Annotated in this window: 57 protein-coding genes and 2 riboswitches (1 of these 59 running past the window's edge); of the genes, 13 read left to right on the top strand and 44 right to left on the bottom strand. The window is 42.6% G+C overall.

What is annotated here, in order from left to right; all coding sequences use genetic code 11:
- Positions 1-93: riboswitch (SAM riboswitch) on the bottom strand; it reaches 16 nt to the left of the window's first position.
- A gap of 102 nt (positions 94-195) precedes the next feature.
- The 9 genes from BA1_RS05900 to BA1_RS05860 form a co-directional block, all read right to left on the bottom strand.
- Positions 196-537 (bottom strand): SCP2 sterol-binding domain-containing protein, encoded by a 342-nt coding sequence (locus BA1_RS05900; RefSeq protein WP_008356684.1) that lies wholly within the window; start codon positions 535-537, stop codon positions 196-198.
- A gap of 120 nt (positions 538-657) precedes the next feature.
- The gene (locus BA1_RS05895; protein WP_008356682.1) at positions 658-960 is read right to left on the bottom strand and encodes a thioredoxin family protein; all 303 of its coding nucleotides are present in this window, start codon (positions 958-960) and stop codon (positions 658-660) included.
- An 11-nt stretch (positions 961-971) separates the two neighbouring features.
- The gene (locus BA1_RS05890) at positions 972-1316 is read right to left on the bottom strand and encodes a toprim domain-containing protein (protein ID WP_008347035.1); all 345 of its coding nucleotides are present in this window, start codon (positions 1314-1316) and stop codon (positions 972-974) included.
- A 130-nt stretch (positions 1317-1446) separates the two neighbouring features.
- Positions 1447-1683, bottom strand: a complete 237-nt coding sequence (locus BA1_RS05885) for a YusG family protein (protein ID WP_008356677.1) — start codon at positions 1681-1683, stop codon at positions 1447-1449.
- Positions 1684-1727: 44 nt separating this feature from the next.
- Positions 1728-2111: a glycine cleavage system protein GcvH gene (gene gcvH, locus BA1_RS05880; RefSeq protein WP_008356675.1), complete on the bottom strand. Its 384-nt coding sequence runs from the start codon at positions 2109-2111 to the stop codon at positions 1728-1730.
- A 66-nt stretch (positions 2112-2177) separates the two neighbouring features.
- Positions 2178-2534, bottom strand: coding sequence for an arsenate reductase family protein (locus BA1_RS05875; protein ID WP_008356673.1), 357 nt, complete (start codon positions 2532-2534; stop codon positions 2178-2180).
- Positions 2535-2645: 111 nt separating this feature from the next.
- Positions 2646-4427: an acyl-CoA dehydrogenase family protein gene (locus BA1_RS05870; RefSeq protein ID WP_008356671.1), complete on the bottom strand. Its 1782-nt coding sequence runs from the start codon at positions 4425-4427 to the stop codon at positions 2646-2648.
- Between the two features lie 14 nt (positions 4428-4441).
- On the bottom strand, positions 4442-5617 hold the full coding sequence (locus tag BA1_RS05865) for an acetyl-CoA C-acetyltransferase (RefSeq protein WP_008356669.1): 1176 nt from the start codon (positions 5615-5617) through the stop codon (positions 4442-4444).
- Between the two features lie 12 nt (positions 5618-5629).
- Positions 5630-8017, bottom strand: a complete 2388-nt coding sequence (locus BA1_RS05860; protein WP_008356667.1) for a 3-hydroxyacyl-CoA dehydrogenase/enoyl-CoA hydratase family protein — start codon at positions 8015-8017, stop codon at positions 5630-5632.
- A gap of 199 nt (positions 8018-8216) precedes the next feature.
- Here BA1_RS05860 and BA1_RS18560 point away from each other — a divergent pair, with 199 nt between their 5' ends.
- Genes BA1_RS18560 through BA1_RS05850 form a run of 3 tightly spaced genes read left to right on the top strand, consistent with a single transcriptional unit; the run spans position 8217 to position 8993 of the window.
- Entirely contained in the window at positions 8217-8354 is a 138-nt protein-coding gene (locus BA1_RS18560; protein WP_008356665.1) for a YuzL family protein, read from the top strand.
- 27 nt (positions 8355-8381) lie between these two features.
- Positions 8382-8633 carry a hypothetical protein gene (locus tag BA1_RS05855; RefSeq protein ID WP_237739191.1) on the top strand — a complete coding sequence of 84 codons (252 nt, stop codon included), beginning with the start codon at positions 8382-8384 and terminating at the stop codon, positions 8631-8633.
- Positions 8634-8645: 12 nt separating this feature from the next.
- The gene (locus BA1_RS05850) at positions 8646-8993 is read left to right on the top strand and encodes a spore coat protein (RefSeq protein WP_008356662.1); all 348 of its coding nucleotides are present in this window, start codon (positions 8646-8648) and stop codon (positions 8991-8993) included.
- Positions 8994-9026: 33 nt separating this feature from the next.
- Here BA1_RS05850 and BA1_RS05845 read toward each other — a convergent pair whose 3' ends face one another.
- The 3 genes from BA1_RS05845 to BA1_RS05835 all read right to left on the bottom strand — a co-directional run bounded on the left by BA1_RS05845 (position 9027) and on the right by BA1_RS05835 (position 10773).
- A complete protein-coding gene (locus BA1_RS05845) occupies positions 9027-9278 on the bottom strand; it encodes a YusU family protein (RefSeq protein ID WP_008356660.1) in 252 nt (83 codons plus the stop codon).
- Between the two features lie 72 nt (positions 9279-9350).
- Entirely contained in the window at positions 9351-10181 is an 831-nt protein-coding gene (locus BA1_RS05840) for an ABC transporter ATP-binding protein (protein WP_008356658.1), read from the bottom strand.
- Positions 10182-10326: 145 nt separating this feature from the next.
- Positions 10327-10773 carry a YusW family protein gene (locus tag BA1_RS05835; protein ID WP_008356655.1) on the bottom strand — a complete coding sequence of 149 codons (447 nt, stop codon included), beginning with the start codon at positions 10771-10773 and terminating at the stop codon, positions 10327-10329.
- Between the two features lie 126 nt (positions 10774-10899).
- Here BA1_RS05835 and BA1_RS05830 point away from each other — a divergent pair, with 126 nt between their 5' ends.
- Positions 10900-11742, top strand: coding sequence for an oxidoreductase (locus tag BA1_RS05830; RefSeq protein WP_008356653.1), 843 nt, complete (start codon positions 10900-10902; stop codon positions 11740-11742).
- Positions 11743-11782: 40 nt separating this feature from the next.
- Here the strand turns inward: BA1_RS05830 and BA1_RS05825 are convergent, their stop codons facing one another.
- Positions 11783-13147 carry a S1C family serine protease gene (locus BA1_RS05825; RefSeq protein ID WP_008356651.1) on the bottom strand — a complete coding sequence of 455 codons (1365 nt, stop codon included), beginning with the start codon at positions 13145-13147 and terminating at the stop codon, positions 11783-11785.
- Positions 13148-13483: 336 nt separating this feature from the next.
- Here BA1_RS05825 and BA1_RS05820 point away from each other — a divergent pair, with 336 nt between their 5' ends.
- Together BA1_RS05820 and BA1_RS05815 are read left to right on the top strand one after the other, a co-directional pair.
- Positions 13484-14158, top strand: coding sequence for a response regulator transcription factor (locus tag BA1_RS05820; protein WP_008356649.1), 675 nt, complete (start codon positions 13484-13486; stop codon positions 14156-14158).
- Complete coding sequence (locus BA1_RS05815) at positions 14155-15486, top strand: HAMP domain-containing sensor histidine kinase (RefSeq protein ID WP_008356648.1); 1332 nt, start codon at positions 14155-14157, stop codon at positions 15484-15486. Before BA1_RS05820 ends, BA1_RS05815 begins: the two co-directional genes overlap by 4 nt.
- Positions 15487-15507: 21 nt before the next feature.
- Here BA1_RS05815 and spxO read toward each other — a convergent pair whose 3' ends face one another.
- Positions 15508-15672: an anti-adapter protein SpxO gene (gene spxO / locus BA1_RS19270; RefSeq protein WP_008356647.1), complete on the bottom strand. Its 165-nt coding sequence runs from the start codon at positions 15670-15672 to the stop codon at positions 15508-15510.
- Between the two features lie 192 nt (positions 15673-15864).
- On the opposite strand from spxO, the gene BA1_RS05810 reads away from it, so the two are divergent.
- On the top strand, positions 15865-16743 hold the full coding sequence (locus tag BA1_RS05810; protein WP_008356644.1) for a TetR/AcrR family transcriptional regulator: 879 nt from the start codon (positions 15865-15867) through the stop codon (positions 16741-16743).
- Positions 16744-17110: 367 nt separating this feature from the next.
- Here BA1_RS05810 and fumC read toward each other — a convergent pair whose 3' ends face one another.
- Both fumC and BA1_RS18555 read right to left on the bottom strand, forming a co-directional pair.
- Positions 17111-18505 (bottom strand): class II fumarate hydratase, encoded by a 1395-nt coding sequence (gene fumC / locus BA1_RS05805; protein WP_008356643.1) that lies wholly within the window; start codon positions 18503-18505, stop codon positions 17111-17113.
- 87 nt (positions 18506-18592) lie between these two features.
- Complete coding sequence (locus BA1_RS18555) at positions 18593-18760, bottom strand: YvzF family protein (RefSeq protein ID WP_008356641.1); 168 nt, start codon at positions 18758-18760, stop codon at positions 18593-18595.
- 112 nt (positions 18761-18872) lie between these two features.
- Here BA1_RS18555 and BA1_RS05800 point away from each other — a divergent pair, with 112 nt between their 5' ends.
- From BA1_RS05800 to BA1_RS05785, 4 genes are read left to right on the top strand one after another with little or no spacing between them, the layout of a single operon-like run.
- On the top strand, positions 18873-20297 hold the full coding sequence (locus BA1_RS05800; protein ID WP_008356639.1) for a spore germination protein: 1425 nt from the start codon (positions 18873-18875) through the stop codon (positions 20295-20297).
- A complete protein-coding gene (locus BA1_RS05795) occupies positions 20284-21378 on the top strand; it encodes a GerAB/ArcD/ProY family transporter (protein ID WP_008356636.1) in 1095 nt (364 codons plus the stop codon). Before BA1_RS05800 ends, BA1_RS05795 begins: the two co-directional genes overlap by 14 nt.
- Complete coding sequence (locus BA1_RS05790) at positions 21375-22496, top strand: Ger(x)C family spore germination protein (protein WP_008356634.1); 1122 nt, start codon at positions 21375-21377, stop codon at positions 22494-22496. The genes BA1_RS05795 and BA1_RS05790 overlap by 4 nt, the downstream gene beginning before the upstream one ends.
- Positions 22497-22533: 37 nt before the next feature.
- The gene (locus BA1_RS05785) at positions 22534-22905 is read left to right on the top strand and encodes a hypothetical protein (protein ID WP_008356632.1); all 372 of its coding nucleotides are present in this window, start codon (positions 22534-22536) and stop codon (positions 22903-22905) included.
- A 43-nt stretch (positions 22906-22948) separates the two neighbouring features.
- On the opposite strand, the gene liaR is transcribed toward BA1_RS05785, so the two are convergent.
- The 7 genes from liaR to BA1_RS05750 all read right to left on the bottom strand — a co-directional run bounded on the left by liaR (position 22949) and on the right by BA1_RS05750 (position 28228).
- Positions 22949-23584, bottom strand: a complete 636-nt coding sequence (gene liaR / locus BA1_RS05780; protein ID WP_007500305.1) for a two-component system response regulator LiaR — start codon at positions 23582-23584, stop codon at positions 22949-22951.
- The gene (gene liaS, locus BA1_RS05775; RefSeq protein WP_008356630.1) at positions 23581-24645 is read right to left on the bottom strand and encodes a two-component system sensor histidine kinase LiaS; all 1065 of its coding nucleotides are present in this window, start codon (positions 24643-24645) and stop codon (positions 23581-23583) included. Before liaS ends, liaR begins: the two co-directional genes overlap by 4 nt.
- The gene (gene liaF / locus BA1_RS05770) at positions 24642-25406 is read right to left on the bottom strand and encodes a cell wall-active antibiotics response protein LiaF (protein WP_034738505.1); all 765 of its coding nucleotides are present in this window, start codon (positions 25404-25406) and stop codon (positions 24642-24644) included. The genes liaS and liaF overlap by 4 nt, the downstream gene beginning before the upstream one ends.
- A 31-nt stretch (positions 25407-25437) precedes the next feature.
- Complete coding sequence (gene liaG, locus BA1_RS05765; RefSeq protein ID WP_034738503.1) at positions 25438-26307, bottom strand: LiaG family protein; 870 nt, start codon at positions 26305-26307, stop codon at positions 25438-25440.
- 111 nt (positions 26308-26418) lie between these two features.
- Positions 26419-27084, bottom strand: a complete 666-nt coding sequence (gene liaH / locus BA1_RS05760; protein ID WP_008356623.1) for a stress responsive protein LiaH — start codon at positions 27082-27084, stop codon at positions 26419-26421.
- A gap of 15 nt (positions 27085-27099) precedes the next feature.
- Positions 27100-27492: a hypothetical protein gene (locus BA1_RS05755; RefSeq protein ID WP_008356621.1), complete on the bottom strand. Its 393-nt coding sequence runs from the start codon at positions 27490-27492 to the stop codon at positions 27100-27102.
- A gap of 166 nt (positions 27493-27658) precedes the next feature.
- Positions 27659-28228, bottom strand: coding sequence for a cob(I)yrinic acid a,c-diamide adenosyltransferase (locus tag BA1_RS05750; RefSeq protein ID WP_008356619.1), 570 nt, complete (start codon positions 28226-28228; stop codon positions 27659-27661).
- A gap of 189 nt (positions 28229-28417) precedes the next feature.
- Here BA1_RS05750 and BA1_RS05745 point away from each other — a divergent pair, with 189 nt between their 5' ends.
- Entirely contained in the window at positions 28418-29164 is a 747-nt protein-coding gene (locus BA1_RS05745; RefSeq protein WP_034738528.1) for an SDR family NAD(P)-dependent oxidoreductase, read from the top strand.
- Positions 29165-29199: 35 nt separating this feature from the next.
- On the opposite strand, the gene pdxA is transcribed toward BA1_RS05745, so the two are convergent.
- The 20 genes from pdxA to BA1_RS05645 all read right to left on the bottom strand — a co-directional run bounded on the left by pdxA (position 29200) and on the right by BA1_RS05645 (position 54512).
- Positions 29200-30204, bottom strand: coding sequence for a 4-hydroxythreonine-4-phosphate dehydrogenase PdxA (pdxA, locus tag BA1_RS05740; protein ID WP_008356614.1), 1005 nt, complete (start codon positions 30202-30204; stop codon positions 29200-29202).
- The gene (locus tag BA1_RS05735) at positions 30180-31523 is read right to left on the bottom strand and encodes a four-carbon acid sugar kinase family protein (protein WP_008356613.1); all 1344 of its coding nucleotides are present in this window, start codon (positions 31521-31523) and stop codon (positions 30180-30182) included. Before BA1_RS05735 ends, pdxA begins: the two co-directional genes overlap by 25 nt.
- A gap of 25 nt (positions 31524-31548) precedes the next feature.
- Positions 31549-33333 (bottom strand): sigma-54-dependent Fis family transcriptional regulator, encoded by a 1785-nt coding sequence (locus BA1_RS05730; RefSeq protein ID WP_174549233.1) that lies wholly within the window; start codon positions 33331-33333, stop codon positions 31549-31551.
- 146 nt (positions 33334-33479) lie between these two features.
- Positions 33480-34655, bottom strand: coding sequence for a sialidase family protein (locus BA1_RS05725; protein ID WP_008356609.1), 1176 nt, complete (start codon positions 34653-34655; stop codon positions 33480-33482).
- Positions 34652-36058, bottom strand: coding sequence for a sodium:solute symporter family protein (locus BA1_RS05720; RefSeq protein ID WP_008356606.1), 1407 nt, complete (start codon positions 36056-36058; stop codon positions 34652-34654). The genes BA1_RS05725 and BA1_RS05720 overlap by 4 nt, the downstream gene beginning before the upstream one ends.
- Before the next feature lie 72 nt (positions 36059-36130).
- Positions 36131-37303: an iron-containing alcohol dehydrogenase gene (locus tag BA1_RS05715; protein ID WP_008356604.1), complete on the bottom strand. Its 1173-nt coding sequence runs from the start codon at positions 37301-37303 to the stop codon at positions 36131-36133.
- 4 nt (positions 37304-37307) lie between these two features.
- A complete protein-coding gene (dapA, locus tag BA1_RS05710; RefSeq protein WP_008356603.1) occupies positions 37308-38210 on the bottom strand; it encodes a 4-hydroxy-tetrahydrodipicolinate synthase in 903 nt (300 codons plus the stop codon).
- Between the two features lie 179 nt (positions 38211-38389).
- Positions 38390-39676 carry a heme ABC transporter ATP-binding protein gene (locus BA1_RS05705; protein ID WP_008356600.1) on the bottom strand — a complete coding sequence of 429 codons (1287 nt, stop codon included), beginning with the start codon at positions 39674-39676 and terminating at the stop codon, positions 38390-38392.
- Entirely contained in the window at positions 39673-40731 is a 1059-nt protein-coding gene (locus BA1_RS05700; RefSeq protein ID WP_008356598.1) for a FecCD family ABC transporter permease, read from the bottom strand. Before BA1_RS05700 ends, BA1_RS05705 begins: the two co-directional genes overlap by 4 nt.
- Positions 40697-41647, bottom strand: coding sequence for an ABC transporter substrate-binding protein (locus BA1_RS05695; protein WP_008356596.1), 951 nt, complete (start codon positions 41645-41647; stop codon positions 40697-40699). Before BA1_RS05695 ends, BA1_RS05700 begins: the two co-directional genes overlap by 35 nt.
- A 227-nt stretch (positions 41648-41874) precedes the next feature.
- Positions 41875-43266 (bottom strand): glycoside hydrolase family 28 protein, encoded by a 1392-nt coding sequence (locus BA1_RS05690; protein WP_008356594.1) that lies wholly within the window; start codon positions 43264-43266, stop codon positions 41875-41877.
- Positions 43267-43286: 20 nt separating this feature from the next.
- The gene (locus BA1_RS05685) at positions 43287-44780 is read right to left on the bottom strand and encodes a UxaA family hydrolase (RefSeq protein ID WP_008356592.1); all 1494 of its coding nucleotides are present in this window, start codon (positions 44778-44780) and stop codon (positions 43287-43289) included.
- The gene (locus tag BA1_RS05680) at positions 44777-46234 is read right to left on the bottom strand and encodes a tagaturonate reductase (protein ID WP_008356590.1); all 1458 of its coding nucleotides are present in this window, start codon (positions 46232-46234) and stop codon (positions 44777-44779) included. The genes BA1_RS05685 and BA1_RS05680 overlap by 4 nt, the downstream gene beginning before the upstream one ends.
- 58 nt (positions 46235-46292) lie before the next feature.
- Positions 46293-47303: a LacI family DNA-binding transcriptional regulator gene (locus tag BA1_RS05675; protein ID WP_008356587.1), complete on the bottom strand. Its 1011-nt coding sequence runs from the start codon at positions 47301-47303 to the stop codon at positions 46293-46295.
- 68 nt (positions 47304-47371) lie between these two features.
- Positions 47372-48808 carry a glucuronate isomerase gene (gene uxaC, locus BA1_RS05670; RefSeq protein ID WP_008356585.1) on the bottom strand — a complete coding sequence of 479 codons (1437 nt, stop codon included), beginning with the start codon at positions 48806-48808 and terminating at the stop codon, positions 47372-47374.
- Between the two features lie 137 nt (positions 48809-48945).
- Positions 48946-50700, bottom strand: a complete 1755-nt coding sequence (locus BA1_RS05665; RefSeq protein WP_008356582.1) for a HAMP domain-containing sensor histidine kinase — start codon at positions 50698-50700, stop codon at positions 48946-48948.
- Between the two features lie 3 nt (positions 50701-50703).
- The gene (locus BA1_RS05660; protein ID WP_008356581.1) at positions 50704-51426 is read right to left on the bottom strand and encodes a response regulator transcription factor; all 723 of its coding nucleotides are present in this window, start codon (positions 51424-51426) and stop codon (positions 50704-50706) included.
- A 173-nt stretch (positions 51427-51599) separates the two neighbouring features.
- Positions 51600-52415 (bottom strand): ABC transporter ATP-binding protein, encoded by an 816-nt coding sequence (locus BA1_RS05655; protein WP_008356578.1) that lies wholly within the window; start codon positions 52413-52415, stop codon positions 51600-51602.
- Between the two features lie 21 nt (positions 52416-52436).
- Entirely contained in the window at positions 52437-53459 is a 1023-nt protein-coding gene (locus tag BA1_RS05650) for a FecCD family ABC transporter permease (protein WP_008356577.1), read from the bottom strand.
- The gene (locus BA1_RS05645; protein WP_008356576.1) at positions 53460-54512 is read right to left on the bottom strand and encodes a FecCD family ABC transporter permease; all 1053 of its coding nucleotides are present in this window, start codon (positions 54510-54512) and stop codon (positions 53460-53462) included. It lies immediately after the preceding gene.
- A gap of 259 nt (positions 54513-54771) precedes the next feature.
- On the opposite strand from BA1_RS05645, the gene BA1_RS05640 reads away from it, so the two are divergent.
- A complete protein-coding gene (locus tag BA1_RS05640; RefSeq protein WP_008356575.1) occupies positions 54772-55710 on the top strand; it encodes an iron-hydroxamate ABC transporter substrate-binding protein in 939 nt (312 codons plus the stop codon).
- Between the two features lie 38 nt (positions 55711-55748).
- Here BA1_RS05640 and BA1_RS05635 read toward each other — a convergent pair whose 3' ends face one another.
- On the bottom strand, positions 55749-57158 hold the full coding sequence (locus BA1_RS05635; RefSeq protein WP_008356574.1) for an amino acid permease: 1410 nt from the start codon (positions 57156-57158) through the stop codon (positions 55749-55751).
- A 192-nt stretch (positions 57159-57350) separates the two neighbouring features.
- Positions 57351-57529: riboswitch (Lysine riboswitch) on the bottom strand.
- Positions 57530-57671 lie beyond the last annotated feature (142 nt).

The following is a 57671-nucleotide window of genomic DNA, read 5'->3' as shown; positions in this document are numbered from 1 at the left end:
CGTTGCGGCTTTGAGTGAATTGGCACCAATTTCAGCTATGCTGACGGTTGCCGGGTTTCATAGGGCACGTCCCTCCACCTCTCTTAATAAGAGAAAATATGTTGTTTTATGTGATGTTCATGTTTTTACTAACGTAGAATATCATGCTATTTGAGATATGTCAACGCTGTAAATCACTAATTTCCAAGTAAACGACTAAGTTATCATTTTTCGAAAAAAACCGTTCGTCAGCCAAAGGACTGCTTCTAATCTCAGAAGCGCACGAAACGAGCCTTTCACCTTCACTTGTCCCCTGCTGATAAGCTGCTGCAAGGACATGTCTCCATCTAATAATTGAAGAATTTCTTTCCTCTCACCATAAAAGATGAGATCTGATAACTCAATTGCAGGCAGTTTCTTCACTTCACCACGCTCATCCACAATCAAAGTACAAGAATCAGTTTCCGCCTCAAATGTAATCTTCAAGGATGATGATGAAAGCAGCGGCTTTAAAAGCAATCGCTGCCCTACGTTTCCATGGGCTTTCACATTTTCCACATGTATAACCTCCCTGTCATTTGGTTATACATAACATTTCTCTACAAACCTCAGCTTGTCCTTTATAAATAACTCGACAAATTTTCAAATGAATTGCTTGAAATATGACAAAAAAACGCTTTATTTAGCGGTTTCAATCACTTCGTGAAGATATGGAACTGAGTGAAAGGCATAGCCTTTTTGTACGATCTCACCCTTTTTAAACAGGAGAAAGCACGGAACACTCTCGATCTCAAATGCTTTCGCAAAACCTGGTGAATAGTTTAAATTGTTCTCGTAAAAGGGAACATCCGGCTGCATGGCCTCGACCACTGCCAGCATCTTCTTTGCCAGCTGGCATGTTCCGCAAAACGGTGTATATAAGTATAAAAGAAATAAATCGTCCTCTATCTCCTTGAATTCATGCTCTTCAATCTCTTTCATATACGTCACCCTCATAAATATTTCGAATGAACATCAATGTTTGCAGCTAATAGAATAGATGCAATGTGGGCTGACGGTGAAGCGGCCACTTCGCGGTACGTTCTGTCGACAAACAGATGAAGGGCTTCAGGAAATTCTTTTCGAAATTGCTTCCGCAGTTTGTCGCCAGCATCGTCACTGTCTGCTAATATGTAAACGTCTTTCCCGAATAAATCGTCCACAAGCTGATCCAGCTTCGATGTACTGATCGTGCCATTGGTGCAAATGATGGTAACAGGTTCACTTATGACTTCTTTTAGCTTCTGTTTATCTGATTTACCTTCTACAATGATGACCTTTTCTATCTCGACATTCATCACGATCACCCGGCCCTTTTGACGTTGATTCACTTCTTCCTTAGATTACAATCTTTCATTCAGGTTGTAAAGATTGGGTACTTGGGCAACAAAAAGACTGCAGCACTCACTCACTGCAGCCTTTTTGTGATTAGCACCAGCCATTTTCATCGTCACAGTCTACATATTTTTCAGTTCCATGTGTCAATGTATCTGACAAACGATAAAAACGATTTTGATCATAGGAGTAACCCGATTTTAATTCATATTGATTTTCACTAATCATCGTGCCAATCTCTTCATTTTGATGAAAAAGCACCATGCCGCTTTCTTTAAATCGTCCAGTGACATGTTCTGTAATATCCACCTGTTCTTTTTGAAAAGACAAATTGGACACCCCCCATAAAGGTAGAGTGTCCAATTTCGCATGAATTAGTCTTCTTTGATCATTTCTTCATATTGCTCAGCTGTCATTAAGTTCTCGATTTCAGATGCATCCGCTGGTTCTACAACGATCATCCAAGCTTTTTCGTATGGAGAGTCATTTACGAACTCTGGGCTGTCATCAAGCTCATCGTTCACTTCAACGATTGTGCCGTTGATCGGTGCATATAGTTCAGAAACTGTTTTGACTGATTCTACGCTTCCGAAAGGCTCGTCCGCTGTGATTTTGTCTCCTACTTCAGGAAGCTCAACGAACACGATATCGCCTAGCTCAGATTGAGCAAAATGCGTAATACCGATACGCACCTTATCTCCTTCTACTTTCACCCATTCATGTTCTTCTGAATAACGTAAATCCTTTGGTGTGCTCATTCAATACCCCTCCAGTCTTTTCTTTCCGTCTATATTGAAGATACCACAATCTGAATGAAAGTTACATCATTTCCAGACGCTTTTAAATGTATCTTCATTAAATCCAACTGTCACTCGTTTGCCATCTGTTGTAATTGGACGCTTGATCAGCATTCCGTTGGATGCAAGTAATTCTAACTGCTCGTCCTCTGACATTGCAGGAAGTTTATCTTTCAGCTGCAGCTCTCGGTATTTCTGTCCGCTTGTATTAAAGAATTTCTTCAGCTCTAAACCGCTTTTTTCGTAAAGGGCTTTTAATGTTTCTTTATCAGGCGTCTCTTCGACGATATGTATGCTGTTGATGTCTTTATTGTGTTCTTCCAGCCATTTCTTTGCTTTTCTGCATGTACCGCAAGATGGGTATTCATAAAAATCTAAAGCCACCATTTTCACCTCCTGCAAATAGTGACAACATTTTATCACAAAACATGTTAAAAACCTAAATGTATGCTTACAAAAAGGTGCGAAGCCTACTCCGCACCTTTCGAACCGTTTTTAAACGATATATTTCTCTGCTTCAAAGATTCGTTTCGCCACCTCACGCTTTTTCGCAATGACATTGATCGGCGTGAATCTTGTCAGTTTGCGAAGGGCTGACAGATTCATACGAAGTGAATCTCCTTCTTCCATTGCAATCAACGATTCTTTCGCATGAGCTTCAATCTTTAAAAAGGCTTCCTGCGTGAAAATTTGTGTATAGGCAAGCTTTTGTGCATTCTTTTCTGCGCCTGTTGCAGCGATAGCCTTTTCTGTCCGCAAGACCGCGGACTCAGCAGCAAACAGTTCATTGACAATGTCTGCTATGTTCACAAGGATTTCCTGCTCTTTTTCTAGTGCTTTACCATATTTCATTGCGGCCATGCCTGCCACCATCAAGGCGATTTTTTTCGCATGGGCGAGTAAATATTTTTCTTGATCGAGCGGCTGATCACCCGGCTCCTCCGGCATCATCATCATGAGCTCTTCTTGCAGGGTTTGGGCTTTTTGAAGAAGTGGAAGCTCCCCTTTCATGGCTTTCTTCAAGAACGTACCCGGCACAAGCAAACGGTTAATTTCGTTCGTTCCTTCAAAAATACGGTTAATTCTTGAGTCACGATAGGCTCTTTCGACTTCGTATTCTTGCATGAAACCATATCCGCCGTGAATTTGCACCCCTTCATCCACAATGTAATCTAAAGTTTCAGAGCCAAGCACTTTACAAAGAGAGCATTCAATTGCATATTCTGCAATGGATTGCGCAATTTGTTTCCCGTCCTTTTGCTCCTCGTCACTTAATAGACCCATCCGCTGTTCAAATAAGCCGACTGTGCGGTATACAGCACTTTCCATGGCATAAAGCTTTGCCGACATGTTGGCTGCTTTTTCGCCGATTAAGCTAAATTGAGAAATCGGTGTTTTAAACTGCTTTCGCTGATTGGCATATTCTGCTGATAATTGAATGACCCGTTTTGACGCACCAATTGTGCCAACAGCCAGCTTATAGCGTCCAATGTTCAAAATGTTAAAGGCAATGACATGACCTCTGCCTGCTTCACCAAGCAAATTCTCCTTTGGCACTTCGGCATCTTCTAAAATTAACGTTCTTGTCGATGATCCTTTAATGCCCATCTTTTTCTCTTCAGGTCCTGTTTTGACACCTGGAAAATCCTTTTCTACGATGAAAGCAGAGAAGTGTTCCCCATCAATCTTCGCATACACAACAAAGACATCGGCAAATGCGGAGTTTGTGATCCATTGTTTTTCTCCATTGAGGACATAATGTGTTCCAGCTTCATTCAGGACTGCCGTTGTTTTCGCGCCTAAAGCGTCAGACCCTGATCCCGGCTCTGTCAAGGCATACGCCGCAATTGTTTCTCCAGAGGCGAGTCCTGGCAGATACTTTTCCTTTTGCGCTTGATTTCCGAACAGCACGATCGGCAGAGAACCGATCCCGACATGGGCGCCGTAGGAAAGAGAGAAGCTGCCTGCTCTGGCGAATTTTTCAGTAATGATAGCTGAGCTGATTTTATCTAAACCAAGACCTCCGAATTCTTCAGGAACGTCTGCTCCAAGCAATCCAAGCTCTCCAGCCTTTTTTAAGAGGCGAACAGAATGCTCGAACTCATGATTTTCAATTTGATCGATGTGCGGGACCACATCTTGTAAAATGTAATCCTCTGTTGTTTTCCCAATCATTTGATGCTCATCAGAGAAATCCTCTGGTGTAAAGATATGCTCATAATTCGTCTCATCAATTAAGAAACTGCCACCCTTTTTTACCTCTTCTATTGCTTTCATTCTGTTTTCCCCCTTTAGATCAATTCAAAAATGCCTGCTGCTCCCATGCCCCCGCCGATACACATCGTCACAATACCAAACTGCTCGTTTCGTCGTTTCATTTCATGAATGAGCGACAGCGTTAGTTTCGTTCCTGTACAGCCTAACGGATGTCCTAATGCAATCGCTCCACCGTTGACATTGACCTTCTCTTCATCAATCCCTAAATGACGAATGACTTGAATCGCCTGAGAGGCAAATGCTTCGTTTAGTTCAAACAGCCCAATGTCCTTCAGCTCTAGACCAGCCATTTTCAGCGCACGCGGTATGGCTTCAACCGGGCCAATTCCCATGACTTCAGGTGGTACACCGCCAACCGCAAACGCCCTGAACTTGGCGAGCGGCTGAAGCGAAAGAGAGGATGCTTTCGCGCGATCCATCATCATCACACATGCCGCACCGTCACTCGTCTGCGAAGAGTTTCCTGCGGTCACTGTGCCTTTTGTTGAGAAAGCAGGTCGTAAGGTTGAGAGAATCTCCTCTGTTGTGCCAGCTCTCACACCTTCATCCTGTGAGAACGTAAATGGATGTTCTTCTAATTGGTACTGCTCTCCTACCCGTCTTACTGTCACCTCAACAGGGACAATTTCATCTGAAAATTTCCCGTCCTGCAATGCCTGTGCTGCCTTTTGATGGCTTCTTACCGCAAACGCATCCTGATCTTGCCGTGTGACCTGATACTTTTGCGCCACTTGCTCGGCTGTGTGTCCCATGCTCATATAGTATTCAGGCGCTTGCTCTGCCAAGAGAGCATTTGGACGAATGGAGTGACCCATCATTGGGACTTGCGACATCGATTCGACGCCTCCGGCTAAAATGGTTTCTGCCTGCCCGAGCATAATTCGTTCACCTGCGTAGGCGATTGACTGTAGACCAGAAGAGCAATAGCGGTTAATGGTGATGGCAGGTACTGTATACGGCAAACCTGCTAACGCCCCAATATTCCGGGCGACATTCAGCCCTTGCTCTGCTTCTGGTGTCGCACATCCGATAATCAAATCATCAATCTGACCGTCGTATTCACCGGCACGCTTTAGCGTTTCTTTTACACACAATGCGCCCATATCATCAGGCCGTACATGTTTTAATGAACCTTTTTTAGCCTTTCCAACTGGTGTTCTTGCGCCAGCCACAATCACTGCTTCTCTCATTTTGATTCCCCCCTAGTTACGTAAAGGTTTGCCTTTGACGAGCATGTGCTGCATGCGTGCCTGTGATTTCACTTCTCCCACAAGACTTAAAAAGGCTTCTCTTTCAAGCTCTAATAAGTATTGTTCCTCCACCTCTGTACCAAATGGCAATTTACCGCCGGAAATGACATGAGCTAGTTTTTTCGCAATGGTCATGTCATGGTCTGAAATGTAGCCAGACAATCTCATATTTTCAGCAGCTAGCACCATTGCTGCATAGCCTGTTTCTCCCATGACGGGCACTTTTTGTTTGAGCGGTGCACGATAACCCGCTTCATCAAGAGAGAGAACGAATTGTTTCGCATCATAGATTAAATGATCACCATTCATGCTGATCCGATCATTCATGCGGAGCATCTTCATATCACGGGCTTCCTCTGCTGAAGTCGATACTTTCGCCATCGCAATCGTTTCAAAGGTTTGCAGCGCAGCATCTTGTATCGCAGTTGCAGACGGCTTAGCCGCTCCTTGTAGGTGACGTAAATATAATTCTTTGTTTCCACCGCCGCCCGGAATCAGCCCAACCCCTGCTTCCACAAGCCCCATGTACGTTTCACTGGATGCTTGGATAGCGGCTGCCGGAAGACAAAGCTCCGTCCCCCCGCCGAGCGTCATACCAAACGGTGCAGCAACAACTGGACGGTCACTATATTTCACCTTCATCATTGCCTGCTGGAACCTGCGAATGACAAAGTCAATTTCAAAGAAATTGTCGTCCTGTGCTTCCATTAAAATTAAAGCAAGGTTTGCGCCAACACAGAAGTTCTTCCCCTGGTTCCCAATGACAAGACCTTTATAATTCTTTTCCGTTTCATCTACAGCACGGTTGATCATATCAATGACATCAAGACCAATCGCATTGCTTTTCGAGTGGAATTCAAGCAAGGCAACATCATCACCAATATCGATTAAGCTTGCACCTGAATTGTTGAAAATGACCCCTTGTTTCTTTTTCAATCTGGCTAGAGAAATATTCTTCTCGTTTCTTTTTTCCTGTTTATAAGTGCCATTCTGATAAAAAGCACGGTCTCCTTCGGCATTCTCTTGATAGAATGTGTCATGTCCCTCTGACAGCATTTCTTGGACCCACACCGGGATGCTGTGCCCTTCTGCCTCCATTCGGCTGACGGCTTTTTTCACACCAATCGCATCCCATAGCTCGAATGGGCCATGCTGCCAGCCAAATCCCCATTTCATGGCGTTATCAATGGACTCGATATCATCTGCAATGTCGCCTTTTAGATGAGCTGAATAAAGAAGCACTGGTGCTGTCATATTCCAGAGCAATTGCCCAGCGCGGCCGTCTTGATAAATAAGCGCTTTCAATTTCGCTTTTGTCCCCTTTTGCTGCTTAGCAATGTCAATGCCCGGGTCCTTCAGCTTTGTCCGTTCTCCGTATGTGAGTGTCACAGGATCAAGCTCTAAAATGCTCTTCCCGTTTTTTTGATAGAACCCTTGCCCTGCTTTACTGCCAATCCACCCTTTTTCAAGCATTCTTTCCATAAACTCAGGCAGCTGAAAAATATCCTTCTCCTTTCCTTCCACCTGTTCATATACGTTGCGGGCCACATGAGAAAACGTGTCGAGTCCGACCACATCCAGTGTACGGAAGGTCGCACTTTTCGGTCTGCCAATGAGTGGACCTGTGACAGAATCGACTTCTCCGATCGTGTATTTGTTCTCAAGCATTTCACGCACTGTGACAAGGAGTCCATAAGTGCCAATACGGTTGGCAATAAAGTTCGGCGTATCTTTTGCTTCAACAACACCCTTGCCAAGTACATCTTCACCAAATGTTTTCATATATGAAAGTACTTCTGGATCAGTTTCTTGAATAGGAATCACTTCTAAAAGCTTTAAATAACGAGCTGGGTTAAAAAAGTGAGTGCCTAAAAAGTGGCGTTTAAAATCAGCTGATCGGCCTTCTGCCATTTTTTCAACAGAAATACCGGATGTATTGCTGGATACGATGCTGCCTTCTTTGCGGTGTTCGTCAATGAGAGAGAATACGTGTTGTTTGATGCTGAGCTTTTCAGTGACGACTTCAATGATCCAGTCAGCATCGTGTAATAAGGAAAGGTGATCTGTGAGATTTCCGGGTGTGATGTATGATAGGTTTTTCGCTGACGTAAGAGGTGCTGGCTTTTGCTTTAACAACTTTTTCATCGCTTCTTGACTTAATCGATTCCGAACACTAGGGTGATCAAGCGTTAGCTTTTTTGCCGTTTCTTCCTTTGTCAGTTCATTTGGCACAATATCTAGCAATGTTACCGGTATCCCAATATTGGCTAGATGCGCAGCAATGCCTGAGCCCATGACACCTGAACCAATGACAGCCGCCTTGCGAATATGTTTGCCCATAAATATCCCCCTAAACATTTTGAATGAACAGTCATTCATTTTTTGTCCAAAAAAAAGCAATGCCTCTTTCTTTATCTTAAAAGATTTTCCGAAACAGTTCAATAGCAGATTTCAAAAATTTACACATTCTCATGCGTCTTTCTTTACAGCGTATGAATTAAAGATGAGAGGGAAATGTAAGAATGGAGGTGATGTCCATATGTCTCGTTTGAAGAAAAATCCATCAAAAGCTGGCGTAAGTGCTGCAAGTGTAAAAGGAAACGCAGGTCCATCACAAGAAGCAGACCTCGGCGGGAAAAAGACCAGTCAAAATCAGCAATATAAAAAGAAACATTAAGGAACCAAAATCGTAAGGAGGGAACACATCTTGAACAATCAGCAAATGAATATGCCCCCGCAAGTCATTTCAGTGAAGGATTCCTTGTACTTAGAGGATATGCTGAACTGGAATTTAATCGCCATGAAAAAAGCCCACTTTATGGCCGAGCATTGCCAAGATCAAACATTGAAACAAGAACTCAATCAAGTTGGTCAAATGCACCATCAGCATTACACCCAAATTCTTCATCATTTAGGCAGCTCAGGGCAAGGCCAGTCTACTGGCTTTATGCAATAGGAGGACAAAGACATGGATCAGCAAAACCAACAAAAAATTGGGAATCCACAAACGCCGGTTCCAACAACCACAAACATGAACGATCGTGATTTTATCACAGATCTCTTGTCGACTGAAAAATATATGACAAGCGGATATAACACAGCGCTGAATGAATTAAGCCATGAATCTCTTTACCAAGATATTCAGCAAATTGCGCTGGAAACACAAAAAACGCAAAGACATTTATATGATGTCATGTTCAAATATGGCTGGTATTCTGTCGAAGCGGCTGAGCAGCAAAAGCTCCAGCAAGCACATCAAAAGTTCCAGCAAACACTGACAGATCAGTCTCCATATGGACCATCAAACATGTCATAAAGAAAAACTGCCAGTGATGATGCTGGCAGTTTTTTAACGGTCTTTATTGGCTCGATGAGCTTCATTTAATTGTTTGATCCGCTGAATCGTTTCTTTGATGTCTTCCTTTGCCTCTGGATACGTTTCATTAAAATGCTTCGCTAGAGGCGGCATGCTTTTGGCAATATGAGAGTAGATCACCCACTGCGTGACATCTCTTTTCAGTTCCTCATTCGTTTCACCAAGCAGCAGCTCTGTATATTTATCAAGCAAGCCCTCTAGCTTTTCATCTAATTCATTTCCCATTGATCTTCCGCTCCCTTTTTCAGAAAAAAACCTGACTCTGCGCGTAACAGATGTCAGGCTTTTCACATACGATTATCTTGCAGCAAGAAATGTCTCTGCTTGTGCCTCCTGCACAATACAGCGTCCTCTGCCATGCGGAATACATAATGGTGTTCCGAATAAAGGATCTGTTGTCACTTGGCAGTTCATATCAAAGACATTTTTCACGAGATCACAGTTAATGACGGTTTCCGGTCTTCCTTCTGCATAAATCGACTTGTCTTTAATGGCAACAAGATGATGCGCATATCTGCAAGCGAGATTGAGGTCATGCAGAACCATGACAATCGTGCGCTGCTCTTTTTCATTTAAATCAAACAGAAGATCAAGGATTTCAATTTGGTGCGTCATGTCTAAATACGTTGTTGGCTCATCTAATAGGATAATATCCGTCTCCTGCGCCAATGTCATCGCAATCCATGCACGCTGCCTTTGTCCACCTGATAATGAATCGACCGTTCGATCAGCTAGGTCTTCCATCTTCGTTGACTTCAGTGCGCGATTTACCGCTTCTTCGTCTTGCTTTGACCATTGCTTCAGCCAATTTTGATAAGGGTATCGCCCTTGCTTAACTAGCTGGTGGACAGTTAATCCTTCCGGCGCTTCTGGTCCTTGCGGAAGAATGGCAAGCTGTTTCGCCACTTCCTTTGTTGGTAATTTGGCAATGGAATGACCTTCAAGCAGGACAGATCCACCCATTGGCTTCATGAGACGGGCCAATGAGCGAAGTAGCGTGGATTTACCGCATCCATTGCTGCCAATAAATACTGTGATTTCACCCTTAGGGATTGATACATTTAGTTCATCTATGATCATTGTTTCTCCGTAGCCTAAGCTTAAACCTTCAGTAGAAATGGCACTCATTCCGCTCAAACGCTCCTTTTCTCATCCAAATTTTTTATATTGAATATCGTCTATGTAGACGTCAAAGATCACTTATCTCAATTTAGTGTATCAGATTTGAGTGATTTTGAAAATCATTTTCAATTAAAAAATGACAAAGTCTCGTTTACTTTTTCTTTTCGAATGTACGATTTGTCCCATCTTCGAGCTTCATATCGACCTGAATCCGCTGATAATCGTCATCTAAATTAAAGGCAGCTAATAGTTCATTTACATACGTTTCATTTAGCTTTGCACTAGGTATAGACATATCATTTAACTTCATCTTCATCTCGCGCAATGCTTCCTCCCCTTCATAGCGGACACCATTCATATGATCTCGAATCAGTGCTTCTTCTTTTCCGCCCACCTGACGATAGGTAGCTTCGTATAATTCATTTTTCTGCCCATATTGAACATGTAGATGCAGATGATGAAATGGCAGCTCCTTCATTTGAACAGCTGACAGACTTTCAGCTTCTGCTTCACTTGTATGTTGCATTGGTTCGATTGATTGACAGCCAGACAGCATAAAGAGCAGCACTCCTAGCAGTCCCGCCTTCTTCCAGCACATCATGTGTTTCCTCCTATTTCGCTTCATCGGTTTTTATTCTGCTCTAAGCTTCTTTTCGTTATTCACCTAAACACTGTGTTATGGTAAATGAAAACAAAAAATATACGTCAAAAGGAGAAACGGATGATGAAAAAAACAGCCATTGTGACTGGTGCCAATAGCGGCTTTGGCAAGCTCATCACGCTGCGCCTGGCTCAGCAAGGCTATACCGTAATTGCTGGTGTGAGACAAGAGGCCAATGCGAAAAAGCTTGCGGAAGAACTAAAGAAAGCCGCTTTATCCGAATTGATACATATTGAAGTATTAGATGTGACGGATACACAGTCCATTCAAGCATTTCAGAAAAGGCTCGATACTGATGCACCCATTCACCTGCTTGTGAACAATGCGGGAACAGCCTATGCTGGTTTTGCTGAAGAAGTGCCTGTTGACAAGTACCGCCAGCAATTCGAAGTGAATGTCTTTGGGGTGATGGAAATGACACAGGCGGTCCTTCCGTTTATGACAACCGGTGCAAAGATATTGAATATGAGCAGTATCAGCGGGTTAATGGGTATGCCTGCGCTCTCTCCATATGTATCGTCCAAATTTGCACTAGAGGGCTATACAGAGAGCTTGCGAATTGAACTGGCTTCGTTTGGCATTCAGGCCGCTTTGATTGAGCCGGGTTCTTTCCAAACAAATATTTGGAACACCTCTATGAATGAGCAAATGACGCAGCCCGCAGAAGATTCTAAATACACAGCTATTTATCAAAAGATGATGTCCTATATTGAAGCGCAAAAAAACAACTATGGAGATCCTAGCGAAGTTGCGGAGCTTGTGGTCTCACTTGCAGAGAAGAAGCGTCTAAAGAAGCTGAGATACCTTGTGGGGAAAGGTGTACGGCTTTCATTCCTAGCAAAGCAGCTCCTGCCTTGGAATGTATGGGAAACGATCATTTTACGGACACTTTCATCCAAAAAATAAGCGCAAAAAACAGGTGGATCTTTTATCCACCTGTTTTCATTTATTCGTTATCAGACTGCCCGAGGGTAATATCAAGGTTTTTGTTCTTTCCTTCACGGATGACCGTCATTGTTGTTTTATCACCGATTTTTGTTTCTTTATAAAGGATTTCTTTTAGCTGTGAGCTGTTCTCCACATCTTTCCCTTTGAACTTGATGATGACATCTCCAGACTTCAAACCTGCCTTTTGTGCAGGTGATCCTTTCGATACATCTTTTACGTAAATGCCTTTACCGATTTGTTTATCAAATAATCCGAGCGTATTTTCCTGATACGTTTCAGGCACTTGCTCTAAGTCAATCATTTGAACACCAAGGTAAGGGCGTTCGATTTTTCCATTTTTCAATAGCTGATCGACAATCGGTTTCACATCGTTACTTGGGATGGCGAATCCAAGTGATTCTACACCGCTTTCGCTAATTTTCAAGCTGTTGATCCCAATGACTTGACCGTCCGTATTGATCAGTGGACCTCCACTGTTTCCTGGGTTAATGGCAGCATCTGTTTGAAGCACATTCATCTCAACAGTACCAGATGACGTAGTCGCTTCAACGGTACGATCGACACCACTAATAATTCCTTCTGTCACAGTACCTGAGAACTGCGCACCAAGCGGGTTCCCGATAGCGATCACTTTGTCTCCGGCACGAAGCTTAGACGAATCACCAAAGCTTGCGACTTTATCAATGCCGTCAGCGTTGATTTCGAGAACAGCCAAATCTGTCATCACATCATTGCCGACAAGCTTAGCATCTTTTGTTTTTCCATCATAAAGCGTGACCTTTAATTTATTGGCACCTTCAACCACGTGGTTATTGGTAATAATGTATGCTTTTTTTCCATCCTTTTTAAAGATCACACCGGAACCAGTTCCAGCTTCCGCTTCTGTTGATTCTCCGCTAAGACCGAAAGAGTTTTGTGTAGATTGATAGTTTGAGACCCCTACAATGGTCGGCTCTAAATCCTCTACCATATCGGCTACATTCGTCGCATTGGTGATTTGTTTTGATGAGAAATTATCAGAGGTAACCGATTCACTTGACGCTGTTTGGGTTTGCGTGTTGGCAGCTGTGTCCTGTGCCTGCGGTAAAAGCGGTGTAATTCCAAGCACAAGACCTCCGCCAATAATCCCTCCAAGAATCGGACTCAACCATGCAGCCTTCCGTTTTTTCTCCTTTTTAGAAGCACGATCATCCACAATTTGAGGTGACCTGTTTGTCACACTCTCCTGAGAGGCGGATGCTTCATTTTCATGGTGGTGAAAAACGAGTTCTTTTTTTGGTTCTTCTATTTCTTTCTCATTCTCTTGATGTGTTTCTTCTTGATGATTGATCTTTTTTTCTTCATCTTCTCTTCGGAAATCCATCGCTTGCACTCCTTTGCATCATTTTCATGAAATGCTTCATTCATATGTGTCGATAGGACCGATGTCCTCTTAATGGCAAAATCATTGAAAATACTTTATGGCAATATACCAAATTATATAATACTTATTCATAGAAAAAAAGCAAGGTGCGCACATTGGTGGAAAACACCTATTCATCAGCTTTTTGTCTATGCCCTTTTTTCCCTTGAGCTTATCATAATCAAACATTATGGGATAATGATGAGAAGAATATGTGAAATTATGAAAAAAGCGTGTGATTGTTGACATATCGCCTTTGTATCCCGTTATAATGACGTTGAGAGGATGTGGAAGACTTTGTCGTACACCATTTATTTAGTTGAGGATGAACAAAACTTAAATGAACTTTTAACCAAATATTTAGAGAGTGAAAATTGGAATGTCTCCTCTTTTTTAACCGGAGAAGCGGCACGTGCGGCAATGGACAAGCCGCCGCATCTATGGATTTTAGATATTATGCTGCCTGATACAGACGGCTACACACTCATTAAAGAAATCAAAGCCGCCTCACCTGACGTACCAGTCATTTTCATTTCTGCACGTGATGCAGATATTGATCGTGTCCTCGGCTTAGAACTGGGAAGCAGTGACTATATTGCGAAACCATTTCTTCCGCGGGAGCTGATCATCCGAGTGCAAAAGCTGCTGGAGCTTGTGTATAAAAACAGTGAGACCCCGCAGCCAAGCATCACACACGTTTCCTCCTACACCATTCATGAGGACGTGAGAGAGGTGTTTGAAGGGGATCAGCTGATTAACTTAACTTCTAAGGAATTTGACTTGCTGCTCTTATTTACACATCATCAAGGACACGCTTTTTCTCGTGAAGATATTCTCGTGAAGATCTGGGGACATGATTACTTTGGGACAGATCGTGTCGTGGATGATCTTGTCAGACGGCTGCGTAAAAAAATGCCTGACTTAAAAGTCGAGACCATTTATGGATTTGGCTATAGGATGCTAAAGGGATGAAGAACAAACCGCTCGCTTTTCAAATTTGGGTCGTCATCTCTGGCATTTTGCTGACCATTTCGATTGTCCTGATCATTTTATTTTCAAATACATTACGCAGCTTCTTCACAGATGAAATTTATAAAAACATCGAAAATGAACAGCAGGTGTTAACAGAATACCCTTTGAATCGAGACGGATCACCAAAGTCGACCCCAGAAAACCGCTCGGTTCAGCACATTCTGATCCCGTCAGATGAATTAGATCAAATGGCGCAGTTTTTCCCGCATGCGTTTATTGAAAAAGTACAAACCTTTGTGAAAAAACAAAAAAGCGCAACGAAACGCTATTCTGAAGAAGTGAATGGCCAGCATATCTTTTTTGTGATCAAAAAAGTCTCAACAGGCAATACACAATATATTCTGTTGTCGTATGCACCAGATTCTTATCGAGACGACTTGTCCTTTACGCTGTTTAAACAGCTGATATTGATCTTAGGCACTGTCATTTTACTAAGCTGGATTCCGTCTATTTGGCTTGCCCGCTACTTATCCCGTCCGATCGTTGCGTTTGAAAAGCACGTGAAGCGGATTGCTCAAGAGGACTGGGACGATCCTGTGGTCGTTGACAGGCAAGATGAAATCGGCAAGCTCGGTCATACGATTGAAGAAATGAGACAAAAGCTCATTCAAAAGGATGAAACGGAACGAACGCTTTTGCAAAATATATCACATGACTTAAAAACACCTGTGATGGTCATCCGCGGATATACGCAGTCCATTAAAGATGGGATTTTTCCTAAGGGAGATCTTGAACAAACGGTGGAAGTCATTGAAGGTGAAGCGGAAAAACTTGAGAAGAAGATCAAAGATTTGCTGTATTTAACAAAGCTTGATTATTTGTCAAAACAGAATCCCGCACATTCTTCCTTCCTTATGAGTAATACAATGCTGGAAGTGGTCGACCGCATACGCTGGTCGAAAAATGAATTGCAGTGGAACGTGGACTTAGATGATGAGGCTACACTTGAAGGCGATCCAGAACAATGGAGCAAATTATTTGAAAATGTACTAGAAAATCAACTTCGCTACGCAAAAAGTAGAATTGACATTCATATGAAGCAGGAAGAGGATCACATTCGCATGGTCATTCGTAATGACGGCCCTCCAATTGAAGAACACATGCTATCCAGCCTATACGAACCTTTTAGTAAGGGAAAAAAGGGCGAATTTGGTATTGGATTAAGCATTGTCAAACGAATTCTTTCAATGCATCAAGCGTCCATATCTATTGAAAATGATGATCTAGGTGTACGCTATACGATCACTGTTCCAAAGAAGAGACTGTAGGTTTTTGACCGCAGTCTTTTTTTAGATGAATGAATACCCAGTGAAATCACGGTATGTGGCTTTGATCTTTTTGCCAGCTTGGTACATCCATTTCTTTTCAATGGTTGTTTCTTTCGGCATTTTGACTTTTTCTACTTGAATTCCTTTTGCTTTCAAGCGTCTAATCATATCATCGATTTCTCTCATGGAACATCATCCTTTCACATATTTTGACCAGTTGGTCATCTTACTTTATAATATAAAGAATTACACTGTAAAAAACAAGTTACAATCTGATTAATTTTTGAAAACTTTCGTCGTTTATGACCGATAAGTCACATCTCTTCGCGCACGTTTCCTAAGACATTTGTCTCTCGGTAAGAAAGGATGACATTCATATTGAAAAAGAAAGAAAAAATGATCATTGAAGCCGGCATGAAGTTATTTGCCAGCAAAGGCTACAATACAACGTCTGTTCAGGAAATTGCGGATGAATGCCATATGTCAAAGGGTGCTTTTTATCTTTACTTTAAATCAAAGGAAGCACTGCTCATTTCGATCTTGCACTACTATTACGATAAGGTATTTACCCGGATTCACGAGGTTCAAACAGAGGGCGGCACACCAAAAGAAGCCTATCGCAAACAGCTCACTGTCTATTACGATAATATTTTGCAGCAAAAGGATTTTATTAAAATGCAGCTGAGCGACAGGGCTCTTCCATTGAATGAAGAAACGCAGCAGCTTGCAAAACAAATTCGGCTTGCAACGATCCAGCTTCACATTGATAACATTAAGCAGGTATATGGGGATGCGGCGATTCCTTATATGGCTGATCTTTGTTTGACGATTGAGGGCATGAGTCATGTTTACTTTGAGCTTGCAATTTTATATGATTTTCAGCTGGAAGCAGAGGAACTTGCCAAAACGATGATTCACCGTATTGATGATTTGATGGGCGGTATGATGAAACGAAACGACCTTCCGCTCATTTCTGTGGACCAAGCAAGCGACTGGTTCGGCCCTATTTATGAACGATCATTTGACCCGCTGACAGAATCTCTTTTAAAAGAATTAAGAGAGCAGGCTGAAGAACACTATGATGTGAAAGACGAGCCGGATTTATTTGAAGCACTTGGCATTTTAGAAAATGAGTTAAACAAACAAAAACCGAGACAAGTCATTGTAAAAGGTATGCTCTACCAATTGAAATTGTTCCCTCCGCTTCAAACCATATCTGAGTCACTTTTGCGTATTTTGAAAGAGGACCATTTGTAAAGCCCAGGACAGCCCCCCTGGGTTTATTGTTGTGAATGGAACATCAAATTCAAATCCTCCCTTTACTGATAGTGTGCTCATACAATCAGAGCAACTTGGTTTCAAAACATATCGTTACCTTCAAACATCTTCAAGTGATTCTTCTGACAGCTCAAAATGAGAGATCAAAGATGATCCCCATCCTGCGGGCGCCTTTGATCACTTTATAACAAAAAGGGCAGACTCCTCTGTATCCCTGAGATATGGCTTGAAAAAACTCGACTTCACGTGTTTTTCACTCTAATCAATCTCGTCTTCACGTTCTCAACCACCATTCATCTCATCATTTTTCCCACAAAAAAACCAGGGGCAGCGGGCCCCTGTTGTCTTATTTTGCTTTCGGTGTCACCATTTCTTCTGGTTTCACAAACTCTTCAAATTGCTCTTCTGTTAATAGCTCTAATTGAAGGGCTGCTTCTTTTAGCGTTAACCCTTCTTTGTGCGCAAGCTTAGCAATTTTCGCTGCATTTTCATATCCGATGTGCGGATTAAGCGCCGTCACAAGCATCAATGAATTTTTCAGGTTTTTCTCGATTGTTTCTAGGTTTGGTTCGATTCCAACGGCACACTTGTCATGGAATGAGTTCATGCCGTCAGCAAGCAGTTCAACTGATTGCAGGAAGTTATAGATGATGACCGGCTTAAATACGTTCAGCTCAAAGTTTCCTTGGCTTGCGGCAAAACCGATCGTTGCATCATTCCCCATGATTTGCGCTGCAACCATTGTTAAAGCTTCACTTTGGGTTGGGTTGACTTTTCCTGGCATAATGGAGCTGCCTGGCTCATTTTCAGGAATGATCAATTCGCCAATTCCACAGCGCGGGCCACTTGCAAGCCATCTGACATCATTGGCAATTTTCATTAAATCAGCTGCAAGTGCTTTTAGAGCACCGTGTGCATACGTAATTTCATCATGGCTTGTTAGCGCATGGAATTTGTTTGGTGAAGAATTAAATGTTTGACCTGTCAGCTGGCTGATTTCTTCAGCCACGTATTTGCCGAACTCAGGATGTGCGTTAATTCCTGTACCGACAGCCGTTCCACCAATCGCAAGCTCTCTCATTTTTTCAGTCGATTCTAGAATCATTTCTTTTGAACGATCAAGCATGTACACCCATCCGCTAATCTCTTGGCCAACTGTCAGCGGCGTTGCATCTTGCAAATGCGTACGGCCGATTTTCACGATCTCTTGATATGCTTGTGCTTTCTCATCAAGTGTCGCTCTTAATTGGTCAATAGCAGGTATTAATTTTTTGTGCACAGCTAAAACAGCTGCCACGTGCATAGCTGTTGGGAATGTATCGTTTGAGCTTTGGCTGCGGTTGACGTCATCATTCGGGTGAATGCTGAGTTCACTATTTTTATCTTTCAAGAAAGCAGTTGCTCTATTTGCAACAACTTCGTTCATGTTCATGTTACTTTGCGTTCCACTGCCTGTTTGCCAGACAACCAGCGGGAAATGCTCGTCATATTTTCCACTGATGATGTCATCACATACAGCAGCAATCGCTTCTGCTTTTTCACTTTCAAGGTTACCAAGACGTTCATTGGCAATCGCTGTGCTGCGTTTCAAAATTGCAAACGCATTCACAACTTCCTTTGGCATTTTCTCAGAACCGATTTTGAAATTTTCTTTGCTTCGTTGTGTTTGTGCACCCCAGAACTTGTCCTTTGGCACCTTGATTTCGCCCATTGTATCTTTTTCGATTCTAAATTCCGTCATTATGTATCCCTCCATAGCTTCATCACTCAACTCTATTCTATACAAAAAACGAAAATCCTTTAAGCGTTTTCAATTAAAATTTTATCTTTATTTTAATTTTAGTTCAATATAAACGCGGACATCTTTGGAATATTTGTATTTCGGATTCGTTTTTCCGTAATCTTTTGATGTATAGGTCACCTCATAATACTTGTCAAATGACTGTAGAATACGGTCGATCTCCTCTTTTGTACCTGCTAAACGAATTTGTGCCATCTTGTGTCCTCCAAAACCCTCATTCTTTCTTTTACCACAAAATAATGTAACACAGAATATTGTTTTTTCAAGCAGGTAATGCTAAGAAAAAATGTTGAGGCGGGTGATCCTTTTGAAACAGACTCCATTAAAAGAGCACTTATACGATAATCTCTCTGTCATTCTCCCGCAGTTAAAGGACATGGATGATTTGATCCATGAGAAAAAAACATTACCTCACGGACAGGTTGTCTACTATTTATACATTAAAGAAATGAACGAAACGATGCAGATTCAAACCTTCTTAAAGCTGCTGCTGCAAGATCATTCCTCTTTGACAAAAGAGAAGCTGGAATCCAATTTATCAATGATGACCACCCGTTCTGTGAAAACCTCTGAAGAATTGCTGGAGGCGATTTTCGAAGGACATTGTGTCGTTCTGATTAACGGATTTCAGCATGCTTATATTCTAGAAACACATGGAGCGATGAAACGTAGTTTAGGGGATTCTACATCTGAAACCGTGGTAAGAGGGCCGAAAATTGGCTTTATTGAAGATTTAGATACGAACTTAGCTCTTGTCAGACAGCGCTTGAAAAATCCTGATCTCAAAACCGTCGATATGAAAATCGGTCAGAAGAAACTCACCCAAGTGACCATTATGTACATTGACAATATCGTAGATCCTTCTGTTTTAAAAGAAGTGAAAAAACGGCTCAAACAAGTCACCTTTGATGACATACAAGACTCTGGCGTCCTTGAAGAACTCATTGAAGACAATGTGTATTCGCCGTTTCCGCAAATTCAAAATACAGAACGGCCTGATAAAGTTGCCTCTGCTTTGAACAACGGACGCGTCGCTATCTTTGTCGATCATTCACCTTTTATATTAATTGTGCCTGCTTCCCTTGCGACGATTATGCAGTCACCTGATGATTATTATGAGCGCTGGATTTCCGCCTCTCTTATACGATTGTTGCGGTTTATCTCGATCTTTCTCACCTTGTTTTTATCAGCCATCTATATTGCCCTTGTCTCCTTTCATCAAGGTCTTCTGCCCACCACTTTGGCTATTTCGATTTCAAGCACAAGAGAGAATGTCCCTTTTCCACCTATTGTCGAGGCACTTATTATGGAAATGACCATTGAACTGTTGCGGGAAGCCGGCTTACGACTACCAAATCCACTTGGTCAAACGATTGGACTGGTGGGCGGAGTTGTCATTGGACAAGCGGCTGTACAGGCTCATATTGTGAGCTCCATCATGGTCATTATCGTCAGTGTCATCGCTCTTGCATCCTTTACGGTTCCGCAATACGGAATGGGCATGTCCTTTCGTGTGCTCCGATTTGTGTCCATGTTTACTGCGGCTACTTTTGGATTATATGGGATTGTTTTATTCATGCTCGTTCTGATGACACATTTGACGAGGCAAAAAAGCTTTGGGACGCCTTACTTCTCACCAGATTTTGTGTTCAGTTATAAAAACAAAGACAATTCCATCATTCGACTTCCGCTCAAAAGTCAAAAGAAAGGAGAACGATATGGTGAATCATAAAGAGTCAATTTCAAGCTATCAGGCAAGTGCCATTATCTCGAATACCACACTAGGCGCAAGTATGTTGGTTCTGCCCAGATCAATGGCTCAGGCAGCGTCCACACCTGACGGCTGGATTGCACTCTTACTAATGAGCGTCATTTACATTGTCTTTATTTTTGCCAATGTACTCATGATGAAAAAAGTCCCTTTCTCCTCTTACTATGATTATACAAACGAAGGGCTTGGGAAGTGGATCGGCACCATTGCCAACCTCTTGATCATTATTTATTTTCTTGGCGTCGCCAGCTATGAAGTACGCTCGATGTCGGAAATGGTGAAGTTCTTTCTGCTTCAAAACACACCTATAGCCGTGACGATGCTCAGCTTTATTTTGGTCGGCTTTTATCTTGTGATTGGCGGTATAGGCGACTTTGCGAGGCTGTGTCCTTTTTTTCTCATTGTCACACTCATTATCTTATTTGTGGCCTATGGACTCAGTGTACAAGAGTTTGAGCTCGATAACCTCCGGCCAGTGCTTGGAGAGGGCTTCTCCCCTGTCTTTCAATCCTTTAATGCTTCTGCCATTTCATTTGTCGGCATTGAAATGATGCTCTTCATGCCCGCTTATATGAAGTCGCAGAAACATACCTTTGCTTATGGGGCCGTCGGTTTTTTAATTCCTGCGATCATCTATATCTTCACCTATATCCTTGTAGTTGGTGCGCTCACGGTGAAAGAAACGGCTACCCTCACCTGGCCGACCATTGCATTGTTTCAATCATTTGATATTCAAGGGATCTTTATTGAACGGATTGAATCCTTTCTTTTGATCGTATGGCTTGTTCAGCTTTATACGAGCTTTGTAGGGTATACGTTTTTTGCCGCAATGGGGGTATCGAAACTGACCAAGTTTCCAAAAAAAGTGGTGCTTGGTTTAATGGCCGTCGTCATCTATCTTGCCGCCATTTTTCCAAAGGATGTTGATACGGTTCGGGTTTATTTAGCCTATGTCAACAACTTATTTTTCTTGTTATTCGGCATCCTCCCATTTCTCTTATTCATCATCGTGTTTTTCAAAAGGAGGCGAAAAGCAGCATGAAAAAGAAAGCGGTCTTTGCTTTCCTGACGCTTGTTTTATTAAGCGGGTGCTGGGATAGTACTAATATCGAGGAGCTCAACATGGCGATTGGGTTTGCAGTGGATAAAGGCGATCAGGGGCATAAATTAAAACTGTCTATGCAAGTGCTTGTTCCGCAAAAGATTGATCAAGAAGCAAGTGTCAAAGATCCGACGAAAATCATTGAAACAAATGGTGATTCAGTGCATCAAATTTTTCGCACAACTGCTTTAAAGGCGCATCGTATTTTCGCTCAGCAGTTAAGAATTTATTTGTTTTCTCAGGAGCTTATTCAAGAAAATAATTTTGATTTGGTTATCAATCAATTCATTCGGGACAATGAAACACGAAGGGGCAGCCTCGTCTTTATGGCTTCCGAAAAGCCTGGGGACATGCTGAAAATTAATGATGACGGACAACCCGCCTCTTCCACCTTATATGATATATCTGCAAATATGAAAATGACCGTTCGTATGCTTAAGTCCGTTTCATTAGGAGATATCTCCTCTGCTTTGCAAAACAACGTATCCTTTGCCATTCCGAAAGTCAGTATCAATCAAGGGAAATTAATGATCGACGGCGCCTCTATCATTAAGAATAGACGGTTTCTTACCAACATCTCTCCCTTAGCGGTTCAATCATACAATCTGCTGACAGGGGACGGCAAGGGCGGAGTGATTGAATTTGAATATGATCACAGCATCTATTCGTTTGAAATATTTAAACTCAAACACAACATCGAGACCCGTAAAACAGCCAGCGGCAGATATGAATTCGATGTATCAGTTCACCTAGACGGAAGATTGTCTGAGGACTGGAATGAACGAGAAAATTCATTTAATGAAAAATACATCCAAGAGATTGAGAAAGTCGTGGCACGAAGATTAGAGGAAAACGTGAAAGATTTCATCGAAGAATTACAGCACGAGATCAAAGCAGATATTTGTGGGTTTTATCAAAAAGCAAGTATTGCGTATCCGAAGGAATACCGAAAGGAAGCGAAAAATTGGGATGATATTTTTAGTGAATCGGATATTCGTTACAAGGCAAATGTGAAAATCCGTGACTTCGGGACTAAGGGCGCAACACAATCCTTATAGAGTATGTTAAAATGGTAAGAAAAAAAGGGTGTCAATCATGAAACGAGCTTTACTTTCGGCCGGCATTCTATTTTTGATTCTAGGAATACTTCTGTTAATCGTTGTATTCGTGCAATCAAAAGAAGATTTCTTCATTGAAGCCGACAGCTTTACAAGCACATTTTTGATCGTGATTTATTATGGACAAACCCCTGCGCTCCTTCTTGTGGGAGGCGGTTTATTTGTTGGACTTTCACAGATCATTGATTTGCAGGAGAAAAAAGCGGCAGTGGCAAAGGAAAGCGTAAAGCTGCTATCCGAGATGAAGAAAACCCTGGAAGACAAATCGGCCAAGGAGCAGGAGGAGGCTTTCCCAGTTCCAGAGCTCCATCAACTCTCCGAACGTCCAATCACAGGACAGAAGGACTAATTTCACGCATGTTCTAGCAGCTTTCATTTGAAAGCTGTTTTTTTTATTGAATCAGCTTATGGCGATGGGCATACACTGCCGCTTGTGTGCGGTCTTCTACATCAAGCTTGGAAAGAATGTTCGTAATATGCGTCTTGACTGTTTTGATGGTAATAAACAGTTCCTCTGCAATGACCTTATTCGATTTCCCATCTGCAATCAGCTTTAATATTTCCATTTCTCTTGCGGTTAACGAATCGTGCAGAATCGACCCATTTGATGAATGACGGAGTTTGTTCATGACCTTTCCCGCTACTTTTGATTCAAGCCGCGGCTCTCCAATACTGGCAGATCGAATGGCATCAGCAATTTCCCCTGCCTTCGATGTTTTTAATAAATAGCTCAAAGCACCAGCCTCAATGACTGGGTAAACTTTGTCGTCATCAATAAAGCTCGTCAGCACGATAATTCTGGCATCCTCTATTTCCTGACAAATTCTTTTCGTTGCTTCGATGCCGTCCATTCCTTCCATGACAAGATCCATTAAAATCACGTCTGGCTTTAATTCAACCGCTAGTTCTACACCTTTTTGTCCATCTGACGCTTCACCGATCACTTCAATATCAGCCTGTGCCTCTAAAAAGGCAGCAAGCCCCATTCTCACCATTTCATGATCGTCAATTAAAAGCACTCGAATCATCGAACGTTCTCTCCTTTTCCGTCATCAAAAATGGGAACCTTCACATCTATTTGTGTGCCTTTTCCCTCAAATGACATAATCTCTGCGACACCGCCTACTTCACTTGTTCTTTCCCGTATTGATTCAAGTCCGTAGGAAGCGGTCTTCACATGATCCGTTTGAAAACCGATCCCGTTGTCGATAATTTTCAACTGAACTTGACGGTTTCGAATGAGCAGACGTACCGTCACCTTTGTCGCCTTTGCATGCCTAAACACATTGGAAAGGGCTTCTTGCACAATTCGGAACAGATGATCCTCCACTCCTTTAGACAGCGGGACATCATCTTCTATCTCCCAATCAATATCAATTGGCTGCTTTGCCTGAAATTCATTAAGCAGCTCGATCAAGCCTTTTTTCAAGTCTTTCCCTTCAAGTGTGATCGGCCTTAGATGCAGAAGAAGTGCACGCATCTCATTTTGTGCATCGCCAGCCATTCGTTCGACAAGACGCATTTGCTTTAAAATCTTTTCATCCTTTTCCTTCATGCCTTCAAGAATCGCAGAGGTCATCATGGAAATCGCAAATAATTGCTGGCTGACCGCGTCATGCAGTTCACGGGCTAGACGCTGACGCTCTTCTGAAACAACCGATTTTTTCATTTGAACCTGCCATTCAGCACGCTCATTCGAAAGCTTTTGCAAAGAGGCTACTTGCCCTTCAATCCGTTTTGCCATTTCATTTAATTGATCAGCCGCCAAACCAATTTCATCATCACCTAAAGACGGCAGTCTGTACGCAAAATTCCCATTTTCAAACTTCAAGATCGACTCCACAATCTGATCCAGGCGCTTCTTATGCTGATAGCCAAACACATGGCCGGCTGATACACCAATGACAAGACTAATGATGAGTAAAATGCAAAAAAACGGGATGCCGAACCACCGTGTAGACAGCAAGATCATGGGGTCAAGCTGATAATAAAAAAACATCGGCAGTGTCGTCATGATCACAACACCAAGCGAGATACCAACTGCGAGACGAACAGATTGCCACTGGATGCCTAAATGCAGTTTTCTCATAAGTACCTCACGTCCACATCCCCAATCAGTAGAGAAATGGAGATTTTCACTTTTCGCTTGCTCTCATCGTAATCATTGGTCATCACATATACTTTACTGCCAAATCCGCTTCTTTTTTCATCAATGATTTTCATATCACCAATCGCAGCCGAAGCACTCACACACACTTCAATGTCCTGCGAAACGTAAATATCCACATCTCCGATGAGTCCGCTAATGACGATGGTACTTTCTTCCTCTGCGATGATGGCCTTTGATAAGTCGATTTTGACATCACCAATGAAGCCTGAAATCGTCAAATCACTTAATTGAAACGGCTTTTTCATCAGCCTGACTTCCCCAATAAAGAAGTCATGTTCTTTTCGTGGCTTTGTCTGGCTTTTTGTTTTCTTTTGACCGCTCTTTTTTTCAAGATCGACTTTCAATGAAGGCTTTTTCTCGTCTCTCGACTCCTTTTTATCGACATCAAAAACAGGTTTGTTCTTTACTAAACGATAGCCCGCATAGATCAAAAAAGCAGCAAATAAATACCCCGTTAAGCTAAACGTGATATTTAGCAGGAACTTCAGGAAGAGAAAGCCGGCAAAAATATAGGATACCGAACCGAGCCAACGTTTGGATCGTGAGTGCAGCCAATAGCCAGCAAGTGCAAAAAACACTGGCCAAAATAGGTCAGCTCCGATCCCAATAATTTTGAGAAAAAGATTGATACCAAAAATCACAACAATGATGCCTAAAATTTGATTTCTTGAAAAACGCAGTTGACTCGCCCCCTTCCTTTATGACGTATCATTACCGTAGTTTTAAGTTTCCACTTGTCATCTCAATATCGACTAAGTGTGCCCCATTTCCCCGTGTGCCTGTAAAGCCTCGACCTTCACTATCCGCTTGATCAAACTGATACGAATGATCGACGCTTCCACTCGTTTTTTTCACTTGGACTTTGAAATCTCCCTCATCTGGCAAGTTAAGTGTCGCACTGCCTGACGTCATATGAAAGTCAACCGGTGACTCAATTGTATCAAAACTTGCCGTCAACCTGCCGCTTGTCATGCCTAGTTGCAGCTTTCCTTTTATATCTTGAATATCGGCACGACCTGAAGTTGCACCAATATCACTTTCCTTCGCATCAATATGAGACACTGAGAGTCTGCCAGAGGTTGCTTTAATTTCCACACGTTTTGCTGAGAAATTCTCAGCTGTGAGGTTTCCGCTTGTTGATTTGAGCGTCACATCTTGAAGAGACAGCTTTCCTTCGCCATTTACTTCACTCACGCCGCTTCCACCTGTAATCTTCACATCTTGATGATAATCTGTTGGAATTTTGACTAAGAGTTCTCCTTTTTCAAATTGAGAGAAAAACAAAAACCCTTTATTTTCAGCACGAACTTTGAATGTCCCGCCTGTTTGCTCCGCATACATTTTCCCTTTTCCACCTACGACCATTACGGAAATATCAGAACGATTCTCAGGCTTCACTTTCACACGAAATCCAGAAAGAGAGATATCTAATTGATCAATCTCATCCTTTTTCGCTGAAGCTGTTGTCACCGCTTGCTCTTTAGAAAAGCTCAAATGAAAGAGATCTCCATTTTTGAAAAGCATCCCAATCATTAACAAAACACCAACAAGTATACAAATTAGACCGATTAACCGTTTCATTTATACCATCCCTTTACCCTTTGACCTTTTTATTATAAGGAAAAGCGAATCAGAAAGAAATTAAATATCGGAAGAAAAAACCTGCTTTTCTTCCGATTTGACACATTTTCCTTAGTTTGCTTGCTGTTGTTCAGGCTTTTTTTCCAGCTTCAGCTTCTGCCATTCCTTTTCAACCTCATCATCGTAATCTAGATGAGCATACGCACCTTGACCTGCAAATCGTGCATAGCTGCCCGCTTTTGTCTCCATTTCCTCGATACGGTTCTCCATTCGTAAGAATTCCTTATATGCACTTTCACTATCTACTTTATTAATGGATTCATTCATATACTGCTTTGCCTGTGCGGCATTTGCTCTTGCAATCAGCGCTTGCTTCTTGTCTTTCATATCACGCATCTTTGTTTCTAAATGCTGCAATTGTTCTTTTAGCTCTTTCAGCTGTTTCACAGATTGCTGGTAGGCATCTTGATACTCGTTGTGCTTTTCTTCAAAATACTTCATTTCAGTGAGCGCTTTTCGTGCAAGCTCTTCTTCTCCTGCATGAAATGCCAGCTCAGCCTGCTTTTTCCGCTTACCAGCAAGTGCTTCTGTTTCCTCTGCTTTTCGCAGGAAGCCTTGCTGAATGGTCTGCTGTTTGATGATCGCATGTTTCGCTTTGGCCATATCACCTTCCATATCACGAACGTATTGATTGAGCATGACACGTGGATTCTCCATTTTATCTAAGCCCTCATTCACTGTCGCAACAAACATATCCCTTACTCTTCTTAATACCATTTGATATTCCTCCCTTTATTTTTTCTTTAAAAAGTCTTCCCACTCTTGATCAAATGACGTGTGAATTTGTTTATCCATGTTCGGCGTCGTGTTTGGCTCCATATATGAGCTGCCTGATGATTGTTTTGTTGATTCACCATTTATCATTTTCCAGCCAAAGTAGAGAAGCGCTGCTGCAAATGCGATTCCGAGTAAAAATGGCAGAGATTGCACGACGAGCAGGACACCGATCACAGCGAGAATGACACCTGTTGTTTTACTGCCTTTATCATATTTTTTGACACCTGCGTAAATGAGCCACGCCCCAATTAGAGTTGGGATCAGCCCCCCTATTGAACCACCAAAAAAGATGGATAAACCGACAAACATTAGAATCGAACCAATGATGGTTTTACTTGTTATTTTCATCTTCATGCCTCCTTTCTTGCTCCTTGCTTTTACTATAGTCGAAAAAGAAAGCCGGCAAAACGTGTCGTAGATTGATCTTTGATTGCGACCAGAGTCGTAACGATGCTCAGACTGACCGATTGAATCCATTAAAAAAAGCACTCCTCGATTAGAAGAGTGCTTTCCCTTATTTAGAATGGAACACATCTGCACTTCGTTCATACTCAACATCAGCTTCACCGAGCCGATGATTCACAATACGGGCGGCTGCAAATAAATAGTCAGATAGACGGTTCACATATGTGAGGGCAACAGCTGGAATGTCCTCCTGCTTCGCGAGTGTCACAATATGCCGCTCGGCTCTTCTGACAACTGTCCGCGCCACATGTAAGAGGGCAGCGCCTTCCTGGCCGCCAGGTAAAATAAATTTGGTGAGTGGCGCAGCTTCTTCTACATAGACATCCATTCTTTGCTCAAGGGCTGCCACAGATTTTTCCGTTAGCTTGCCTTCTTTCGGTGGTTTCACCGCTGCCAAATCGCCGCCGCAGTCAAAGAGCTCATGTTGAATGACAATCAGCTCAGACAGAATATCATGAAACAATTTGCCATGCCGCCGTAAGTTTGCATGGGCAAGCCCAATAAAGCTATTTGCCTCATCTAACGTACCGTACGCTTCTACTCTTATGTCGTCTTTATCCGTTCGCCCGCCAATCAAGCCGGTTTGACCTTGATCACCGGTTTTGGTATAAAGTTTCATTGCGGTTCCCCCTTGTCCATTTCTTGTTCCTTTTAGTATACCCTGTATTGTAAAAGATGTATTTGTTTTATTATGAAACACTTTTTCTCAAACGTTCTTCAATCCCACTATATATGTTGAATGATGAAACACCACACTTTATAATAGAATGAAAGCGCTTTTTAATTTTAAAAGATGGGCGGGATGTATGTGACTTTACAAAACAAAGTAGCGATTATTACAGGGGCAAGCAGAGGAATTGGCCGTGCCATTGCAGAGACACTCGTCCGTGAGGGGGCTCGCGTTGTATTGAGCGGAACGAATGAAGATCTATTGCAAGACGCTTGCTCCGCACTGAATAAAGAAGAGACATGCGCTGTTTATGTAGCCGGTGATGCTAGCTTACCAGAGACAGCGGCCTCCCTCGCTCTGCAAGCAAAAACACATTTCGGACAGATTGATATATTGGTTAACAACGCCGGGGTCAATTTGCGAAAATCAACAGTCGATACATCCGTTGATGAATGGAAAAGGTTGATCGATATTAATTTAACCGGTACGTTTCTCATGTGCCAAGCTGTCATACCTGACATGATCAAACAGCAAGGCGGGAAAATTGTTAACATGAGCTCGACAACCGGCAAAACCCCTCATCATAATGCATCACCTGCTTACGGGGCATCAAAGGCCGGGATCAATTATTTAACGATGCATCTCGCAAAAGAATTAGCAGCGCACCGCATCCATGTAAATGCTGTCTGTCCTGGCCCCATTGAAACTGATATGAGTAAACAGTGGAGTGCTGAATACCGCAGCGCTGTGTTAGAAAGGATTCCGCTGAAAACAATTGGGACACCGGAGCAAGTCGCAAACGTGGTCGCCTTTTTAGCCTCTGATCAGTCTGATTTCATTACAGGAGAAACCATCAATATGAATGGCGGCACGTATATGAACTAGAAAAAGAGCCTCAATATGACGGCTCTTTTTGGTTCCTATCGTTTTTCTCTCGTACCAGAGAGCATGATCGCCTGTCTAATGGCCTCTTCCATGCTCGCAGAATCAGCCTTTCCTGTCCCTGCAATATCAAATGCCGTTCCATGATCAACACTTGTACGGATAATAGGCAGACCTACCGTAATGTTCACACCTGATTCTAAGCCGAGCACCTTAATAGGCCCATGTCCTTGATCATGATACATCGCCACGACGATATCAAAATCGCCTCTTGTTGTCCTAAAGAACAGAGTATCAGCTGGCAGCGGGCCAAATACTTGAATCCCTTCACCCTGTGCTCGTTCCACCGCTGGGATGATCTTTTCCTCTTCTTCTCCATTCCCAAACAGCCCATTCTCCCCAGCATGCGGATTAATGCCGCATACAGCAATTCTAGGTGCAGAGATACCGGAACGGACGAGTGTCTCATGAGCCAGCTTAATCGTTGTGTATACACGCTTTGGGTTGATTTTTAAAATGGCATCCATTAATCCAATGTGTGTCGTCACATGCACCACTTTTAAATTGGGAGCCGCCAGCATCATGGCATAATCCTCCGTACCCGTCAGATCAGCTAAAATTTCCGTATGCCCTGGGTACATATGACCTGCCTTATGAAGTGCTTCCTTGTTTAACGGTGCTGTACAAATCCCATCAATTCTTCGGTCATTCGCCAGTGTAATGGCTTTTTCAAGATATCGAAAAGCGGCATTCCCTGCTTCTTTTGAAATATCCCCTACCGGTATATCACCAGTTAAAAGCTTAAGATCAAGGCAGGGAACTGCGCCAGCTTTTACCTGCTCCGCTTCCTCGGGCTCTGTAATACTGACAATCTCCACATTTGTATCCACAAACTCTTTCGCCCTATTTAATATACTGGTGTCCCCAATCACAAATAGAACAGCTTCTTCATGTAAACGGCTTTGCTGGAAGGCTTTTAAAATAATTTCAGGACCAACGCCAGCCGCATCTCCCATCGTTACAGCAATGATTGGTTTTGACATTCGTCTTCCCCCTCTATGTTTTTCAGCACTTCTACCGCATGGAGCACAGAATCTTTTTGACCGTATGCCCCTGCTTTGGTGACCGCATATAAATGAGTATCAACGAGCCGCCCAAGCGGGATGCCGGGTTCAATTTCTTTCAGCAGCTGAATTCCCCCCGCTCCAAGCTTATGGCATATCGCACGTGCTGTATCACCGCCAGTTAAAAAAAGGCGTTTCACCCCTGTTAATTCAACAATGTCTTTTGTGATCATTCCAAGACAGACAGACAAGGTACTCCCGACCTCTTGTCTTGTCATTCCTTTTGCTTTGCCGTAAGCCAGCATCTGTTCAACGATTTCAGGCCTTGCGTCCGTATAAAGAAGAATATCTTCATCCTGACGCATAAGCAGCTGATCCATGACTGATTTTCTTTCCCACGCTTCACAGCCGTTTAATACATTTAGCGGGTTCACTTTCACCTCAAGGCAATCATGCTGATCTCGTAAGTAAGCAAACTGTTCATTTGTCTTTTGAGAAGCACTTCCTGATACGATGAGAACAGGCTCTTTTTTAGGACGAATGCTGCTTCGTTGCTTCGCAACATAAGCTGATAATGCACTAGCCAGTCCTGCTGAACCGACCCATAGCACTCTTTGATCCATCTTCATAAACAATTCAACAATCTGAGTTAAATCATTGTTCGTTTCTGCATCACACACAAACCATTGATGACCATGTTTCAATAAAGATGCGACCTCATGACTCGTGTCGGTTAGCGCTGAATGGATCGCTTGCTGCGTGAGATTTTTTGGTCTGACATTTGTCTGCTCAGCAATTAAGTCTGATATGCTGGATGTCAGGACAGGCGTTTTCGGGTCCTTTGCTGCCTCTGACAGATGAACAGGCACACCCTCCACATAATGAATGCCATAAGCAGTAGATCTTTTTGCATCGGGATAAGCGGGGGCAATGACGGCTGCATCAAACCGGCCAAGATCCATCAGTGCCTGCAGTTCAATCCCAATGTTTCCTCTTAACGTTGAATCTACTTTTTTAAAGAAAAGGTGCAAATGCTCTTGTAAAAATGGCTGCACCACTTGACTGACCTCATTGTACGCTTTTTCAGAAGGCATACTTCGTGAGTCTGTGTCGACAATCAGTACATCCTCCTCCTTGTACCGGCTGATGTCATCAAATGACGGCTTGAACAGTACGGAGGCTTTTAAGCCTGCTTTCACAAATTGAACACCGGTATCACTTGCGCCTGTTAAATCATCCGCCACAATGATTACCTTTTGCTCTAGGTTCGCTCCTTTTTTTAATAGATCGTTTGTCATTTAGACACCTCGGTCTCATTGCATATTATTCCTTTAGCTTTCTCCACAGCGTCGTACGGTTGATATTCAGCCGCTTCGCTGCTTTTGATTGATTCATATTTTCCTCTTCTAGCACCGTTCGAATAATCCGTCTTTCAATTTCATCAAGCGTGCCATGTAAATAGCTCGACAGCTGCTTTTCTTCATGTTCAGACGCGAGCTGATCAATTGCTGTCTTCGCTTTACTCAATGTGATATATCCGCTTTTTGTCGTCAGCACAAGCTCTTCCATGATCCGCTTGAACTGCCGGACATTTTCTCTAAATCTCTGATTTTGAAAGGCTTCAATCACCTCTGCTGACAGCCCGACAACCTGCGTACCATAAAGAGAATTCAGTTCGGCAATAAATAACCGGCTCATATCCTCAATATCTTCTGCCCGTTCAGATAAAGGCGGGACATGAATCGTGAGCTCCTGTAAGCACATATATAGTTCCTCACTAAATGCTCCAGATTGCATCAATTTGAACAAATCCACTGTAGATGCAGCCATCCAGCGAATGTGCTGCCGATGATGAAAAAGCTGCTCGACAATGAGTGGCTGCATATCCATTGGGACACCATCAATATCCTTCAGAAAGATCGTTCCTTTTTGATGCACCGGAATGGCTTTTACATCATCCGGTTCGGTCAAACGTTTGCAATGAACCGTCATAAAGCTCTCATTTTTTCTCTCGCTCATTTGATGAATCGCAAAAGCAAGGCTTGATTTACCAGTTCCTTGTTCGCCATAGAGGCAAATAGAGCGATCCGTTTGGCTGAACGCCTTTGCCCTTTGGATCACATCTTTCATTTTTGAACTCTGTTCGGTAAAAAGAGCAAATGGATGTGCTGAATGAACAGGCGCTGCCAGCGTCCATATACGATGACCCTCTCTATTGATCACAGCAGAAGGCTTCTCAATTGTCACCAGCATCTCGCCTTTAGATAACAAACTGCCTTTGACATGCCACATGTGCTGCTGATTGGATATTTGAGAGAAGCCGTTTTGCTTTCCTTCTCGAACCGCTTTCACTGCCGGTTCAAGCGCTGGACACCATGCCACCACATCGACATGAGATGTAAACGGTGGAAATAATCCTTGTTCAGTCCATTGTTTCAATTGTTGATTGATAAAATGAAGCTGATTGTCTTGATCAATGATCAGCATTCCTTTTGACTCTTGATCAATCATTTCTCGAAAGAGGCGCTGCTCAGCTGTAGCCTCTTTATATAAACGGTACATTTGTTTTGCTTGATGGAACGCTTCCTTGACAGATTCACGGCCAGAGGTAATCAGCATGCTTTGCATCCCAAGCTCCTTGGCCGCTTTATCTGTAATCACATCCCCAAGCACAACCTGCGTTCCTTGTTCCTGTAATTGCTTTAAGAGATCCCAGACTTCTTCCTCTTTCTGCACTGTGTAAATATCAATTTTAATCCCGTATAACTCTCCAATGGTGCGTACACCTTGTGTAATATTTTCAAAACCAACAACTGCTTTTTTCCCTTGGTAATCTTTAATCAGCGTGAGGGCACGAAGCAGATCGTAACCTGATACAGGGATATCCACCACTGGAATGTTGACATGCTTTTGAATAAGCGCAGCTGTTCCTCCGCGGCTCATAATGATATCCATTCCTTGAGCCTCTGCCTGTTCTGCCAGTGCAACACCTGACCTAAGGTCTCCGACTTCAAGCTGGAATGTGATATTTTTTTCTTCTTTGGCAAGGTCTATTAATACATCTCCCAATCCTTTATACGGCGCAATACCTAGCACTTTTATATTCATGAAAAGGACCCCCATTTTTTATCTCTTCATTGTGAGACATACCTTGAGGGAGTCCAAAGGTTAACAAATTGGGACAACCCTCCAAACATCAATTATAAATGAAGCAAATGAGGGTTACAATTCACAGAAACAGGGCTCCCTTGCGGTTAAGACGTGTGATGTGTCCATTCCTCTGTCACACATACATACTTGATGGCCTGCCGATAAAAAGTAAACGCAATGTGCAGCTTCCCATCTTTTCCTTCTGTGATGGATGGATATGAATACTCTCGATTCAATTTATCCTTTGAATTGTTTGTCATGGCATAGCCATCACCGATTTCAAGGTTACGTCTGACGGGCCATGTTGCACCGTCATCCTTAGAGATGGCAAGTGTCATTGGGGCACGAGGCGTTCCCCAAAAAGCTGGTCGTGCCTCTGTATCAACAGCCGTCCGTGTATCGCCTTCATCCTCAATCTCGTCATATAAGGAGGCTCTTCTTTCTGTTTGATCATCCGCATTGATATGGTTATAAACGAGGGCGAGATGACCATTTTGGAGCACCGTAAATTGAATGGATGAGTTATTGTTCGGCAGCTCTGTCGCCTTTGGCTCGGACCATGTCCGTCCGTGATCCACTGAGCGGCTCATATAAATCGAATCAGCAAACCGGCTTCTAAAGAGGGCAATCAGGGTACCATCAGCACATTTTCCAATATTCATATGAACACAGCCCGTACTGTTTGGCACGATGACCTCTTCCCACGTCTTGCCTTGATCCGAGGAAATTTTCACAGCACTGACATCTCGGTTCCCTGTCCATTTGACACCAGGAATCGTCTTACAATAAAAGACGGGAAGGAGCCAATCATCATTATCCAGCACAACAATAGGCTGACGAATAAACGTGCCGGGCTGATCAAATAAAGTGCCAATCTCCCCCCATGTCTCTCCTCTATCCTCTGATACACGATATCTCACAATGGCCGTATCTTGATTTCCAGATAGCTGCGCTGTATAAAGCAGCCACAGCCTGCCACTTTTCTCTTGAAAAAGAACTGGATTTTGTTCAGATCGTGTAGAATCATTGGATAGCTTCACAGCCTCTGTCCATTGGTCACTTCCTTGCTTGAGCCTTGACATATAGATAGAGATATCAGGAATTCCTTCTTGTGTTCCGCCAAACCATACACATAGCACATCCCCATTATCCAGCTCAATGAGATTAGCCGCATGGTTTTGCACGCAGTTTGTTGGGAGAAAAGCTTCTTTTCTCACGGGGTCTTGTTTATTTTGTCGTAATATTCCATCTATTTTGATCGAGACGTCTTCATTTGTCATGATAATTCTCCTTTCAGTTGTTGATCCTTTTTCGTCGGCGGGCTGATCAATCGATCAATCACCAGCACTAGGAAAGGAATGATAATCGCTACGTACATATTATCGATACCGAATGGATTATCGAGTAAATACCAAACCGTCGTAGCAATACCTGAAGCAGCAAGACCAATGGTTGCCCCTCTATTTGAATTAAAATATGGCAAGTAAAAGCCCATTGCCGCTACAACAGCGATTGATGTTCGAAGTGCTCTTGTAAAGAAGGAGAGAGACAGCAGCTCAGGCGCAAGGGCAACCCCCAAAAGCGGCACAATCCCAACGATGACAGCTACATACCGAGTAATCTTCATTCGCTGCTCCGGTGATGGTTTCATTTTCGGCACATAAAAGTCATCAATGATCAGCGTGGTTGTTGCAAGCGCAACCGTTGACACACCGACAAAGATGGATGCTACAAGAGATGTCGCCACAACAGCGCTCAAAATCGGATTCATATGCTGTAAAAAGACAGGAAACGCGTAAATAGGTTCTATGTCTGGGTACAAATAACGTGCAGCGACACCGATGACCCCGATCGCAATGGCGAGTGGCAAACAAAGGAGTGCTGCATACAGGGTCGATTTCTTTGCCTCTCGTTCACTTTTCGACGAGGTGATGGCCTGAATGATAAACTGCGTCGCAAAAATGGCTCCCATGTTTCCTATAAACCAAGCTCCGATCGTTCCCCAACCGATTGTGCCATCCCATGTAAAGAAATGATCAGGCAGGCTTTGTTTCATCGGCTCAAAGCCTTTCGTTAAATAAAGTGCTACCCCTAGTGTAATTAATATCCCCGCATACTTCACGATCGAATGTAGGATGGTGACCCATGCAACCCCTTTCATTCCTCCGAACGTAAAATAAAACGTACTGACAACCGCCGTAATGATGGCACAGGTCATTAAAGGAAGCCCAAGAATCGATGCAATGGCAGCTGAACCACTTAAATAGTTTCCTAGATTCACAAGGAGCAATGCTGCAATCATGATAACAGAGACGACCAGCTTCGTTGATTTTCCAAACTTCTGATTAATAATACCTGAAATGGTGTATTGCCCTGTTCGATAAAACTTTCCGACTAAGAAAAAGGAAAAGATAAAAAAGGCAATCGCAACTGTTATAACAGACCATGAAGCGGACAGCCCATGCGTAAATGCAGATTCTGCTGTTCCGACGGTGGATTTCGTTCCAATGAATTCACTCATTAACAAAATACCGACCACAATGGCTGGAAGTGACTTAGCTGCATTGTTGAATTCTGAATTGGACTTACTGCGGAATCGCATCGTCAGCCAAGTCGTAAACAGGATATAGATCATAATGACGATTAAAATAAATGTGATGACAGAACTGCTTAAAACATTCACTTAAAATCCCCCTTTGTGTGAAAGCCGTGTGAAGCAACTTCTTATGTCCCATCCCAAGTGACGTATGAAGAGTTAGGCGTCGAGCAGTTTCATATAGACCTGTTCAATATCAGAGACAGACATTGGCTTCGGGTTGTTGTCCATTAATCTCTTCACCGCTGAAGCTGCTTCAGCAAGTGCCGGCACATCCTCTTTTGACACGCCAAAGGCTTTGAGCTGTTGAGGAATGTGTAAATCCGCTGTCCACTCTTCAATCTGACGAATCAAATGCTCTGCAAGCGTATGCTTCGAGCCTTTTTCTTCTATCCCTATCACCCTAGCAACATCTCCAAGACGATCAATGATATGATCTGCATTAAATGCCGTGACGTGAGGAAGAAGCATGGAATTAGCGACACCGTGAGAAATCTTGTATTTTCCCCCTAACGGATAAGCCATTGCATGAACTGCTGCTGTCCCAGCACTTGTGAGTGCCATTCCCCCATACATTGCACCAACCAGCATATCCTCTCTTGCCTTCACATTCTCCCCGTGATGATACGCTTCTTGAATACTTCCAGAAATCAGCCTCATGGATTCGAGTGCGAACATATCACTGAATGGATTGGCTTTATTGGAAATATACGATTCAAGCGCATGCGTAAACGCGTCCATACCTGTAGCTGCGGTAATGGGTTTCGGTAAGTTGAGCGTAAGTACCGGGTCCAAGATCACAAGGTCCGGCAAGAGATGCGGGCTGACCATTCCGATTTTTAGTTCCTTTTCTGGAAAGGTGACAATCGCATTTGGTGTCACCTCTGATCCCGTACCAGATGTTGTTGGAATCAGAATCGTCGGAACCCCTCTTTTTCTCACAAGATTTGTACCAATGAGCGCAGAAATCGGCTGATCATTCGTTTTTAGAACAGCTAAAATTTTTGCCGCATCCAGCACACTTCCACCGCCAATCCCAATGATGGCCTCATGCTCCCCTTTTAAAAATGTCTGGAATACATCCTCGATATTTTCTTCTGTTGGTTCTGGCTTAATCTCTGTGCAGATCTCACTGGCAATCCCTTTTTTCGCAAGCTCTCTTTTGATTTGGTCTGCATAACCAAGCGATACGATGGATGGCTGCGTTAAAATAAAGATCGATGTCAGTCCGCTAAGTCCTAATAAATCTAACTTTTCTCCAAGGAGCTCCAGAGAATGAGCCCCAGATACAATGTGTGATGCCGTTTGAAACTGATAATGCGTTGTCGTCATCTCTTCACTGCTCCTTTGCTGATTTTGCTTGCGTGCGATAATTCTCGATCATGTGTGTCACAGCTTCTAAAGCCTCTCCAGACAGCTCTTTTACCGGGCTTTTTGGCGGACCAACGGGAAGTCCTGAAAGCTCTGCTGCTTTTTTTAAAGGCGCTGGTAATGTGCCTAAAGTGAATGTCGCTCTTAACGGCTGCAACTGCTGCTGAAATTGCTCACTTTGATCAAGCTCACCTTGTTGAAAAGATTCATAAAGTCCAACGACAATTTTTGGAAGAACATTTGCCGTTGCCGCAACTGCGCCTGATCCGCCGAGCTTCAATGTCTCTAAAATGAGTGAATCTGTTCCTGCAAGTACGACAAACTCTTCATCCTTTGTCACATCCAGATAAGCCTTTATATTGGCAATGTCTCCACTGCTGTCCTTAATGCCCAGCACGTTCGGCAGTGAGCTGAGCCGCAGAACCGTCTCTGGCGCAAGTGATACACCCGTTCTTGATGGGATGTTATAGAGCAGAATGGGAATCCTCACGTTTTCTGAAATGCGGCGAAAATGCTCATACAGCTCTTCTTGTGATGGCGCAACAAAATAAGGTGTGATGACTGACAGTACATCTACGCCTATATCTGCGAGCTTGTTTGACAGCCTGATCGTTGCTTCAGTGCTATTTTCACCTGCTCCAATGAATACCGGCACCCGTCCGGCCACAGCATTTACAACAGTTTCAGCAATTTGAAGCTTTTCTTCCTCTGAAAACAAATGAAACTCGCCATTTGTTCCTAAAGCAAAGATGCCGTGCACACCTGAATCAATCAAACGGTCAATGAGTTGCTTTGTCACTTCCGGATGAAAATCCTCTTCTTTTGTAAGCGGTGTCAAAATAGCTGGAATAATTCCCTTAATATTCAAAAGATCCTCCCTTTCTGAATGTTGCATTTTTAAACACATATTCATTTAAACGCTTTCATGATTCTTATTATAAAAGTAATTTGATTTATTTAGCAACATATTTTTAGATTTTTTCAAATGTTCAGCGCATTCTTTAAAGATCTGTTGATGTTTTCAACAAAAAAAGCGAACCAGTCGGTTCACTTTTTTCTTGCAACCAATGTATGAAGAAGACGCTGCACTTTCTTTCGTACCCTTTCGTGCAAAAGAGCATCATGTTCCTTTTGCTGCGCATGAGCAGAAGCGATACAAAGATGATGGATGGGAACGCTTGTCTCTTGTTGAATGATGTGCATCAGCTGCCCCATCATTTGAACAGACGCTCCATCTGATAATGATTCTTTCAGCACAAGCCAAACGGACAGCTCTCCTTCCTGATGCATTCCATAAAGAAGGACATCTTCTTCATCATCTTGAGCCGCGTATTCCTTTGGTTCACCCGATTGTTCAAGAAACAATATGCCTTCTCTATCATCTAGCATTTCATGGAGAGCTTCAGTTCCCGTTCCGAGTGACCGTTTCCAAAAGAAGCCGCCGTTTTTCTCATGTGAGGAAAGGATGCGAAGCGGCTGTTTAATGGAAAACGTCATTCCATGTGATCCATGTGTTTTCCAGCCCTCCGCTAATTTCACACATGATCTGTCAGAAGTGGCCGCCGGCTCGATCATCAGCTGGGGGTTTGCTCGCAGTGGATGCTGAAGCGGCGTCACAACGGTTTCATACACTCGGTTTATCCGTTCAGTGGTCAAAACGTGATGCGGATCTCCTAGCATCTCTGCCTTTCCCTCGTGAAGCAAAAGCAGCCGATCACAATACAAACTGGCGATATTCACATCATGAAACACACCGATGACCGTTAATCTAGAGGAAGAGGTCTCTTCTCTAATCAAATCGAGCAATTCTTTTTGATAGGCTAAATCAAGAAAGCTAGTTGGTTCATCCAGCAATAAATATTCAGGGCGCTGCGCTAACGCTTGGGCTAAATATACCCGTTGCTGCTCTCCCCCGCTTAATTCATGGATGGATTGATCCTTAAATTGAGCCACATCGGTTTGTTCCATCACTGTGCTGACGACCTGCACATCTTCTTTTGTGACAGATTGCAGCCATCCTTTCTGATAAGGATAGCGTCCAAACTGGACGGTTTCTTCCACCGTAAATGAGAAGGCTTGATCGGTCTTCTGCGGAAGAACAGCCAGTTTTTGCGCAAGTGCCTTTGGCCGATAGGACTGAACTGGATGGGCGTTCAGGTATACTTGACCGCTCTTTGGTGCTAAAACACCTGCGATCATTTTAAGCAAGGTCGTCTTACCGCTCCCATTTGGTCCAAGGATGCCAAGAAATTCTCCTTGATTCACCTCAAAACTCACGCCGCGAATGACCTCTTTTTCACCATATCCACCTCTGACTTCCTTCACTTGAATCATAGATGCGTCCCTCCTCTATATCTGCGAATGAGGATCATGCCAAATACAGGTGCACCAATTAATGCCGTGATGATGCCAATAGGCAGTTCCGTCGGCTCGATGATTGTACGGGATAACACATCTGCTAAAACAAGAAAAGAAGCGCCGTTTAGCATAGACAATGGGAGGAGATGCCGGTGATCCGTGATAGATAAAAGACGGATAAAATGCGGGATGACAAGTCCTACAAATCCGATCGTCCCTGACACTGCTACCGCACTGCCCGTCAGAATTGAACCAGCAAGCAGAACCACATATTTGCTCCTTGTCACATGAACCCCTAATAGCTTTGCCTTTTCCTCCCCGTACGTCATCACATTTAAATCTCGTCCCATCAGTATCAGTGCAAAGGTACCAATGAGGAAGAAAGGAAGGAAAAGAACGATATAACGCCAGCCCCTCATGGACACACTGCCTAAAAGCCAATGAATAATCTCTTTTAAATCATCACCTGTTAAAGCAATCATTAATGAAATGAGCGCCCCCAAAAACGAACTGAAAATCACACCCGTCAAAATTAAAGAGGAGATGCTCATTCCTCGATGAACAAGACGTGCAAAAAAGAGGACGAGACATAGCGTCACAAGTGCTGTTGTCATACTCAAGAAAGGCAGTGTAAAAGTGCCCATGAAAGGAAGCTGCAGGCTAAAAAATAAAGTCGCTACGGCTCCAACAGATGCCCCTTGAGATACCCCTAGTGTATAAGGATCTGCGAGAGGATTTTTTAATAAACCTTGAAAGGCTGCACCAGATAACGCCAAAGCCGCCCCTACTAATGCTGCTAATATCACTCTCGGCAGCCGGATATTCATCATGATATTGCGGTCGATCGCATCAATGCCCCCGATCTGAACTCCGAATAGTTCATGAACAAATATGCGGATAATAGAAGGAATGGGAATTCCTAAACTGCCAAATGAGATTCCCATTCCAATACTCATCACAAGAAGGAAAACACTTAGTGCGTATGCAATGATTACTTTATTTGAACGTGTCAGGATAGATGCTTTTCGCAAGAGCCTCGACTCCTTCAACCAATCGCGGCCCCGGTCTTGATGCGAGATCCGTATTCAATTGAAAGACTTGTTTTTCTTTTACTGCTTTAATGGCATTCCAGCCATCTCTTTTTTGCAGATCAGCTAAGCTAGAACCATCAATTGTGACAATGACATCAGGATTTCGTTTGATTATTGATTCTTCCGTCATTTGCACCCAGCCAGTTTGATCGCCTGCAACATTTTTTGCGTGAATGACAGAAAGCATTTCGTCCATAAATGTGTTTTTACCTGTTGTGTAAATTTCAGGCGTCCCTGATACTTCGACAAAGACTGTTTTTTGTTTGTCTTTGGAAATGGACGCTGCTCGTTTCTTAAGGTCATTCAGTTTTGATTTCATTTCATTTATAAGCTTCGTTGATGCTTCTTTCACACCGGCTGCTTTGCCGATCATATTGATAGACTTGTACACATCTTTGAAGGAGGCTGCATCTTGAACAGTCAGCACTTGAATACCTGCATCTTCAAGCTGTTTAAATCCTTCTTTTGATCCCATTTGAGATGCATGTGCTAATACGAGGTCAGGCTTTAAGGAAATGATCTTCTCTACATTGAATTCAAGACCGCCAATCTTCTCTACTTTTTCTACTTCCTTTGGATAATTGTCAAAATCTGATCTTCCAACGATTTTATCTCCAAGGCCAAGTGCATAGGCAACCTCTGTATTACTTGGAATTAACGAAACAATCCGTTTGGGCTGTTCTTTGATTTCAACTGTTTTACCAGCTGCATCTTTGATTGAGACGGGAAAGGCCGCAGCTGCTGTCTCTTTATGTTGCGAATCACTTGCTTTTTGATCTGTTTCCGCACCTGCACATCCTGCTAAAACACCCATCACAAGTAATAATGAAAGCCAAATGCCTGTCAACTTCTTCATGAATAAACCCCCTGCTTTATGTACTGCTTGACGACATCTCTTCCGTCAATTCTTTTCTAATTTCGGGAATATTATACTACAGTGCAGATAGGTTGTATATGTGATTTCCAAAAGCGTCTTTTCTGTTCTTATAAAAGGAAAAAGAAGACACAGGGCTAAAATAAAGTTCATTTTAGCCCTGTGTCAACAATCTGAAACAGCCTTCAAACAGGCTGTTTTCATTTCCTCTATTGGTTTATTTGTTCACCATTCATGATGACTCTCTGAAAAGAAGGAGCTACTGCATGCTCTAAAGAGAGGGGATACGTGACATCATCAATGACACAATCTTTCATTTTAAAGTGCGTGACTGGAGAATGTGGGTATGCGGCTATTTTCACACCATATCGTCCGCCGCTGCTTTTTAGCCCCTCGACTTCAATATGGCGAACGACAGGCTTGTGCGGGCCGGCATCTCCTTCCTCATACATCATGTCGATACAGACAACCTCATGCTTTAAGCTTTTGACTGTATTATTTTTAAAATAAATGTGTTCAATGGTACCGCCCCTGACAGAGTTGGTTTTGATGCGCAGTGCCCGATCGAGATTTGGGCTGTCCATGATATTATCCTCTGCATAAACATATCTGACCCCGCCAGAAATTTCGCTCCCTATCGTTACTCCACCGTGTCCATCACGCATTTCATTTCTACGAATGACAATGTTTTCAGATGGAACTCCGATTCTCCGGCCGTCCTCGTTTCTGCCAGATTTAATCGCAATACAATCATCTCCATTATCAAAGTAACAGTCTTCAATGAGCACATTGCGGCAAGACTCTGGATTTACACCGTCTGTATTTGGTCCATGCCCGATAATATTGACCCCGCGAACGATGACGTTTTCACATAACACCGGATGAATCTGCCACATCGGCGAATCCTTCACTGTCACTCCTTCAATGAGAATATTTTGGCATTGGTATGGCTGTATAAAACTGGATCTTAAATAATGTCCTTCTCCGAACACTCTTTCTTCCACTGGTATTCTTTTTTCAGCCATCTCAAACAGAAGCTGACGATCCCGATCCTGGGAGGGCTGACCATTTGTTCCATACTTCCAAGGCCACCAATGATGCTCATCACCTCTCCCGTCAAGTGTACCACTGCCTGTAATGGCCATATTTTCTGCATGGTGAGCATAAATAAGCGGTGAATAATTATAAAGCTCAATTCCCTCATATCTTGTCAATACGAGTGGTAAGTAATCGCGTGGGTCTTGACTGAATGTCACATAGGCGTTCTCATGGAGATGAAGCTCTACATGGCTTTTCAATTCAAGAGCTCCTGTCAAAAATGTCCCTTTAGGAATGACCACACGCCCCCCTTTCAAACGATGTGCGTCATCAATTGCAGACTGAATAGCATTTGTCGAAAGCACTTCCCCTTTTTCGTCTGCACCATAATGAATCACATTGAACTCACGATCGGGGAACATTGGCGCTTTTATTTGCTTTAACACATGATCCATGCCATTTGCTTCTTTGTCTTTCTTTCCTTGCTTTGCTAAACGTGCGAGTCCGATTCCGGTTAGTACTGTTCCTGCTGTGATATACATCAAATCCCGTTTTTTAGACATTTCCTCATCCCCCAGTCGCCTTAAAGTGTGACACCTGTTTTAAAAATAGCCAGCTCTCTAAAATTGTTTTTTTCATGATTTAATTGCTTTCCACTCGCCACATCAATAATCGTTGAAATGAATTTTTCTAGCACCACTTCTTCAGGTACATCCTCAAGCAATTCCCCAGCATTAAAGTCAATCCAGTGTTTTTTTGTTTCATATAAGGCAGTATTCGTCGAGACTTTCATCGTTGGGACAAACGTGCCGAACGGTGTCCCTCTGCCTGTCGTAAAGAGCACCAGCTGACAGCCAGACGCTGCAAGGGCAGATGAAGCAACTAGATCATTACCAGGCGCACTTAAGACATTCAGCCCCTTTCGTTTCAGCAATTCTCCGTATTTCAACACATCCTTAATAGCGGAAGTACCCGCTTTTTGTGTACAGCCGAGAGATTTATCTTCTAATGTCGAAATTCCTCCTGCTTTATTTCCCGGGGAAGGATTTTCATATACTGGCTGTTGATGATCCATAAAATATTGTTTAAAATCATTGATCATTTGCACAATATTGTCGAAGGTCTCTTCTGATTCCGCTCTCTCCATTAAGATGGTTTCAGCCCCAAACATTTCTGGCACTTCGGTTAATACGGTTGTTCCGCCCTGCGCCACAATAAAGTCGGACAGTCTGCCTAACAGCGGATTTGCAGTAATGCCAGAAAAACCATCTGATCCTCCGCACTTCAAGCCAATTTTCAGCTCAGATAACGGAATCTCTTCACGTTGATCTTCTTTCGCCGCATCATAAATTTCCTTGAGTAAAGCGACTCCAGTCTCTATTTCATCTCCTACTTCTTGGCTCCTTAAAAATTTCACTCTCGTCTGGTCATACTCCCCTAATGTCGCCTGAAAATCTTCAATGTCATTGTTTTCACAGCCAAGCCCTAGAACGAGTACCCCTCCAGCGTTTGGATGCTTGACAGCATTTTGTAAAATGGTTTTTGTATTTTCATGATCGTCCCCCAGCTGTGAGCATCCATAATTGTGCTTTAATACTAACGCCGTTTCAAAAGGATGGATGTTTCCGCCCATTTCAGCGGTAAATATTTGAATGATTTGATCGGCGATGCCATTGACGCAGCCCACTGTAGGGACAATCCAAAGCTCATTACGTATCCCACTTGCACCATTTTTTCGTTTATAGCCTTTAAATGTCAGATTCGTTTTTTCATAGGGATTTTCTGTTAAAGAAGGCTGATATTCGTAATCGAGCTTACCTGATAGATTCGTTTTAATGTTATGCGTATGCACCCATTCTCCCTTAGAAATAAGTGTAGTTGCATGACCAATCGGATAGCCATATTTGATGATATTCTCTTTTTGCTTGATATCAGCCAGTGCAAATTTATGGCCTTTGGCGACGGTTTCTTTTAAGACGACTGTATGCTCCTGGTACTGAAGTTCCTCACCTTGCTCAAGCACTTTTAAAGCAATCCCTACATTATCTGAAGGATGAATCACAATAAAGTCTCTCATGCCTTCTCCCCCTGACTTTCATATTGATGATGGAGCATTCGGTCAACAGCAGCTCTCATCCCGTTTTCATGGATGAAGGTAAGCTGCTTGGCTACTGCATCATTCAGCCCTTCTATACTCGTTAAGTCCATCCCCCATATTGCCTCACTTGAAAGAATATGATGAGCCATGGATTCATAGGAATGATTCATTTCTTCCCGCGCTTCCTTCATGATTGCCATCACAGTCTCATCATCCTTTACCTTATCTGTATTGACTTGATAAAAATAAATAAGACTACTGAGTGAAAAGACAAGCTTCATTGGCAGCTGTTTTTTTAGCGCAACATAATCAAGAAGGGATGGGAGAATACGCGCCCGAAACTTAGAGACACCATTCAATGCAATATCCAGCAATTGATGCTTCACAAACGGGTTGCAGAAACGATCCCAAACGGATTGTGTATAAAGAAGAAGCTCATCTTCAGGAAGGGGCAGACCTGGCAGCACTTCCTCCTCGAGCATACTTCGGATGAACGAACCAACAAGCTCATCATCCACAGCTTTTTTTACAGTATCTAAACCACATGAATACGCGATTGGCACCATCGCTGTATGTGCACCGTTTAAAATACGGACCTTGCTCATTCGATAAGGAGTGATATCCTCCACAAAAAGCACGTTTAGCCCTGCTTCTTGAAAAGGAAGCTCTTTTTGAACAAATGCGGGTGCTTCAATGACAAACAGATGATAATATTCTGCCGTGACAAGCAATTCGTCGATATATCCGTCTTCCTTTTGCACAGCTTCAGCTGCTTCCTGTGAAAATCCCGGGACAATTCGATCAACAAGCGTATTACAGAAGGTGTTCGCTTTCTTCAGCCAAGTAACAAAGTCAGGCGGAAGATCCCACTCAGCTGCCATAGCAGTCACGTATTCTTTTAATCTATCACCGTTTTGCTCGATCAATTCACAAGGCAGGATGATCAGTCCCTTATTCTCATCTCCTGCAAATGCTTTAAACCGATGATATAAGAAGGCTGTCAGCTTTCCTGGAAAACTTACCTGCGGTCTGTCTTCTAACCGATCCTCTTTTCTTAATACAAGTCCTGCCTCAGTTGTATTAGAAAAGACGAAGCGCAGATCAGGACTTTCCGCTACGTGTAAAAAGGCCTCGTAATCTGTATACGTACTGATTCCCCTGCTAATGGATTGAATGACGATACGTTCGTTCATTTCTTTTTGATCATGAAAGCCCTGAATACATAAAGTGTACAAGCCGTCTTGTTCATTTAAAGCCGTAACTGATCCTTTTCGAGGAGGAACAACAACGGCTCTTCCTTTAAAATCTGTACAGTCGTTTAGTTTCTGGATGTGCCAATTGATAAACCCTCGCATAAAATTCCCTTCACCGATTTGCAAAATCGTTTCTGGATACTCTGCCACCGGGTAGACAGCTTTGGATAATCGCTTCAAATGGTTTCCCTCCCTGCATATATTGCACACGTGAACATTTTTGATTAAAAGATGCAGATCACTGCACCTTTTTGACTGAATCTCTGATCATTAGTTCTGTGTGTACATACACTTTTTCCATATGATCTTCTTCTTTCTCTTCACCGTTTATGACTGAAAGGATCGCTTCTGCTCCAAGCGCACACATTTTTTCAATCGGCTTTTTCACTGTTGTGAGAGCTGGTGTGGTATAGGATGAAAATGCAATATCATCAAAGCCGATAATCGACATATCGCCTGGGCACGTTTTCCCTTTTGCATATAGTGCATTCATCGCACCAATGGCCATGTCATCGTTTGAGCAAAAAAGGGCTGTTGGCGGCTCATCAAGATTCAGCAAGGCTTCCATTGATTCATAACCGCTTTTCATGTGATAGTCACCTTTGATCATATATTCCTTCTTCATTGGCACATGATGATCAATTAATGCTTGCAGAAAACCAGCTTTTCTTTCTTGAGTCGATTTAAAGCCTTCTTTCCCTTCAATGATGGCGATTTGTTGATGCCCCTGCTGAATGAAATAATGTACAGCTTGGTATGCCCCTTCACTATCATCAGCTAATATATTCATCACTTCATTACTTTCCACACGGCGATTCAGTACAATAATCGGAATGCCCTGTTTTTTCACATGATGGATAAACGCTTCATCATGCTCACTTTGACTCATGAGCAAAATTCCATCATAGCGTTGTTTATGAATGGTTGTGTAATCATGAAAGTCATCAATTCCTCTCACAAACAAATGATAATGCTCTGTCATCACACTGTTAACACCCTTTAAAGCATCAACAAAGAAACTCGAAGATGTGCCTTCTGTTAAACTCGTAAAAAACAGACCAATTGTAAATGATTTTTGGGAGACAAGGCCTCTGGCATGAACATTCGGTGAATAGTTCAGCTGTTTTGCAATCGACAATATTTTTTGTTTTGTTTTCTCTTTAATAAAAGGACTGTTATTCAAAGCCCTTGATACCGTGGTATGAGAGACGTTTGCCAATTTTGCTATGTCTTTGATTGTGACTGTCATGCGATTCCGCCTTTTATGATTTTTTATCATCTTATCATAAAACCGCTTTCATTATCTTGCCTTATTGTTCATGTGATCTTGCTTTTTTGCGGCAGATCCTTGGCTCGATCAAATTGAAAATACTGCTTTGCATTTTCATAGCTGATTCCTTTCACAATTTCCCCTAGCAGTGAGAGATCGTATGGCGCTTCTCCTTTTTCTACCCAATCTCCGATGATGTCACAAAGCAGTCTGCGGAAATATTCGTGTCTTGTATACGACAGAAAGCTGCGTGAATCTGTCAGCATCCCAATAAAACGGCTGATCAGTCCGATACTGGAAAGAGCCATTATCTGCTCTGTCATTCCTTGTTTCGTATCATTAAACCACCAGGCCGTGCCGTGCTGAATTTTCCCAGGTGTCTTCCCATCTTGAAAGCTGCCAGCTAACGTTGAAATCACGACATTATCCCTTGGATTCAAGGAATAGAGAATGGTTTTTGGCAGTGCATGTTCTTGTTCTAATCGATCTAATATTCGGCAAAGGGGCTTTGCTATGTCCTCATCATTCATTGCATCAAATCCCGTATCTGGTCCAAGCCGCTCAAACATTTTCGTATTGTTGTTTCTGAGCGCATTGATATGAAGCTGCATTGCCCATCCCCGCTTGCTATATGCCTGGCCTAATTCAATAAATGTATGCGTTCTAAATTGAATCTTCTCATTTTCCGTCAATGGATGGCCAGACAGCCTTTTATGAAAGATGGTGTCCACTTCTTCTTCTGTCGTTTCTTCATAGGTCATTTCATTGATGGCATGATCTGAGATCAAACAGCCCTGCTCATGGAAAAAGTCAATTCTCACATGAAGTGCTTTTAAGAAGTCTTGATAAGACTGAATTGGAATAGCTGATGTCTCTGCCAGCTGATGAACATACTCGATAAACAGATCATTCGTTATATCCAGTGCCTTATCTGGCCGAAACCCTGGCAGCACTTGCACAGAAAATTCTTCTTCCCGTAATTTTTGGTGATAGTGCAGCGAATCGATCGGATCGTCTGTGGTCACAACCGTTTCGACATTTGATTTCACAATGAAATCTCTCGCACCAAACCCGTCACCCTGCAGCTTCTTATTTACTTTTTGCCAGATGATGTCTGCATTCTCTTCATTCAAAAGTTCTTCGACTCCAAAATACCGCCTCAGCTCAAGATGAGTCCAGTGATAGAGAGGGTTTCCTATGGTCATCGGAACGGTCTTCGCCCATGCTAAAAATTTCTCTTCATCTGATGCATTTCCTGTTACGTGTGTTTCGGGTACGCCATTGGCTCTCATCGCACGCCATTTGTAATGATCTCCGTAAAGCCATGCTTCGGTTATATTTTGAAACGTTTTATTTTCATAGATTTCTTTTGGACTTAAATGACAATGGTAATCGATAATCGGAAGGTCCTTTGCAAACTCATGGTATAGCTTTTCCGCCGTTTGACTGTTCAATAAAAACTGCTCATCTAAGAAGGCTTTCATCAAACTCCCCCATCTCTTATATTTATGAAAATTAATTTGTTCACGTTAACATTTTTATTGTAATCGTTTACAAAATTGATTTCAATCCTAAAAACAGAAAAAAACGATCTTCTTTAGAAAAGAAAATCGTTTTTTGGCTATTTTACAGATGGTGGTTTTTTAAGGATAATCGCAATAGTTGTTCCTTTACCTGGTTCACTTTCAACTAGAATATCACCGTCGTGCAGCAGGACCAGCTCTTTTGCAATCGCCAGCCCTAATCCTGTTCCATTCGTTGGATCATTCGTATTTGTTCCTCTATAGTAACGATTAAATAAGTGATCAACCGTTTCTTGCGCCATTCCGCGTCCGTTATCTTTCATTTCGATCCGAACTTCTTCATTTGTTTCAGATAGCACAGCTATAATATGAGTACCTTTTTGGTTATGCTTAACGGCATTTGCCAGCAGGTTCTCAATGACTCGTCGAAACCAAGCTTTATCAATTTCAAACGTGACACCCTCTGTTCGATCTTCAAAAGATGACGGATAATCTTCAGAAAATGAGCTTCTTGAAAACTCGTCCATAATGGATGCTAAAAATTGACCAAGATCGACAGGTTTTCGATTAATAGGCAATGCACCATTTTTCAACCGATACGTGAGATTTAAATCCTCAATCAAGGTCGACATGTATTCTGATTTCTCACGAATGACTTGTCCCATTTCCATGACTTCTTCCTTTGACCATTGGTATTGATCTGATTCAAGCATCAAACCATAGCCATAAATCGTACTAAGAGGCGTTTTCAAATCATGAGACAGCCCTGCAATCCATTCTTCCCTTGTGGTTTGAATTTTTCTTCGGTTTGCTTCATTCTCTTTTAACGTATTTGTGAGCTGATCCATTGCTTTGAGAATATCCTCAAACAGCCGGTACTCCCGCTTAATACGGCCTTTTTTATTTTTACTAACTGGGATGCCTTTTCTGTTTGTTGGCTCCTGCAATTTATTTCTTGATAGGAAAATCAGCCAGCGAATAATGTGATAGATCGGCAGTCCGTAGCGATACGAGTACCATAATGTCATCACAACAATAATAGTGAGTGCAAGACCTGCAATCAAGAACGTTGTATATTGGTTTAATGCCTCTGTCTCTTTATCATAAAGCTCATCTGGGCTGTATACTTTGTTTGGCACCGAAACAATCATATACAGACCCTTATTCACTTTGATGTAAGACAGGTCACTTCTAAACTCCCAAGGCTTTGATTGATACTTGAGCAGTTCAACATCCGTTACATTATTTTTCAAATCACTTTTCGCTCGAATGCCTTTTAAATATTTTCCTTCTTCATTAAACAGGTGCACCGATCCATTCATTCTTTTCAAAAATTCTTTCGTTTCAACTGAATATTGAGATAGTGCAGCCAGGTTTTTCTCGTGCTTCTTAAGATAATTGGCTACCTTTGTACTGTTCGTCTTAAATCCATATAATACTATAAAGCTTTCTTGATCAATCTCAATTGGCCAGAAGTACATCTTATAATCTTTAAATTGTCTTTTTTCAAAGATCTTGATCATTTCATCCTTTTCATAGGATGTTGGAATGTTTTTAGGGAGGTGATAGCTATAGACGTTGTGTTTTTTTGAATCAATTACTTGCAGCCAGCCGTCCCGCTTTTTTACTGCTTGTTTGAGCTGATCATCGGCTTCCATTTTTCCATCCTCGTTAAAATAGAGCCAGCTCATGAGTGTATCTCCATCTGCCTTTGTTAAACCGGTTTCAGTCATATTCTCATAGTGTTTCTTATAATAAAGATTTTCAGAGAATGTATTTCCAATCAGCAAAATGGCAATGACAATAAACATTTGCCCGACAAAGTGAAAGAAAAGTTTTGTTCGTAAATTCATAAACTAATGAAGAACCTTCACAGGCTGCGGAATGAATTTATAGCCCATACCACGAATCGTCACAATATATTCGGGATGACTTGGATCTAATTCTATCTTTTCTCTCAGCTTTCGGATATGAACCATGACGGTGTTGTTATCACCATACGATGGTACGCCCCATACTTTCTCATAGATTTGATCTTTTGAAAGTACCACATTCGGATGATCACAAAAATACTTCAACAAGGACAAAAGCTGAGCAGAGCATGCCGTCACCTCTCCTCTTACTTTCAATTCAGCTGCATGAGGATGATAGGAGAAATGGGCATATTCATATTGGCTTTGAGCCTCTTCCTGCTCCTCCTGTAAGGAGATATATGTTCGGTTTAAGTGCGCCTTAATTCTTGCCACTAGCTCTAGCGGATTAAAAGGCTTTGTGATGTAATCATCTGCACCTTGTGCAAATCCAGTCAATTTATCTACATCAGACGTTCTAGCTGTTAAATAGAAAATGGGTGATTTCGTATATTTCCTTATTTCAGGCAAAACATCAAAGCCAGACTTACCGGGCATCATCACATCTAGAAGTAAAAGGTGAATGTCCTCGTTCTTCACAATATCTAATGCTTCATCTGCATGGTAGGCTTTATAAATATGTTGAAATCCTTCTTTTTTTAATACGCGTTCAACCATTTTTACAATTGCTTCTTCGTCATCTGCAATCAATATTTTTGCTGTTTCCACGCATCTCTTTCCTTTCTAGCTATGATCTCTAACCGTATATTACCATTGTCTAAAGTAAAAAAATACCTCTTTTCTGCATAAAAGCGAAAAAAGATCGACTTGAAAAAAAGCAGCACCATATTTTCAGAAGACGAAAAAAACCCGGTATCCCTACCGAGTTTTTTGTCCACCTATTACCCGTTCACAGCTTCTAGCTTTCTTTCATGATTCATTAAATCATATGTTAAACAAATCGGCTTATTCGTTCTAGGATCAAGAACGATTTCTGCATCAATGTGGAACACCTGACTAAGTACCTCTTTGGTCATGACCTCATGAGGCGTACCGTCTTTAATGACTTTCCCTTGATTGAGGGCAATCATGTAATGTGAAAAGCGCGCTGCATGATTCAGGTCATGAATCACCATCAGTACGGTTCGTCCCTGCTCTTTATTTAAGCGTTCTAATAACTGAAGAATTTCGAGCTGATGAGCAAGATCCAAATACGTCGTTGGTTCGTCTAATAGCAGCAGCTCTGTTTCCTGAGCGAGCGCCATTGCAATCCATACACGCTGACGCTGTCCACCAGATAGTGCTTCAATTGGACGGTCATGAAAGGCAATCATTCCCGTCTCCTCAAGCGCCCATCTGATGATTCGTTTATCCTCATTCGTTAGACGTCCAAATCCATTTTGATGCGGAAAACGCCCATATGATACAAGCTCATAGACTGTCAGCCCACTTGGTGCTTCAGGAGTCTGCGGTAAAATCGCCATTTGTTTTGAAATGTCTTTTGTTGGCGTTTGATGGATGGCCTGACCATTTAAGTAAACAGCGCCTTGATGGGATTTCATGATACGGGACATGGTTTTTAAAATCGTTGATTTGCCGCACCCATTCGGTCCAATTAATGTGGTCACCTTTCCTTTTGGGATACTGATATTTAGATCGTCGACAATCAAACGGTCATGATAGCCAATACAAAGCTTTTCTGTTTCGAGTGATTTCATCTGTTGTACTCTCCTTCCTCATTAGTTTGTTTTCATCAATAAGTAAATGAAGTACGGTGCGCCTAAAGCAGAAACGACAAGTCCTACTGGCACCTCTGATGGAGCAAGTATGACGCGGCCAAGTGTATCTGCGAGTAATAATAGTAGTGCGCCGATCATAGCGGAAGCTGGTATCATTCCTTGATGCTTCGGTCCAACAAGCTTTCTCGCAAGGTGTGGTGCGGCTAATCCTAAGAAAGAAATACTGCCTGCCACAGCGACACTTGCACCTGCTAATGCTACTGCAATCAGCATGAGAAAACTTCTTTCTTTATGAACGGAAATCCCTAAGCCATAGGACAGTTGATCACCTAAATTCATGATATTTAAGTAGCGTGCCCTTACAAGCGCTAGTACTAAGAAAATCAGCATCCATGGCAGCACAGACAGGACATACGTCCAGCTTGAGCCCCAAATGCTTCCCGACAGCCACACAATGGCTTGGTTAAAATCATTTGGGTTCATTTTTAATTGAATCACTACAATGGCTGCTGAAAATGCAGCATTGACACCAATCCCAGTTAAAATCAATCGAACAGGTGTGATCCCCTTTTTCCACGCCAGCACATAAATGAGAAATGCAGCAAAGCCTGCACCTGCAAAAGCGAAAAGCGGCAATACAAATATCGTGAAATCACCTAAGTTCGACATCGAGCCTTGAAATGCAAAAATAAACAAAACAACTGCAAAGCCTGCACCCGCATTTACACCTAGAATGCCGGGATCAGCTAAACCGTTTTGAGAAACACCTTGCCAGATGGCACCTGATACAGCGATAGAAGCGCCAACAAGTAAAGCAATGACCATCCTTGGAAGTCTAAACTCGAATAGCACTAGCTCATCCATTTCACTACCGAATCCAAAAAATGTTTTTAATGTATCCATCGGAGAAATCCGAATTTCTCCGGTATTTAAACTGATCAGGAACACAGCCATGATCGCTAAAAAGATCATAAGCATCGTTCGTTTGTATTTCTTTCTCTTTGCTTGCTGTACCATTTCCATTTAAATTCCGCTCCTTTCACGTCTAGCCAAATATAAGAAGAAAGGAACGCCTATAATGGCTGTAATGGCACCAACTGGCGTTTCAAAAGGAGCATTGACCAGCCTTGCAGCAATATCTGCATAAATGAGCAAAACAGCTCCTAAAATAGCTGAGCATGGGATAATCCAGCGATAGTCCACTCCGACCAAGAATCGAGTAACATGAGGAATCACCAGCCCGATAAAGCCAATAGAACCGGCAACTGACACAGCAGCACCTGTTAAAAGAATCACGACCAATATTCCAAGTACCTTGACAGTTCGCGTATACTGTCCAAGTCCTTTGGCCAATTCATCACCTAAGCTCAGAACAGTAATCGAGCGGGCAAGAATCATCGCGATAATTAGCCCTGCAACCGCAACTGGAATGATGATCTTAATATTGCTCCAATTCACACCAGCCACGCCGCCAGCGTACCAAAAGCTCATATCTTGGGCGACGTCAAAGCGGATGGCAATCGCTGAGGAGATGGAGCTTAAAAGTGCTCCAACAGCCGTACCAGCTAGTGCGAGCTTCACAGGAGTCAGTCCCCCTTTTGAAAGAGTCCCAACACCAAATACAATAGAAGCACCAAGTGCCGCACCTACAAATGACCAAAGAATTAATGTGAAAGAAGATTGGCCTGGGAAAAAAGCAAACGCAATGGCAATCGCAAATGCTGATCCATTTGTCACACCCATGATTTCAGGAGACGCAAGCGCATTTCTTGTCATGCCTTGCATAATGGCACCCGATACGGCTAAAAAGGCACCGACGAGTGCTGCCCCAACTGTACGCGGCAGCCTTAATTCCCGAATGATTTGATGTGAAGTTTGTTGTGGATCAAAATAAAAGACGGCTTCCCATACGGTGTGTAAATGAATGTTTGCCGCTCCTAACGATACTGATAAAAAAAGACCAAATGCTAAAGCAATGATTCCTATGATGACAACAACTGCTGTTCCAAAGGGCTTCGTGACAATATCGATTGCATCGTCTTTGGCTGGCAGCTGTTTATTCGATTGTGAGCCCAAAACCAGTCTCTTCCTTTCCATTCATATCTATTTCTCATTACTGATAATGATTATCAATCTCGAAGTCTAGTATATCACTTTCTTTTCTTTTTGAAATCATTGTTCTGATAATTTTCTTTATTTTCACCAAAAAACCGGGAGAATTTCACCATTTTCATTTCGGTCCTAAAATAGACGATGCATTTTTGCTTCCATCATGTTACGATATAATCGAAATTGAGAATCATTATCAAAAACAACTGAATAGGAGAGAACTTTTGTGAATAAACGAACTGGACTTCTTTTGATTTCCTTCATCACCCTTATGCTTTTTACCGCTGCTTGCGGCAGCACTTCAAATAAAGAATCTGGCGCCAAAAAAGATGCCACGATCACCTATCAAGATGTAAAGGGTGAGGTCGAACTCCCCCAAAATCCGAAGCGAATTGTGCTTCTTGCAGAAAGCTACTACGGGGACCTCGTAACACTTGGCAAAACCCCAATTGCTGCAACTGCGCCCATCTTTAAAAACCCTTTCTATAAAGGAAAAACGGATGGGGTTCAAAATCTAGGGAAAGCCCCCTCTGTTGAGAAGGTAGCCGCACTTAAGCCGGATATGATTATTGCTTGGGATGAAGATCAGAAATTTGACCAATACAAAAAAATTGCACCAACCGTCGCAATTAAATACAATCAATATTCTTTTAAGGATCAACTAAAAGAATTCAGTAAAATGACAGGCACATCAAAAAAAGCTGCAGATTGGATCACAAAATGGGATGCCAAAATTGCAGAAGTGAAACCAAAGGTAACAAAAGCTGTTGGAAACAAAACAGTATCCATCGTATCACCATTTGATAAAGGCATTTATATTTTCGGAAACACCTTTGCACGCGGCGGGGAAATTATTTATGACGAGTTGAAATTAAAAGCACCGAAGGCCGTCCAAAAAGAAGCCATCGACAGCGGTGTCGGTTATGCAAACATTTCTCTTGAGAAACTTCCAGAGTTTGCAGGCGACTATATTTTCACCAGTCCGTGGAGCGGCTCAAAAAGTAATGGTGAGCAGGTATATAAAAGCAGCATCTGGGCATCACTTCCTGCTGTCCAAAACAAACGCGTATTCGAAACTGATCCGATCGGTTACTTCTTTAATGACCCTGTATCACTGGAAGGTCAGCTTGAATTTATTGTGGATCGATTAACATCAGCATCATAAAAAAAAGACGTTTCTCCAACAGCGGAGAAACGTCTTGCTTATTCTGCTTCTTTAGCAAATTTCTTTGACATGAATGGATACAGTAAAATCCCTACTAAGAAGAGACCAATTCCAAGACCAAATGTTTTCAAATCAGCTGTTCCTGAAATAATGACCCAAGCTGAATACCCCATAGCAGCAAGCGCGATGATCCCGTCTCTTGCTCGATTGCCTTTTTGGAGATCATATGTGTCGCCTTGCATAATGACCTTAAAGCTGTAGATCGACGACACGATATACGGAATGAGATACGCAAGTGTCGCTGATGTTGTTAAGAAGGTAAAAGCTTCATTGATCGTACGTGACATGACTGAAAAAATAAACAGCTGTGACATGATATTTGTGACAGTCAAAGCGAAGGCAGGGCTTCCCTTTTTGTTTGTTTTTGCAAATACCGCTGGGAAATCGCCAGCCTTTGCTGCTTGATACGGTACTTCAGAGCCTAGTAAAATCCAGCCAAGCATCGAACCAAATAAACAAATGATTGCAAGAAGTGCCATGACAATCCCGCCAGCTGGCCCAATAATCAGCTGAAGTACATCTACGAATGGTTTGTCTGAGCCTTGCAATTGATCATGCGGCAAGACGCCCATCGTAATCAGCGTAATAATCATGTAGATAGACAGTGCAATTAAAAGTCCTGTAATCGTCGCACGTTTGACATCACGCTGCGAGGACGCTCTTCCTGATAAAATCACAGCAGATTCGATGCCGATAAATGCCCAAAGCGTGGAAATAGCCGCATGGTGAATTTGGCCTCCAAGTCCGAGCACTCCTTCTCCATCTGATGCTGCAACAGGGAAGTAATAATGTTCAAATAATGCGGTTTGGAATGCGAATAAGCCCGCTACAATAAAAAGCACAAATCCAAGCACCTTTGAAAAGGTCGTAATAAAATTAAGTTTACTTGCTGCACTTAAACTTGTGATTAAAATGGTATGAGTTCCCCATAGAAGGATGGTACATACGATAAAAGTCATGAGCTGACCAAGTGTGATCGCTTCTTTCCCAAAGGTCAAAATTTCCGTCTTAACGGTTAGAATAGGGAAAAAGGTTGTTAAATACCCGGCAAGACTTGTAATGATGGCGACATTACTAATCCAGCTCGCTACCCAGTAGCCCCAAACCATTGTAAAACCGGCTGCTTTTCCTTTTTTCGGGTCTTTAAAAAGCGCTCTCGCATAGCTTTGTGGCCCAGCTGTCAGCTGCGGCTTATGGATGGACAAATGTCCAAATACAAATGCAATCATCAGCACACCGCCACCTGTGACAAGCCAAGCCATCGTCACGCCTAAAGGACTTGCGTGCTGGGCAAGTGTACTTGGCAGCATAAAGATGCCTGACCCTACCATATTTCCGACGACAAAAGCCGTCAATAACCAAAAACCCCATTTTTTTGTCTGTTCCATTTTCGTACCTCCGTTATATTCACTTCGGACCAGACCCGGCAGTATCTTCATTGATATATTTGTGAAGCAATGACTCGCATTCTTTATGTTCATGTGGGGTCACTTGTTGTACAGTATCCCCTTTTCTTAGACAATCAGAACATAAAAAAAAGCCTGAACAAAAGTCCATGCTTTTCAAAACATACACCTTGATCTCCGGATAGCCCTCCACGCTTCAAAGACGTGGCAGTCCTGCATTTATTCAATGCAGACCCAGCATAAAGAAAGTTGGAGCTTTCTCTACACTTCGGCGCTGATGCCTTTTTTCTCATGATCTACGATTCCATCTCTCCCATGAGTGACTCATCATCCGCGCAACCTCTACCTCACTGAGACATAGCGTGAGGATTTCTATTCATTTTTTACTACACGAAGGTTATCAAACATTCTCACATCTGTCAAAGGGAAAATCATAGAAAAAAGGCAGAGAAGCTTTTCTCTGCCCCAGATTGTTGGACAAAGGGCTAAAATGAA

It is taken from the genome of Bacillus xiamenensis (assembly GCF_000300535.1).
In the GTDB taxonomy this organism is placed as follows: Bacteria; Bacillota; Bacilli; order Bacillales; family Bacillaceae; genus Bacillus; species Bacillus xiamenensis.
This window is presented reverse-complemented; position numbering and strand designations above follow the sequence as displayed.

Coding starts and splice junctions, on each gene's coding strand:
- liaR (WP_007500305.1), bottom strand. CDS start 23,584: ATGATTCGAGTGCTTTTAATTGACGATCATGAAATGGTGAGAATGGGG.
- BA1_RS05715 (WP_008356604.1), bottom strand. CDS start 37,303: ATGACGACAACGCATTATCAGTTTCAAACGGCATCACACATTGTATCT.
- BA1_RS05895 (WP_008356682.1), bottom strand. CDS start 960: ATGAAAGAGATTGAAGAGCATGAATTCAAGGAGATAGAGGACGATTTA.
- BA1_RS05755 (WP_008356621.1), bottom strand. CDS start 27,492: ATGAAAATAACAAGTAAAACCATCATTGGTTCGATTCTAATGTTTGTC.
- liaS (WP_008356630.1), bottom strand. CDS start 24,645: ATGAGAAAACTGCATTTAGGCATCCAGTGGCAATCTGTTCGTCTCGCA.
- BA1_RS05890 (WP_008347035.1), bottom strand. CDS start 1,316: ATGAATGTCGAGATAGAAAAGGTCATCATTGTAGAAGGTAAATCAGAT.
- BA1_RS05675 (WP_008356587.1), bottom strand. CDS start 47,303: ATGACAGTCACAATCAAAGACATAGCAAAATTGGCAAACGTCTCTCAT.
- pdxA (WP_008356614.1), bottom strand. CDS start 30,204: ATGTCAAAACCAATCATTGCTGTAACGATGGGAGATGCGGCTGGCGTT.
- uxaC (WP_008356585.1), bottom strand. CDS start 48,808: ATGAAAGCCTTCTTAGATGAGCAGTTTTTATTGAACAGTCAAACGGCG.
- BA1_RS05815 (WP_008356648.1), top strand. CDS start 14,155: ATGAAGAACAAACCGCTCGCTTTTCAAATTTGGGTCGTCATCTCTGGC.
- BA1_RS05725 (WP_008356609.1), bottom strand. CDS start 34,655: ATGACAAATGAAGACGTCTCGATCAAAATAGATGGAATATTACGACAA.
- BA1_RS05665 (WP_008356582.1), bottom strand. CDS start 50,700: ATGAATTTACGAACAAAACTTTTCTTTCACTTTGTCGGGCAAATGTTT.
- BA1_RS05685 (WP_008356592.1), bottom strand. CDS start 44,780: ATGAGAGACTTTATTGTGATTCATCCTTCAGATAATGTAGGGATTGCT.
- BA1_RS05860 (WP_008356667.1), bottom strand. CDS start 8,017: ATGGGCAAACATATTCGCAAGGCGGCTGTCATTGGTTCAGGTGTCATG.
- spxO (WP_008356647.1), bottom strand. CDS start 15,672: ATGAGAGAAATCGATGATATGATTAGACGCTTGAAAGCAAAAGGAATT.
- BA1_RS18555 (WP_008356641.1), bottom strand. CDS start 18,760: ATGGCACAAATTCGTTTAGCAGGTACAAAAGAGGAGATCGACCGTATT.
- BA1_RS05790 (WP_008356634.1), top strand. CDS start 21,375: ATGAAAAAGAAAGCGGTCTTTGCTTTCCTGACGCTTGTTTTATTAAGC.
- BA1_RS05695 (WP_008356596.1), bottom strand. CDS start 41,647: ATGAAGAAGTTGACAGGCATTTGGCTTTCATTATTACTTGTGATGGGT.
- BA1_RS05705 (WP_008356600.1), bottom strand. CDS start 39,676: ATGATTCAAGTGAAGGAAGTCAGAGGTGGATATGGTGAAAAAGAGGTC.
- fumC (WP_008356643.1), bottom strand. CDS start 18,505: ATGACGGAATTTAGAATCGAAAAAGATACAATGGGCGAAATCAAGGTG.
- BA1_RS05830 (WP_008356653.1), top strand. CDS start 10,900: ATGAAAAAAACAGCCATTGTGACTGGTGCCAATAGCGGCTTTGGCAAG.
- BA1_RS05690 (WP_008356594.1), bottom strand. CDS start 43,266: ATGTCTAAAAAACGGGATTTGATGTATATCACAGCAGGAACAGTACTA.
- BA1_RS05825 (WP_008356651.1), bottom strand. CDS start 13,147: ATGGATTTCCGAAGAGAAGATGAAGAAAAAAAGATCAATCATCAAGAA.
- liaH (WP_008356623.1), bottom strand. CDS start 27,084: ATGGTATTAAGAAGAGTAAGGGATATGTTTGTTGCGACAGTGAATGAG.
- BA1_RS05840 (WP_008356658.1), bottom strand. CDS start 10,181: ATGAGTGCCATTTCTACTGAAGGTTTAAGCTTAGGCTACGGAGAAACA.
- BA1_RS05850 (WP_008356662.1), top strand. CDS start 8,646: ATGGATCAGCAAAACCAACAAAAAATTGGGAATCCACAAACGCCGGTT.
- liaG (WP_034738503.1), bottom strand. CDS start 26,307: ATGAAACGGTTAATCGGTCTAATTTGTATACTTGTTGGTGTTTTGTTA.
- BA1_RS05865 (WP_008356669.1), bottom strand. CDS start 5,617: ATGAGAGAAGCAGTGATTGTGGCTGGCGCAAGAACACCAGTTGGAAAG.
- BA1_RS05730 (WP_174549233.1), bottom strand. CDS start 33,333: ATGAATATAAAAGTGCTAGGTATTGCGCCGTATAAAGGATTGGGAGAT.
- BA1_RS05735 (WP_008356613.1), bottom strand. CDS start 31,523: ATGACAAACGATCTATTAAAAAAAGGAGCGAACCTAGAGCAAAAGGTA.
- BA1_RS05750 (WP_008356619.1), bottom strand. CDS start 28,228: ATGAAACTTTATACCAAAACCGGTGATCAAGGTCAAACCGGCTTGATT.
- BA1_RS05635 (WP_008356574.1), bottom strand. CDS start 57,158: ATGGAACAGACAAAAAAATGGGGTTTTTGGTTATTGACGGCTTTTGTC.
- BA1_RS05795 (WP_008356636.1), top strand. CDS start 20,284: ATGGTGAATCATAAAGAGTCAATTTCAAGCTATCAGGCAAGTGCCATT.
- BA1_RS05870 (WP_008356671.1), bottom strand. CDS start 4,427: ATGAAAGCAATAGAAGAGGTAAAAAAGGGTGGCAGTTTCTTAATTGAT.
- BA1_RS05845 (WP_008356660.1), bottom strand. CDS start 9,278: ATGGGAAATGAATTAGATGAAAAGCTAGAGGGCTTGCTTGATAAATAT.
- BA1_RS18560 (WP_008356665.1), top strand. CDS start 8,217: ATGTCTCGTTTGAAGAAAAATCCATCAAAAGCTGGCGTAAGTGCTGCA.
- BA1_RS05785 (WP_008356632.1), top strand. CDS start 22,534: ATGAAACGAGCTTTACTTTCGGCCGGCATTCTATTTTTGATTCTAGGA.
- BA1_RS05650 (WP_008356577.1), bottom strand. CDS start 53,459: ATGGAAATGGTACAGCAAGCAAAGAGAAAGAAATACAAACGAACGATG.
- gcvH (WP_008356675.1), bottom strand. CDS start 2,111: ATGAGCACACCAAAGGATTTACGTTATTCAGAAGAACATGAATGGGTG.
- BA1_RS05655 (WP_008356578.1), bottom strand. CDS start 52,415: ATGAAATCACTCGAAACAGAAAAGCTTTGTATTGGCTATCATGACCGT.
- BA1_RS05835 (WP_008356655.1), bottom strand. CDS start 10,773: ATGTGCTGGAAGAAGGCGGGACTGCTAGGAGTGCTGCTCTTTATGCTG.